Genomic DNA, 56923 nt, shown 5'->3' on the forward strand with positions numbered 1-56923 from the left:
GAGTCCCATGTACTCCGTCCCGCGGTTGATTCCGGGTATGAACGTCTGGATCAGCAACCAGGTAATCCCGGTCGCGACGGTCGCGCCGACCAGCGTGACGACCAGGAGCCACCCGTAGAACGTCGCGTACGGCTCAGTTGCCGTGAGGTAGCCGAGATACCCGACGGTCACCACGAGTAGCACCGTCCCGATCCCCGCGAGGGGGTACTCATAGCCCGAGACGTAGTCGTTTCGCTCGAGCCACACCGAGACGGCGACCGCAATCGCGGCGACGATGAAGACGACGAAGTATATTAGCGGACTGATGAGAAATCCGGACCACGGCAGTTCGATCGCGAGTTCCCCGGTGTCTCTGTAGGCCGCGACGTTCGCGTCTTCGACGACGCGCAGCGCACCGCCGAAGAGCATGAACGGAAACAGCCCGTAGAAGCCGGCCCGATAGCGGTCGATATCGAGGCGCTTGATCAGGAAGATGATGCCGATGACGCCGAGAATGAGCGTCGGAATATAGCCCGCGTACGACTGCCAGGTGTACCCCGGCGACGCCGTCGGCCCCTCCGTGCCGGCCGCACACTCGAGTTGTTCACCACCGGCCCACGCGACGCAGTTCCAGCCGTGGGCGTCGGCGACCACCGGTCCCCAGTAATAGTGCCAGATGATGTCGACGTACACTCGCTGCGGAAAGAGAAACGCCAGCAGTGCGACCGCGGAAGCGAGGATAGCGACGGTCGCGGCCCAGACGTGTTCCGGACCGAACCGCTCGATGAAGTCGTCCATGACCGATATCCGTGGCGGCGACCGCTTACCGTTTCCGGTTTCTCGTACGCGCTGAAACCGGCCGATTCGAAACGAGAGACCGCCTCGAGTCCTGCACTCAGCCGTCGATCGCTTGCGTCGCCTCGAGCAGTTCGTCGTGAATCTCCCCGTTAGAGGCCACGAGCCCCACGCTGTCGTGTCTCCACCGCTCGCCCTCGAGATCGGTGACGATACCGCCCGCCTCTCGGATCATCTTGACCCCAGCAACGGTATCCCAGGCGTTGGTCGGCAGGTTCGTCATTGTCCCGTCAAGGCCGCCACAGGCGACCATCGCGAGCGTCGCCTGGGCACAGCCGAACCGGCGCATGTCGCCGAAGCGTTCGACGACCTCTCGATTCGCGGCGGCGTACTGGTCGCGCTGGTCGAAGTTCCACCAGAAGGTCGGGCAAACGGTGGCCGCTTCGGGATCCGCCGTCTCGCTGACCGAGATCGGTTGGTCGTTTCGGAAGACGCCTTCCGGGCCCACGCGGTACGTATCCTCGAGCGCCGGGAGGACGGTCGCTCCGGCGATCGGTTCGCCGTCGATGACCGCCGCAACAGCGGTCCCGAACACGCGGAGGCCGCGAACGTAGTTGTTCGTTCCGTCGATCGGATCGACGATCCAGGCGGGACCGGATTCGGGAACTTCCTTGAGTTCGCCGTCTTCCTCACCGACGACAGCATCGTCGGGGAACTCTTCCCGAATCGTCTCGATCACGGCGACCTGTGCGTCGCGGTCGGCCTGCGTGACGACGTCCGTCTTCCCGTCTTTCGTTTCGACGTCGAGTGTGGTTCGAAACGAATCTTCGGCGATAGAAGCGCCCGCTCTGGCTGCACGGAGTGCACAGTCAGCTCTGTCGTCGGCCCGCTCGAGTACGTCCATTACTCGAGTATCGGGGCTGGCAACGAAAAGTTGTGGTGGTTTGATGGCTCCCGCGCTTCAGGATTGAGACAACGGATCTGAGACAACGCATGACAGGAGCATTCGATCTCGAGGGGCGAGTCGCAATTGTAACGGGCGGCGGACGCGGTATCGGCAAAGCGATCGCACTCGAGTTAGCCGCCGCGGGAGCGACGGTCGTTCCGACCGCTCGAACGACCGCGGAAGTCGATGCCGTCGCCGAGAAAATCCAATCCAGCGGCGGTACCGCGATGGCCGCCGACGCCGACGTAACCGATCCGGACGCGGTTTCGGCGGTGATCGACCGCACCGAAGCCGAGTTCGGCGGCATCGATATCGTCGTCAACAACGCCGGGTTCAACCCGGACGACGCGCTCGGCCGCCCCCAGGAAATTTCGACGGAAAGCCTCGAGAACGTCCTCGAAGTCAACCTCAGCGGCGCGTTCGAGGTGACGACCGCCGCGGCCGAGTCGCTCCTCGAGAGCGACGGCGGATCGGTGATCAATATCGCGAGCGTCGGCGGGCTCGTCGGGCTTCCCAGACAGCATCCGTACGTCGCTTCCAAACACGGCCTCGTCGGCCTGACCAAAAGTATGGCGCTCGACTGGGCTCCCGAAGTGAGAGTCAACGCCGTCGCGCCGGGGTACGTCTCGACGGATCTGACCGAGGAACTCGAGTCGAACGAACGACTTCGACGGTCGATTCTGGATCGAACCCCGCTCGAGCGTTTCGCCTCGCCCGAAGAGATCGCGGGTCCGGTCGTCTTTCTCGCCAGCGACGCTGCGAGCTACGTGACCGGCGAGTGTCTGGCGGCGGACGGCGGCTGGACCGCGCGGTAAGTGCAGTTCCCGTATCCAACGGAGCGATCCGGTACACTGGACTCGCTTCTCTCGGCCGATATTTCGCCCAGCTCTCTCGACAGACTTCACGATTTTACTCGAAAGTCGTCGCTATCGCTCGAGGATTGGTTCAGTAGTAAGTTTGCGAGGGAAGATCGCTTCGTGCTGATCTTCCGCATCGTGCGTGGCGAACTACCGCATCACGGCGCTACCTACGAAATTGCGCGGTAGTTGCGCTCGCGTGATGCGAGGGGAGGGAATTGAACCCACGAACGTCTACACGAACGGATCTTGAGTCCGTCGCCGTTGACCGCTTGGCTACCCTCGCACACACGCCACTGTTGGAGACTCTTGTTTGAATACCCTGCGATTCCGCGGTGACTCGAGTCGGTTCGCAGGATTCCGATCAAAAACTCACTCCGTCGAAGCAATACTGAAGTCTCCGCGGTGCTCAGTGACCCGACACTGCGGCTTTCGACGCTCCGGAGTCAGTGTCGAAGAAACCTTCACTGTAGCGCTCGCCACAGTTTGTACAGTTGTACCCACCTTCGATGTGTTCGTAGAGACGCTCACCACAGTCCTCACAACGACCGTACGGCTGTTGCATTACTCGGAGATAGCGATGGGGTGCGGATAAGTACAATGGCCGTTTTGTTAGGTGTCTTCCTCGAGGAGGATACGAGCCCAATTGACGCTCGAGGGGCCCAACGACGCTCGAGGAGCCCACCCGAACCGATATTTCGCTGGCCGGGCTAGTGTCCGCATGGACGAGCACACGAACGATCCGACGGTCGGGCCGCCCGCGGGAAACCCCCCGGGCTGGCTCGAGGAAGACAGCCGCTGGGAACACGGAACGCTTTGGCGAGCGACGATCCACGGCGTGCGACTGTTCAACTCGAACGCCTACCACGAGAGTCACGATTGCTTCGAAGCCGAGTGGTACAACTACGGCAGCGGACGAACCGAGAGCGCGTTCCTCCACGGAATGGTTCAGGTCGCCGCCGGGGCGTACAAACACGTCGATTTCCGGGACGACGACGGCATGCGCTCGCTGTTTCGAACGGCGCTCGAGTACCTGCAGGGAGTCCCTCGAGACTACTACGGCGTCGACCTGCTTGACGTTCGCACCGTCCTGACCAACGCGCTCGAGGACCCCGAACGGATCGACGGCTGGCAGATTCGACTCGACGACACGAAACCGGCGGCCCGCGACGTCGATTTTGCGTACGCCGACGCCCTCGAGTAATGGGACGTCCGGTTCGAGTACCTAACTGATCGGGTCGACGAGACGGTAGTCGTCGAGTGAAAAATCTCCGTCTCGAGGAACTGTACTGGCGCTTATTGTCCACGAAGCAATGACTTGTCACTCGATGGGACGGGTCCACATCGGGACATAGCCGCGTTGTGCTACTCGATACCGCGCTTCGCTCCTAACCGAATTGCCTTTGAGGCTGACCGACCTATATCCGGTAATGAGAGTTGCACAGATCGGGTCGGGAACGCCGGAGTTGGCGATCCTCGCCGGCGTTCACGGCGACGAGCCCTGCGGCGTGAGAGCCGTCGAGCGACTGCTCGAGCAACGGCCGGCCGTCGAACGGCCCGTCAAGCTCGTCGTCGCCAACGAACGAGCGCTCGAACAGCAGGTGCGCTACGTCGACGAGGATTTGAATCGTGCGTTCCCCGGCGATCCGAAGGCGGAGACACACGAGGGACGATTGGCAGCCGAACTCACCGACGAACTCGAGGGGTGTTTTACCTTCTCGATGCACTCGACGCAGAGTCACAGCGAACCCTTCGCGATCGTCAAGAGCGTTACCGAAACCGCCAGAGAGCTCTGCCCGCAACTGCCCGTCGCGGCGATGGTCGAAACCGGGAACTTCTCCGAAGGGCGGCTCTTCACCGAGATCGACACGATCGAAGTCGAGTGCGGGCTCCAGGGCAGCGAAACGGCGGCGGAAAACGCCTACAGCCTCACGCGAGCGTTCCTCACCGCGACCGGCGCGCTTCCGGGCGATAGGCTCAGTCGCGAACTCCCCGTTTACCGACTCGTCGACTGCATCTGGAAGGACCAGGCCGATACGTACGAGGTGTTCGTCGATAACTTCACTCGGGTCGACGAAGGCGACTCCTTCGCGGCTGCGGACGGCGAGAAGCAGGTCGCCGACGAATCGTTTTATCCCGTTCTCATGTCGGCCAACGGCTATCGTGACGTCTTCGGCTACACCGCCGAGAAGCTCGACGTCCTCTCTTCGCAGGCGACCGCGGACTGACGGATCGCCGGGCAGCGGACCGTCGCTACCCGCCGCCGCGTAACGGTGGGACCGCGACCAGCCGAACCATCCTGCAGCCAACCGAGTTACACACAAGTTTCCCCGCGGGTGTCACATTGATACCCGCTGACTGCTTTCTCGAGAGTAATGAGTGAACTACCGTTATTCGTGGCGCTCCTTTCGGATCCGTTCCCGAACGGAATCGGCCACTACGCGGCGGGCGGGTTGCTCGTCGGGCTCGGGGTCGCGGTGATCTACCTCGGCACGGCGATACCGGCTGGTGCAAGCACGTTTCTCGAGTCGACGCTATCGTACACATCAAATCTCTCTCGATTCCAACAGTATCGGCCGTCCCGGGACTGGCGAGTCGTCTTTACGCTCGGTATCGTCGCCGGTGCAGCCGTCTACGCCGTCACGCTCTCACCGCAAGAGGGCGTCTGGGTGACCGAGGTCGAGTGGTGGCGACTGCTGATCGGCGGCGTCCTCATCGGAGTCGGGACTCGAGTCGGGAAGGGGTGTACCTCCGGCCACGGCGTCTGTGGCGTCGGATCGGTTTCCGGGACGTCGTTCGTCGGCGTCGCAACCTTCCTCCTGATCGCGATCGGAACCGCACAGCTGGTTCAGGCCGTGGGGGTGGCCGGCCTGCCATGAGCGCCGAACACGACCAACACCCGCTGTTCATGCCGCTGGTGTTCGTCGGCGGGCTGATCTTCGGGTTCGGCCTCGGCCTAAGCCAGATGGCACAGCCGGAGGTCGTCCTCTCGTTCTTGCTGTTCGAGGACTTCGGTCTGCTGTTCGTCATGGGCGGTGCCGCCGTCGTGACCGGAATCGTCTTTTTTACGGCACCGCGACTGCTCGGCAGGGCACCGATGACCGGCGCGTCGTACGGCAGGCGGCTCAAGACCCTCGACAAGAACGTCGTCATCGGCGGCGGCATCTTCGGCGTCGGCTGGGGTCTCTCGGGGATCTGTCCCGGCGCGGCCTACGCCAGCCTCGGGATCGGAAACTACGCGATCCTCTGGGGTATCGCGGGGATGTTCATCGGCGCGTACGCGCAGGGCTTTTGGCGTTCCTCGAGCGCCGACACCGCATCCTCCCCGACGACCGCTGACTGACCATCCCGTTTTCGCGGTCAGCTATCGAATTACCGAATCGGCGACGACAGCGTAGACGGAGCGTTCTCACCTGTGGGTATGCCCCCCGACAGCACGGCTACTCCGCTTGCACAAACTACCAACCGACAGAACGGATCGTTGCTCGAACGCTGGCCGGTCAGCGCTGGATAATGACGCAAGGCCTATCTGATACACTCTCGTATGATGCGGTATGGAATTCCCACCAAACCAGGGCCACGATCAGGACGAAGTCGACGAGCACGTCGAAGAAACCCTCGCAGAAAACGAGGTCGTTCTGTTCATGAAAGGAACGGAACTGATGCCCCAGTGTGGGTACTCCCGAAGTGCACTGGGTCTCATCAGCGAGCACCGCGACGAGTTCGAGACGGTCGACGTCCTCGATTCGCTCGGCGAGTACCGGGCGGCACTCGAGGAACGCAGCGACTGGGAGACCATCCCACAGACGTTCGTCGACGGCGAGTTCGTCGGCGGCTCCGACATCCTTACCGAACTCGAGGAACGCGACGAACTGGCAGAGACGCTCAACGCCTGAGATCGCCACTCACTGTGGCCTAAAGCGCGTATTGGACGGATAAGTACATTGGTACGGGCTCGATGTGTCCGTATATAATAGCAGGTCATATATGGCACGCTCCCGTACTAGCAACCAGCGACTATCGCCGGCACACCTTCCCACCATGTCAACAGAGGATTCACGACACGTCTATCGGCTCCACTCGACCCTCGAATTGCCACTCGAAGATCTTCGCGACCATCTGGACGAGGCGGTCTATCCAGACGGCGTAACCGATGTCGAACTCACACGTCGGAACAACACGCTCATACTCAAGGCCGTCTCCGAAGACGAATCGGTGAGCAAGTACACGCCCGCCGCCCAGCTCAAAGCCAGCGTAACCGAAAACCGGGTCTACGAAGAGGACCCGGAGGAGCGACGTAACTCCTTCCGCTGGGACGAGGAAGAAGAGGACGAGATCGAATCCGAACTCGTCGAGTTCGCCGCGTTCAAAGGCGACCGCGAGACGGTCCTCCAGAACTCGTTGTTACAGTACGAGATGTTCCTCGTGCTCTGTGATATCGCCCAGGCTGCGGAGAAGGGCACGCTGACCGCGATTTCCGAACACGACGGCGACCTCGAGGCGACCCGGATCGTCGACGGCGAGCCGCGCCCTGCGGACGTCGAAGTTGTGGAAGGACCGGGAGACCGGAAAGCCGCCCAGACGGGCGTCAACTGGCGAGATAATAAATTTATTAGCGACTAAGACGACCGCTTTTTCCAGGAGAGCCGATTCGGGTAGTGATAAGTAGGTCCACTCGAGCGACTCGGCGTCGTGTCGCTCGAGGACTGGGACGTGTCGAAACCCGACGAAGTGGGTGAATCCGACATCGATTCGTCGAACCCAACAACGAGTCGATACCGATCGTTCGAGCATGACCGCCACTTCTCACGAATCACCACGACGATGCAAGCCCATCACACTTACGGGGCCCCGGAAATACTTGGACAGACGTGAATAGCGGCCTCTCGACTTCACATCGTTCACAGCCGGTGATAATCGCACAATTACGGCGATGGTGCCGAGCCGATTCGGTCGCTTTCCAACCGGGCTGGCACACACTATCTAATGAGTAAGTCAGGACCTGGAGGTACCAACGAGGACTTTCTCGAGGAGTTAGACCCCGTCGTGTTCGGCGTCGGATTCACGATCGCAGCAGCGGCCGTGCTGGCGTTCGTTTTCGCGCCGGAGACGGCGACGGACTACATGGATACCGCGAACGAGGTCATTTGGACCGGGTTCGGTTGGTGGTATCTGATCGTCATGTTCTTTCTCGTCGCGTTCGTCTTCTTCTTGATCTTCGGCCCCTGGGGGAACATCAAACTCGGAGCGGAAGACGAGGATCCGGAGTTTTCGTTCCTCTCGTATTTCGCGATGTTGTACTCGGCGGGGATCGCCGCAGGGATCGTCTTCTGGGGCCCCGCGGAGGCGGTTTCGCATTTCGATAGCGTTTCGCCGTTCATCGGCGCGGAGTCCCAATCCTCCGAAGCCGCCGTCGGCGCGATTCAGTACACGTTCTTCCACTGGGGTGTCTCCGCGTGGACAGCGTACGTTGTCGTCGCTTTACCGATCGCCTACTGTGCGTACCGCTACGACGCGCCGATGCGGATCTCGACCGTGCTCGCCCCGTGGATCGGCATCGATAACCTCGACAGCCCCATCGCGAAGGTCGTCGATATCCTCGCCGTGTTCGCGACGATCGGCGGCGTCGCGACGACGCTCGGGCTGGTCGGAAGCCAGTTTCTGGTCGGCATCGAGTGGACGACCGGTGCCTCGGTCGGCGATCTCGGAACCGTCCTCATCATCACCGGGATGACCGTCGCGTTTACGGCCTCGGTGGCACTCGGGGTCCAGAAGGGGATCCGCCGAATCTCGTACGTCAATCTGGGCCTGTTCGGACTGCTGACGGTCGTGACGTTCGCGCTCGGTCCGACGAACTACATCACGGCCATCGGAACCGAAGCGCTCGGCACCTACATCAGCCAGTTCATTCCGATGAGTTTCTACACCGGGACCGCCGAGTCGGGTGCCGGCGGAGTTTCGACCTGGATCGGCGACTGGACGATTTTCTACTGGGCGTGGTGGTTCTCTTGGACGCCCTTTGTCGGCCTGTTCATCGCGCGGATTTCGCGCGGCCGGACCGTTCGACAGGTCGCCGCGACCGGCGTGCTCGCCTCGACCGGCATCACGATTCCCTGGTTCGCGACGATGGGCGGAACGGCGATCTTCCTCCAGCGAGAGGGAGATGCAGACGTCCTCTCCGCGATGGAGATGTACGACGAAGCGGGTGCGGGATACCCGCTGTTCGAAGCGCTTCCCCTCGGCGAGGTGCTGACGGGGATGTTTTTACTGCTCGTGTTGCTCTTTCTCATCACGTCCGCCGACTCCTCGACGCTCGCGCTCGGTATGCTCACCACCGGTGGCGCACAACGACCGTCGACTATCAACCGGGTTATCTGGGGCTTTTTGATCGGCGCGCTCGCCTCGCTGTTGATCGTCACCGGCGGCGTCGACGCGCTACAGGCGGCGGCGATCATCACCGGCGGGCCATTTTCGGTTATCGCCCTGATCGCCGTGGCGTCGATGGCGCTCGCGTTCGGCACCCAGCGATCGCTGTTCCTGCGAGACGAGGACGAAGTCTCGGTCCCGAGTTCGAGCGAAGTCGCCTCGAGCGACCCGGATCCCGAACCCGAACCGGAGACGGACGACGATTGACGGCCGAGGGCGTGTGAGTGTCGGGGCTATCGTCGTGGGAGGGACAAACTCCTCCTCAGTACAGCATCGTAAACACCGCAAACTGAAGCGGGAGCAAAAACACGATCGTCGCGAGCGAGCACGCCACGGTGGTGTAGATCAACTCCTTGGCGTCGACGGTACCCTCCGCGAGGATGACGATCAGCACCGCCGACTGGTACGGGAAAAAGTACGAACTCAACGCTATCGCCTCCGACATCAGGACTGGCGTCAGCGGGAGGCCGGCAGCTTCCGCATACGGAATCAGTATCGGGGTGAGGACGCTCGCCACGGCGAGGCCCTCCATCAAGAACGTGAGGATGATCGTGATAAAGAAGACAAAGGTGAGGATCACCGCGAGGGGCGCGTCCGTCGGGATCAACTCGAGGAGGTAGGTCGCGGCGCTATCTGAGAACCCCGTGTGAACGAGCCCGTCGCCGATCGCGAAGACTGCGGCGATGAAAAACAGGATCGAGAAGTCGGTTTCGCCGCCCACATTTTGGAAGTCGACGGCACCAACCTGCGGGAGGAACGCGAGCACGACGACGGCGACCGCACCGACGACGGGGTGAAAGCCGTGGACGGAGTCGGTCGCCCAGATGAACGCGCCCACGAGCAAGAAGACGAGCATCCGTTTTTCGGTCCCGCTGACGACCAGTTCATCGGCCGTCGGTAGTTCGAACGCCGAGTCGGGGTCGGGACGGAACAGGTAGTAGACGACCGCAATGACGATCAACACGCGTGCGATCCCCATCACGGGATACATTTGCGTGAACCACTCCGTCCAGGTTATCTGCTGACCGCCGATCGACTGACCGAATCCGGTGAGGATAATGTTCGGAAGATCTGCCGTCAGGATGCCCGAGGAACCGTAGAACGTAGCGAACAGCGGACCCAGGTAGATCCCGACTCGAGCCTGGCGCGACTCGAACAACTCGCCGGTTTCTTTCAAAATCGGAGCCAGCACGAGTACGCGGACGAGCGACGACGGGACGAGCAACGCGAGTGCGTGCGCGCCAAACGAGAGCGCGAGTAACAGTCGGCGATAGGCCCGCAACGGATTCGACCGAACTGACGGTGAAACGCTTCGATTCGTGATCCGCCGTCCCGCCCAGTTTGCGAGTCCGCTCCGTCGCGTCGCTTCGCCCATGAGAAGGCCGAAACCGATGAGCCAGGTCGCGGGTTCCTGAAACCCGGTTAGCGCCATTTCAGTCGAGAACGCAACTGCGATGAGTCCGATTCCGATCAATCCGGTGTACGCCGGCGGAATCGGCGTCAGAATCCAGAGAACGATACAAAAGAGCGTGATCGCGAGCATCGTTGCAGTCGTCCCCGTGCCCGCGAGCGCGGCCCACGAGACGACTGCAACCGTCGCGGCGAGGAGAAACGCGATCGGCGGCGACTGTATTCTCCCGAGCACCGTCCGACGATCCATTGCCGTGACTCAACAGCCCCGATATAAATCACCCCTGATCGCGGCATTCATCGCCGCCACACAGTTCGGCCCGACGAACGGCCGAACGGTGGCGGTTTTCCGCGAAGAGTACCGCGAGGACGAAGACGGAACGATGAGCGAGGACTAGAACACTACTCGAGGACCGGAACGACGATCGAGGACCAGAACGACGATATATCTACACCGATCTAGGACCGAGTACGAATGTCGAACGTCGTCACACTGGGCAGCATCAATGTCGACAGGGCGACCTACTGTTCTCGAGGAGAGATTCGTTCGCTCGAGTCGACCTACGAGTGGTTTCCCGAGATGGGTGAAACCGTCCGAACCGATGACGTACCCGCGTCGATCGCCGAGACGGAGTTTCGAAACCGAATCGGGGGAAAGGGTGCGAACCAGGCCGTTGCAGCCGCACAGAGCCCGGTCGAATCGACGCTTTTGGGTCGCGTTGGATCGGACGAACGGCGCTACGGCGTCCGCTCGACGCTCGAGGACCGCGGAGTAACGGTCGATCGAATCGTTGAGGACGAGACGGTGACCGGGAAAGCGTACATCTTCGTCGACGACGACGGGGAATCCTGGATCGCGATTCTCGGCGGCGCGAACGAACGAATCGACGCTCGCTACGCCGGTTCCCACTACGAGGTGGTCCAGCGAGCAGACGTGCTCCTCCTACAGAACGAGATCACGGTTCCCGCGATGGGGTCCGTGTTGGAGCGACTGGACGAGGAGACGATTCGACCGACGGTCGTCCTCAATCCCGTGCCGACCGACGGCGTCGAACCGCTCCTCTCCGAACCCGCCGTCGATATCGTCATCGTCAACGAAACCGAATACGAGACGCTCGAGGATCGTCTCGAGGCGTTCGACGGAACCGTCGTTCGAACGAGAGGCGGTGACGACGTGCTCGTTTCGGGTGAGACGAACCACCGCGTGAGTCCACCACCGGTCGACCCGGTCGACACGACCGGTGCGGGTGACGTGTTCTGTGGGTATCTCGGCGCGCAGTTGGCAACCGGAAGGTCGATCGAAGACGCAGCGGAATTCGCGACGGTCGCGGCCTCGCTGGCGACCGAAACGGAGGGTGCACAGGAGTCGATCCCGACCCTCGAGGAAGTGACGGGATTCGAATCCGCGGTGGCTCGATAGTCGCTCCGGCGCGCCGTCCAACTGCCGAATCGATTCGCTGTGAATACATACAGGTTTTAATACCGCTCCGCCCACTGTTGATCCATGGATTTCGGAGTTCTCAGTACGGCAGGGATCGCGCAGAAAGCGTTCCTTCCGGCCGTTCAAGCGAGCGATCACAACGTCATCGCTATCGCTTCGCGAAGTCAGGAACGGGCACAGGCGCTCGCGGACGAGTACGAAATCGAGCACGTCTACGACGGCTACGGCCGATTGCTCGAAGGTGCGCCGATCGACGCCGTCTACATCCCGCTGCCGAACGCCTTGCACGCCGAGTGGACGAAAGCCGCCGCGGACGCGGGCGTCGACGTTCTTTGCGAGAAGCCACTGGCCGTCGACACGAGAGAGGCCCGCGAACTCGTCGAGTACTGCGAGCAACGCGACGTGACGCTGATGGAGGGGTACATGTACCAGTACCATCCGCGAACTGAACGAGCGCTCGAGATCGCGGACGAGCACTTCGACACGATTCGATCCGTAACGTCGTCGTTCAAGTTCTCGCTGACCGGCCGACCGGACGACATTCGACTCTCCCCCGAACTGAACGGCGGGAGTCTGATGGACGTCGGCTGTTACCCGGTTTCGGTCGCCCGCCAGTTCCTCGGTGAACCGTCCCGCGCCTACGCCCACACCGACGATTCGCGGGATTCGGGCGTCGATACGGAGTTAGCTGGTATCCTCGAGTACGCCAGCGGCGCGTCGGCCCGCATCGCGTCCGGATTCGACACGCAGAAGGTCCAGTACTACCGGGTCGAGGCCGGAAACGGGTGGCTCGAGGTTCCCAACGCGTTCGACGTTCCCGCGGACGAACCGCTGGAACTCGAATATCGGGTCGACGGTCGCCGCGCCGTCGAGACGTTCGATCCGACCGATCAGTACCGTCTCGAGGTTGACCACTTCGCATCGTGTGTCGAAAACGGAGAGACGCCCCGAACGGACGGCACCGAGGCCGTCGCGAACATGGCCGTGATGGACGCGCTGTATCAAAGCGCCGACGCCGGGACCTCGGTCGACATCGGAGCCGCGGTCGACTACTGATACGGTCTGCTGTAACGATTTACCGGCGCAACCGCAGGATAGGTCGCGGTTGCACCGGAAATGACTTACAGCAGTCCGTATGAGCGGCTCGAACGCGTTCTCGAGCCGAACGAGTGGCTGCGAGCTGGGGCGACATCAGGAGTTTGGACGACATCAGGAGTTCGGAGCAGGAAAACTTACGGTGGATGGGTAGTTTTGATTTCGTATGTCTACCCGGTCTCGCTCTGGTGGCGGTGGTGGTATCGTCGGTGCGGTGAGGGTCGATTTACAACGGTTACACGGTGCGTGGATGGAACTCGTCTTTCCTCGACAACGCGGTCGCGGCCACTCGGTTATGGGCAAGTGGGAACCCGAAACGCTTCCACAGCAGATCGTCTACCGAGTGTGGAGTGTCCTCGGCGTCGTCGGCTTGCTCGCGATGTATCCGCTGACGGTTCTCGGCCTCGCGACGCGATTTTACGCCTCGAAACTGGACTCGACGACGACGCGTATCGGCGTGGTCGGCGTCACGGCGATCGCCGTCCTCGTCTGGGGTGGCTTGACCGTCGTCGCCCACCTCCAGTTGCCGACCGAGGCGGTCGTCCCGATCGCCGCGGCCAGCGGTGTGGCCGTCGTCTCGACGGCGCTCGCGGCCGGTTTCTCGAAGGTCGGCGGCCGACTCGTCTCGGTGCTGCTTGCCTACCCGTTCGCGATGACGGCGATCTTCCTCCCGCCCGTCGTCGCCGCGCTCGTCACGCCCTCGCTCGAGGGAATCATCTTAGAGCCAAGCTACGACTTCGCGGTCTGGATACTCGACAACGTCTTGTTCGTCGGCGGGGCCAACGAGTACCTGCGGGCGAACTTCGAACTCGAGGGGGCTGCGTACGCGGGGATGTGGGTCGGGCTATCCTTTCCGCTCGGGTGGTTCTTCGGCGTTGTCGTCGCGTTGGCGAACCTCGTGCGCCCCTCCGGATAACAGTAGATAGTAGCGCAATTTCTTTATTCAGAAACACACTTGACACAGAACGAGACAGTTCGGTAACTATGCGTGCGAATTGAACGATTTCGACTTATTCGCTCGTTAGTTTCCGGAGCTTTTCTCGACCCGGAGCGATCAGTTCATCGAGATACCCAGCTACTGTCTCTTTCGCATCTGCCGGATGCAACTCTCCGGATTCGAGCGCCGTCGCAAGGTCATCGTAGCAGTCGTAGGTCTGATTGTCACCGTACTTCTCGGGTCGTCGGATGGTCACTGACTCAAACCGTGGAAACACGTAGTACTCAAACAGTTGGAGGACAGGGTTCTCGCGATCACCCTCGGGATCACGGGTTGGGGGACAAAACGCCGACTCGACCTTTCGCTCGATGTCCGCAGTGGAGTCCTCCACCGAAATCGTCGTCCCCTCGCTCGAGGACATTTTCCCCTCGCCGGTTTCGAGATCGGCGAGGATGGGCGTGTGCAGACACGGTCGAACATCGTATCCCAACTCTGGCAATTTTTCTCGAGCGAGCATGTGTACCTTCCGTTGATCGGTCCCACCGACGGCAAGATCGATACCGAGGAACTCGAAATCGAGTACCTGCATCAACGGGTACACCGTATGGCTCACCGTTGCAGTGTCGCCACTTTGGAGTTCAGCGACCGCTCGCTGAGCACGGTTGAGCGTCGTCGAGACGCCGAATTCGTGCAGATCGAGTGAGTAGTACGCTTCGAGTTGGAAGTCAGACCCGTAGACGTATTCGGTCGTGTTCTCATCGAGGCCGTAGGCGGCGAACTGTACCTTCATTCGCTCCGCTGTCTCGTGAATCTCCTCGAAACTTCCCTTCCCGTTGAGATGTGCGTGAACATCTGCAAGCAAGACGACAACATCCATTCCTGCTTCCTGTGCGTCAATGAGTTTGTTCGCCGTCAGAAGGTGGCCGAGGTGGAGGACACCAGACGGTTCGTAACCGACGTAGACTCGTTTGTCCGCCGGATCAGCGGCGAGTTCACGTACCTCTTGCTCTGTAACGACTTCCTCGGTGTTCCGGGTGAGTAACTCGTAGGTATTCATACCGGCTGTAGCTCCTCCGATTCGGAAATCTTCATATCGTCCAATGCGTCGATCACAGTCGCCAGCTCATCGTTTAGCGTCTCGACGAATTGGTGGGCGTGGTCTGTCGTCGTTGCCCCCGCTGAACACGGTTCAATGAGTCCTTCTTCCTCGAGAACGCGAAGCGAGTACCGAACCTTATGATGCGGGAGATTAGTTTGAGTAGACAATTCGACGATGCCAATCGGTTCGGCCTGCCATACGAGGATGAAGACCTTTAAATGCCGATTGAGAACATCGACCTCTTTCTCGAGACGGTCAATGATGGTTTGCTCGACCATACCACATCAGCCTATTCAGTGAGAGTATATAAATTAGTTTAAGGTATGATATGACGGCTGTAATACTAAATGCTATTCTACCACATGGTGTTCGAACCGATAGGTGCACACCCTGTACTTACCGCGAGTTACACGTCCAACTCTGAATAAAGAAACAGCAGTACCAACTACTGATAACGATTCACCGAACGTCACGATCCACTTTTTTGAACTGTGTTCCGATTCCGTTCGACTTAGGTCGACCTGCTCTCCAGTTTCGCTATGGGACTCGACTTGACCAAGACGATCGGAGCGTTCGCACTCGTTGTCGCCGCCGGAACCGGAGCGCTATTCGCGCTTCCCGAACTGACGCCGATGGCCCCGATGGCCACGGACACGATCATGATGATGGTCCTGCCGTCGATGGCGCTGTTCGGTGCGATCATGCTCGCAATCGGCGTCAAACACGGCGAGTACCGGGCGACGAACTGAGCGAGAGCGCGATAGGAACGACCGACGATTTTTCGAACGTAAGTGTGACTCCTCGAGCGGCGAACTCGAAGAAAGAACAGCGACCGCACGCTTCGTCGTCGACGGCCGACCGTCTTACATGTAGCCCAGATCGCGCAGGCGCTCCATCAGGTCCTCTTTGTCCTGGGCGCGGCCCGCGCGTTCGGTCGTCCCCTCGAGGTCTTGCAACCACGCGGGATCGTTGTCTGCCTTCTCGGTCGACACTTCGCTCCCGAGCGAGCGGAAGCCGGCGAAGTACTTCGGCGAGACCGGAATGTCGCCCTGCGTGAGGTCGTTCGGCAGGTCGTCGTCGCTCTCCGGGACGTAGCCGTCGTCGGGGAACTCGGCAACGGTATCCGGCACTGCGAAGTTCCAGAAGGCTTCCCAGACGGCCGCCTCGTCGAACTGCAGGATGGGCTGGACGCGGTCGTGTGGCGGGTAGATGTCCGGATCGTGTCGCGGCGAGAAGAACGTCTCGTCGGCGCGGGCTTCCTGTTCGTCCCAGCGGACGCCGGAGATGACGCCGTCGACGTCGTACTCCTCGAGGGCGTTGTTCAGCGCGACCGTCTTCAGTAGGTGGTTGCCGACGTAGGTGTCAAGCAGGAAGGGGAACGTGTCCTCCTCGTACTCGAGGATGTTGTCGACGTGGTGCTGATTGTGCTCGGAGAGGTCCGAAATTTCGATGTCGTCGCCGGGTTCGAGGCCGCGTTCGTCGACGTACTCGCCGATGTCCTCGTTTCGGGCGTAGATCACTTCGAGATCCCATTCGTCCGCCCAGTGGTCGACGAATCCGTGGATCTCGTCGAAGTGCTGGTAGTGATCGATGAAGATCGCGGGTGGAACCTCGAGGTCGAACCGATCCGCGACCTCTTTGACGAAGTAAAGCACGAGCGTCGAGTCCTTGCCGCCGGTCCACATGACCGCCGGGTTCTCGTACTGTTCGAGGCCCTGGCGGGTAACCTCGATGGCCTTCTCGATTTTGTCGTGTATGTGTGGATACTCCTCGGGCGTCTGGCCGTCGCCGTCGTCGTAATCGACGTCGACGTACTCGGGAAAGTTCTCGGTCATCGTCTGTAATTAGATATAATTACTTTGGTTAAACGCTTTGGGGGAGCGGAAACGTCTGTCGGAAGTTCGGATCGCCGGAGAAACTGTCGTATGAGGTATGTCCCCATAGATCTCTCCCCGCTCCGCCGATCGTGTACGTTGTTCCGCCACGGCGTTGCTTGTCATTTTTGTGGTCTCTCTCAAATCGTTCGCCGATTCCGAAACCGTTACGAGCACCGATGTAACCGCCATAGCAGTAGCGGAACCGTCAGTCCGCGAGACCGTTCGGAAGCGGCTCCACGTTCGGACTCGAGTCGTCGTCGAACGCCTGCTGGAGGAGTCCCACGATCCGGAGGCTCGCGACGCCGTCCCCGTACGGTTGCGGGGTCGAACGCTCGCCCCACTCGCGTCCCAGCGCCGCTCGAATCCGCTCCTCGTGGGGCCCGACGAGTTCGTTCCAGCCGCACTCGACCGTCTCGGTCCACTCCGTTTCCTCCCGGAGGGTGATACACGGTGTCTCGAGGAAGAACGCCTCCTTCTGGACGCCGCCGGAATCGGTTGCGACGCGTTCGGCCGCATCCAGCAGTCGAACGAAATCGAGGTAGCCTTGCGGTTCGACCAGTTCGAGTTCGTCGGTTGTACGGTCACACAGCTCGTACTCCTCAAGCCGAGCTATCGTTCGCGGATGGGCCGGGAAGACGACGGGCAACGGCGAGGACGCGAGCCCGTCGAGTATCGCCTCGAGATTCGACCTGTCGTCGGTGTTGCTCGCTCGGTGGACCGTCGCGAGGACGAACTCGCCGGGTGTGAGATCGAGGTCGTCGAGGATACCCGACCGGTTGTGCGCCCGGGTTCTGGCCTCGAGGATCGTATCGTACATGACGTCGCCCGTCCAGTAGACGCCGTCCGTGATTCCCTCGTCAGCGAGGTTTTCGACGGCGGCCCTGCTCGGCGCGAAGCACATGTCGGACGCGTGATCAGTGAGCACGCGGTTTATCTCCTCGGGCATGTCGCGGTTGTAACTCCGGAGCCCCGCCTCGACGTGTGCGACGGCGGTATCGAACTTCGATCCGACGACCGCTCCCGCGAGCGTCGAGTTAGTGTCGCCGTACAGCAGGAGAACGTCGGGTCGGGTCTCCTCGAGGACGGGCTCGAGTTCGGCGATCATGGCCGCCGTCTGTCGGCCGTGGGTGTCGGATTCGACGCCGAGGTTGTACTCGGGCTCCGGAATATCGAGCTCGTCGAAGAACACGTCGGAGAGCTCTTCGTCGTAGTGTTGGCCGGTGTGGACGAGCACTTCCTCGCCGACGTTCCGGAGCTCTCGAGAGACGACCGCGGCCTTGACGAACTGCGGTCTGGCGCCGACGACCGAACAGACCTTCATCCGCTCACCTCCGCGACGTCCCCGAGGGTCGTCTCGGGGGCCGAGTCGGTGAACGTTAGTGCGACGGTACACAACAGGTCGGTCAGGTTCACCATATCCGAGACGTACTCGTCACGGCGTCGCTCCCATCTGCGTGGGGTCGACTCGTCCGCGAGTAGCTCCGCAGATTGCTCGAGGACGGCTTCGAACGAGGAGAGGTTGTAGATGAGTCCCTCGTCCTCGAGTTCGAGGAAGTTACCCATGTCGGATTCGCCGACGAAGGAGTTCGACCTGATCGCGGGCGTTCCGAGCAGGGCGGCTTCGGTGACCATCGTCTGGGTGTCGGCGACCAGCAGGTCGGCTTCCGAAAGCGCGTCGTGGAGCTTCGCCGGGTGAAGGTCGAACGGGCGCACGTCGAGGCGTTCGAGGTCGAGTTTGCTCCCCTCGTCAGAGACGAAGACGGTGGTTTCCGCTGCAAGCGTCTCGAGGAGTCGTCGGCGTTGGTCGGTCGAAAACCCCTTCCTGCCCACGTCGTGGTGGCCGTTAAACGAGTTGAGCCGAACGATCGCGAACGACTCGTCGGGGCCGACGCCGAGGTCGTCGCGAATGCCGGGATCGGACTCGAATATTTCGGGGTGGAGGTACGCCGATTCCTTGAATCCCCTGAACCGGTAGTGGTTCTCGCCGAGTTCCTTCTGGAACGCCTCGGGTGTGAGAAACGCGCGAACGAACGGCCGGGCAACGACGTGATCCAGCGAGGGTTCCGAGTCGAGCACCGCGACCGCGGGCGACCCCGTTACGACCCCCGTGTACGCGGCGTAGGGGCCGATTCCGAAGATTACGTCCGGGTCGAAGTTCCGGGCGCGACGAACGATCCGGCCGAGTTGAACAGGCAGTTCCCACAGGAGCGAGTGTTTCGCCTCGCCCCGCCCGCCGTAGATTCGATACGGGAGGTCGTGGGCGCGCAATAGCGCCTCCGTACACTCGTCGCTCCTGGCGAACACCAGCACGTCGTGGCCCAACTCTTCGAGACGGGCAATGGTGTGCTTGTAGAGATGAACGTGTGCAGGCGTGTTCGTAAAAAAGAGACAGTTCATTCAGGAACACCTCGTGAATTCATTACACGTTCGGCTATGGTTCGGTCGTATATTGTTATGGAAACGCTATGGTTCGAAACAGCGAGAAAGTCTACAGAACGGCCTCGAGAGTGCCCGTAAATTGCGTTTGGCACGTGTAAGGAAAGCCATCTAACCCCGAAATCGTCACCTTCTCTGATATGCGGTCGCGCTGTCGTCGGTCGGGCGGCCCGTTTCGAGCGTTTGGACGGCGAATATAGCTTCGCGAGCCGCCGATAAGACACTCCCTCGGCCAGCACGTTTGTTCTCGGAATCGTTGGAAATATCCCGATTCGGTGCCGTTATGGTGTCATATCTGCTAGTAATGCAACTCGAGAAATCCGACAAAAGCACATTTCTAACGGTTTGCCGAGACTCAGTTCCACGGCCCGAACGCCGGATCGACCTCCCGATGCGTCTCCTCGATCGCGTCGATCGCCTCGAGATCTTCGCGGTCCAGTTCGAGCAAAATAGACTCCCAATTGTCGCGAAGGTGCGCTTCGCCGGTCGCTTTCGGAATCGCGGTGACGCCTCGTTCGCGGAGCCACGCGAGGCTGACCTGCACTTCGCTCACGTCGTGTTTGGCCGCGATTTCCTGCAGGACCGGCTGGTCGAACACGCCGCCTCGAGCCAGCGGGGAGTAGGCGACGACTTCGATATCGAGGTTGTCACAGGCCTCCCGGATGTGTTCCTGGGGGAGCATCGGGTGCAGTTCGACCTGATTGGCGAATATCGGCGCGTCGCAGACGTCGACCGCGACCTCGAGCTGTTCGGGTTCGAAGTTGCTCACGCCGACGTTGTCGATCAGGCCCTCGTCGTAGAGTTCCGAGAACGCGTCGAGGGTCTCCTCGTGATCGTAGGCTTTGGTCGGCCAGTGAACGTACAGCAGGTCGACGGAATCGACCCCCAGTCGATCGATGCTCTCGCGTCCGGTCTCGAGGACGTCCTCTCGAGCGAGATTCGCCGGGACGATCTTGGTGGCGAGGAAGATATCATCCCGTTCGACGTCGGCTCGAGCGATACCGTCGCCGACGGCCTCCTCGTTGCCGTACATCTGGGCGGTGTCGATGTGACGATATCCCATCTCGAGGGCGGTTCGGACGCTTTCTGCACACTGTTCCGGGTCGGTGTTTTGCCACGTTCCGAGTCCGAGCATCGGCATTCCGTTTGCGGTCGGACAGGTTCCAGGGGCGAGTTCGTCTGCCATGGTCGTCAAGTCAGTGACGAACGGAAAAGGGGGTTATGAAAGCGGAAGGAGACATGAGGTTCGTTCCGCTCAGTACTTCGGCTCCGCGCCGGTGAGTTCGTAGACGTCGTCCATCACGGCGTCGCGCTCCTGTCGCCAGGCGTCGAAGTATTCGGGATCGTTCGGGTAGCTGTCGTAGACGTCCTTGAGCGAGTTCGCCTCCTGCTGAAGTTTGTAGAGCTTGTAGAGGACGTCCCAGTGGCCGAACGTCTTGAGGATCGTCTTGAGCTTCAGACCGAGGGTCATATCGGCCGTTCCTTTCTTGCCGAGCGCGTCGACGAGTTGCTGTCCCGGCAGTGCGGTGATGACGCCGATGAGGTCGTCGATATCGTGTGCCCCGCCGAAGATGTTATAAAGGTCCATCGCGGCGAAGCGTTTGCCGAAGTCGGTCTGGACGCGGCGGTTGTACTCCCAGAGCGCGGCCTCGCTCACGTCGCCGTCGCTGATCGCTTCGGTGGCGACTTTGGCAGCCCAGTGACCGGCTTTCGCCGCCCCCGGGATGCCGCCGCCGGTACAGGGGTTGACGTGTCCGGCGGAGTCGCCGACGGCGACGTACCCTGGATGGACCGCTGAATCGTAGGGCCTCCGCGTCGGCAGCGCCGCGCCGAGTTTGTTCTTGACCTGCGCTCCCTGAAACTCGGGATGGTTCGCGAGGTCGTCCTTGAGAACGTCGACGAGTGGCATCGAGGGCTTGTTCATCTGAAATCCCAGCCCGGCGTTGATCTCGGTCGACGAACGAGGGAAGTACCACAGATAGCCCAGTTCTTCGGTCGGCTTGAACACGAGTGCGTCGTCCCACTCGACCGGTTCGGGAACCTCGACGACTTCGCGGTAGGCCGAACAGAACTGCGAGTAGTCGACGCGCGTATCGAACGTCGAGGTGGAGAAGTCAGTCTTGTCCTGCAACAGCGAGAGGGCACCGGCGCCGTCGATGACGACGTCGGCCTCGTACTCGAGGGGGTCACCGTCCCGAATGGCCGTCACGCCTTCGACCCGTCCGTTCGGCTGGATAACGTCTTTGACGACCGTGTTGTAGTGCAGATCCACGCCGGCACGATCCGCTTCGTCGAGCAGGATCTGTCCGTACTTCCACCGGTCGACGACGGCGCCGGTCTCGTTGAAGGGGATGTCGACTTCCTCGCCCGTCTGCGGGTTTTCGAAAATCGCTCGTTCGATGCTCTGGTTCGTGAACGACTCCGATTTGAGTCGATCTCGGTCGATAACGTCCGGGAGTGAACTCTTGCCTTTCAGACCGTCACCGCAGGCGATCTTCCCACCCTCCTCTTCGGACTTTCGCTCGAGGAGGACGACGTCGAGTCCTTCCCGTGCAGCGGTCGCCGAAGCGAAACAACCGGCGGTCCCGCCGCCGACGACCACGACATCGTGGGATTCGGTAGTCATCTCTATCGCTCCTGAACGAAGCCTGCACTAAAAAACACGTGGAACCTTTCTGACGGTAAACAACCGACAGGAACGGACAGTCAATGTGAGAGTCCGCTCCGCAAGGCGGTCGTTGAAACACGATGAATACGAGCACTGGAACGCTCCAACTGTGTTCCGAACGCCAAACCTCTCTCGAACGTTATGAGTCGGCGCTACTGGTACGTCTCTCCGAATCCGTCGTAGCGAGGCGGCGTTGTTCGCACCAATGCGGCGTTGTTCGTAGCGAGGCGGCGTTGTTCGCACCAATGCGGCGTTGTTCGTAGCGAGGCGGCGTTACTGATACATTCGGAGCGGCCTCGCCTGCGTGCTCTCGTCCTGCCCGATATCTTGCATCCGCTGGGCGAACTGTTCGCGGTGCTCCCGAATTTCCTCGTCTTGCTCGAGGAGTTCGTCAACGTCGATCGAGAGATCCGCGATCGGGGCGACCGCCTTCTCGAGGAGTGCGCTGGCTGCTTCGGGGTCGGGAAAGTTCGGATTGCACTCGACGATCAGGCCGAGACTGTCGTAGTCCAGTTGGGCCGCGCGGTTGATGAGCGCACCCGTCGGGCCGCTGATCACGCCGTCTTCGGCGGGCGTATCGACACCGATGTCGTCGAGTTCGGTGCCGGCGCTCCCGGTTCCGACTCCGGTTATCGTCGGTGTTCCCTCCCGTTCGGCGGGGCGTCCGCTCAGGTAGATCGGCCGTGCGTCCTGCTCGACGATCCACCCGGTGACGCACTCGGCGACGGTGTCGACGGCGCCGGCGCTGATCGGCGTGTCACTCTGGAGTGCGAGCATATCGTGTTCTTCGCTTACGTAGAGTCGAACCGGCGGCCGAACCGTCCGATCCCCTTCGCGGTAAACGCCGACACGGGGCAATCCCTCGCAGTGAACGCTGGCGTAGTAGCGCATGTCGAGTTCCTCGATGAGGTGGTCGGTCGCGATCTTTCCGACCAGCCCGATACCGGGAAATCCTTCGACGAGCGTGGCTTCCTCGAGATCGGCTTGCGCTCCCTGTAAGCGAATGCGTGACATACGTGTTGGGACCGGCGGAATCACTATAAATCAATAGGCAAATCGCAACCGAACGGATCGAATGGGAGAGTGGAACCGACAGCCTCGCCGGCGGTTCGAAACCCACAAACGAGGTGCGGCCGAAGGAGGGGACAATGGAGCCATTCGAGCGGTATCGACCGATTATCGACGATTTTGAGGAGTTTCTCGAGGCGTGCCGACAACCGCTCGGGACGGCCGTCCGTGTGAACACGATCAAGGCGTCGGTCGAACGAACGATCGCGGTGCTCGAAGAGACGGGCGTCGCGTACGAGCAGACCGACTGGAATCCGCGCGTGTTGACCCTCGAGACCGACTCGCCGGGCTCGACGTGGACGTCGTTTCACGGGTTTACGTACGGGCAGGAGGAAGTTTCAGCGGTTCCGGCGGGCGTGTTGGACCCCCAGCCCGGCGAACGCGTCTGGGACGCCTGCGGCGCGCCGGGCGGGAAGACGACCCAGATCGCGGCGCTGATGGACGACCGCGGAACGGTCGTCGCGAACGACAACAATCTCGGGCGACTCTCAGCGCTGCGGTTCAACGCGGAACGACTCGGCGCGACGAGCCTGGCGGTGACCAATCAGGACGCCAGAAATTTCTCGATGAAGCCCTTCGAGTTCGATCGCTTCGATCGGGCGCTCGTCGACGCCCCGTGTTCGTGCGAGGGGACCATTCGAAAGAACCCCGACGCGCTCGAGGACTGGTCCGAGGACCACCTTCATTCAGTCGCGGGCATTCAGAAAGGGATCCTCCGTCGGGCGATCCAGACGACCCGTGAGGGCGGCACGGTCGTCTACTCGACGTGCACCTTCGCCCCCGAGGAGAACGAAGCTGTCGTCCAGCACGCCCTCGAGAACGAGCCCTGCGAAGTCGTCGACTTCGATCTCGACCTCGAGTACTCGCCCGGCATCACCGGCTGGAACGACGAGGAGTTCGATTCGTCGCTCGAGCGAGCGGCGCGGATCTACCCCCATCAGAACGATACTGGTGGCTTTTTCGTCGCGAAACTGGAGGTGACTGCATGATGGCTGGAGATGGTACCGATGCGGATGGCGTCGACGGCGAGGCGCTCGAGAAGGAGCAAGCCGATGACGACTCCCTCGAGGAGAACGTCGGCTACCGATTCGATCGACTGCCAGAGACCGCGGCCGAGCGGCGGGTCGAGGGGAGAGCCACGCGCGAGGAGGTCGTCGACTACTTCCACGACCGCTTCGGGATTCCGCTCGAAACGTTCGACGAGTACACGTTCTGGGAGAAAGGCGCAGGCAAGATCTGGATCTACGCCGGTGAGGCCCCCTCGCCCATCGAGATCGAAGCGATCGGGATGACCTGCCTTCGAACGCGCCAAGAGCACTGGAAGCCGACGACCGACGCGGTCCAGCGATTCGGTCGGCACGCGACCGACTGCGTCATCGAGCTTTCTCGCGAGGAGGCTCGAGCGTTCACCGACGGCCAGGATCAGGACCTCGAATGGGACGGCGACTGGGGCTACCTGATCGCCGCCCACGAGATCGGGGTTGGGCCGGAGGGCGGATCGGGGCGAGACGGCGATGCCGTCGAGGGAGGGGAGCTCGAGCCCCTCGGCGTCGGGCTCTACGTGCACGGCGAACTGCAGTCGGTTGTGCCGAAGGGTCGCCAGCGGTCAGTTTCCGATCGTCGGTGACCGGTATTACCGGAGTATTGTGGGGTGTTGCGATTGAGATCGTCGTTACGCAACGAATATCTAGAACTATTTGATTAACTTTATACAGATGAGATAACTGCCATGTGTTGTGGTAAACGTTAATACAATTGATGGGATCTGGTACGGGTTTAGACTAATGGGGTACTTAGCTGTAGTTTACATAATCGGGCTTCTTCTAGTGATTTTCGGTACCGCAATGCTCGAAAGTGGTTCCGAAATCGTTGGTGGATTACTCTCACTCATCGGGATCGTCTCATTATTTGCAGGATTCTTTGGTATGGGATACAAAGTAATCGCTGATGGGGTCGAAAAGGGAATTAATGCGGCAAACAGCGGTATGTCTTCAGACAGTGGTTCCCTCCAGAAATCTCAATCTGATCAGCGGCTATCTCAACTCCAGCAGAAGTAGGGAGTTGTTTCATAATCCACTTCACCGCGATCGTGGATTCATCTCGCTCCCTCCTCCTAAGGAGGGAAACCGATTACGTTTCTACAATCAGTCGTAATAGCACTTTTACAGTCCATCCAAATGACACTCTATCTTTTTTAGACGAGAGAATCCCGGCGTTATAGTGGTTCAACTAACTTCTGGGTAGACTCAACTTAGAAGTCAGCGAAAGAGCACTAGTCCTGGCTAAATGCGCCACATCTTGTACCCAATTCTTCTGTGAATTACTAAAGGTCCCTCTTTGTTTACGGCGAGGAAGAGCCCATACAATCCCCCTCATTCGATGATGCCCACCGCTATACGTAGAGAGCCACGTTTATCGGGCGGGGCGGTGTCGAACCGACCATGCGAGTCACCTTCCTCGGGACCGGAAGCGCGATGCCCACCGGCGAACGGTTCCAGACGGGAATCGTCGTTCAGGAAGACGACCATACGCTCCTGATCGATTGCGGGTCGGGCGTTCTCCACCGGCTCCAGCAATCAGGGATCGGCTACGAGGAAATCTCGAGTGTCCTGCTCACTCACCACCATCTGGATCACGTCGCCGACCTGCTCCCGCTGATGAAAGCCCGCTGGCTCGCAGGCGAGGAGACTTTAGAGATCGTCGGTCCACAGGGGACGAAAGCGATGATCGACGGGCTTCTCGAGGTTCACGAGTACATGCAGGACAAACTCGAGTTACAGGTACGGGAAGTCGTCGCCGGCGATTTCGAGGTAGCCGGTTTCGACGTTTCGGCTTACGAGACCCGACACTCGCTGCCCTGTCTCGCCTACCGGTTCGACGACCGGTTCACGTTCAGCGGCGACAGCGAGGCCTTCGCCGGGCTGGCGAACTTCGCCGACGAAAGCGCGATTTTGCTCCACGACTGTTCGTTCCCGGACGACGTCGACGTCTCGAACCATCCGACGCCGGAGAAGTTGGGCCAGGAACTCGCCGGGTGTGACATCGGACGCGTCTATCTCACCCACCTCTATCCCCACACCGAGGGTCGTCACGAGGAAATGCTCGAGTCGATTTCGGCCGAGTACGACGGCGAGGTTCGATTCGCCGAGGACCTCCAGACGGTCACGATTACGTGATTCGTCGCGGTTCTCGTTTGTAGCGGTTCTCGCTTGTAGCGGTTCTCGCTTGTAGCGGTTCTCGCTTGTAGCGGTTCTCGCTTGTAGCGGTTCTCGCTTGTAGCGGTTCTCGTTTCGTAGCGGGGTGGATCCTCCGAGCCCGGGACCGATAGGCGGCCCAGGCTAAGCGGTTCACCCTGCGGGATCGGAGTACCAGCGGCGCGCACACGTTCGGCGGTCCCGCTGGCTCACTCGGGGCCGACGAGTTCGATCTTCATCTCGTCCGGACCCTCACAGTAGAGCGCGTAGTAACCGCCAGCGTAGGGATGTTGATCTTCGTAGAGAACGGTCGCGTCCGACCGCTGTCGAATTCCTGCCGTGAGGTCATCAACTTGTTCTCGCGAGCGCGCGTGAAAAGCGAGATGGTCCAACCCGGGAGCCCGCCGGTCGAACGGGTGATCGGTGTCCTCGGCTTGTACGAGCACGACGTACGTCGGCCCGTTGTGCCAGGAGCGGCCGCCGTCCCAGTCGTCTTTCGGTTCGTAGCCCAGTTCGCCCAACCACCAGTTCCAGAAGTCGACCGCTCGCTCGAGATCCGACGCGGAGAGTTCGACGTGGTGGAGTTGCCCGGCGCACTCGGGGGCTGCGTGGTCGTGTCCCATACGTGGACTGTCTCTCGTTCCACTACCTTGCGTTTTCCTGCGCGGAATTGATTTCTCGCGTCTCGACTGCGGACTCTCCCGAGATATCAATAGTTGTGATATTCACAAAAGTGTTAAATTCCCAATAAGTACTTGAGTGAGCGTTTTGTAGGATCGTAACAACAGAATGGCCCCTTTCGAGTTCGTTCCCGTTTCCGGAGGTATCTCTCGATGAGCGTTCCCGAACGTCTCGCCGACGTCGTCACGTCTCGTACGAAAACAGTTCTGGTCGTCCTCTTGCTCTTGACCGCCCTCGTGGGCGCGGGAGCGACGATGGTCGACGACGATTCCTCGCTCGAGCAGTTCGAGAGCGACTCGCCCGAAGGCCAGGCCCAGGAATACATCGACGATAACTTCACCGTCGAAGCGGCCGAGAACACGACGAGTCTCCAGCTGATCTATACGAACGAAAACGACGGCAATCAGTCCAATGAGAGCGTCCTCACGCAGGAGTCGCTGATCGCCTCGCTCGAGTTCCAAGAACAGCTCCGGGAGAACGAGTCGATCAACGAGACGCTCGCCGAGGACGATCCGATCTTCGGCGTCGAAAACATGGTCGCGTTCACCGCGATCACCGACCAACAGGTCACCGAGCTCGAAGAGCGGGGCGAAGAAATCGAGAACCGAAGCGCGGAGCTCGACGCGACGAGCGAGCAACTCGAGCAGGGGATCGACGACGTTCGAGACATCCAGCGGGAGTACGAGGAGCTGAACGCGACGACCGATCCCGACGACCCCGAGTACGAAGCTCAGGCTGAGGAACTCGAGGCTGACTTCGACGAGGCGATCGAGAATGCGACCGTCGGCCTCGACGACGAACAGACCGCCCAATTCGAGGAGGCGGCCGACGACGCTCGAGATATCGAGTCCGAACTCGCTCAACTCGAGGCCGAATACGGCGAGCAAGCGCCGGAACAAGACGCTTACGAGGAAGCTACGGAGCAGATTGAAGGCGTCTACACTGCGGCGACGATGGGCGTTTTGGAGGACGAGTACGCCCAACTCGAGGAGGACTCCGAACAGCTCGAGGAAGACCAGGAGGAGCTCGAAGCGGGTGGTGAAGGCGGCGAGGAAAGCGATCAGCCGTCGCTCGACGAACAGATCGAGGCCCTCGAGGAACTCGACGACGAGGAGTTCGATGAGATCGTCGAACAGACGCTCGACGATGACGACGACGGCGACGACGCGGCACTCGGATTGATGCCGTCGTCGTACGAACCCGGCTCCACGGAGGCAGACGCCCGGATGACCTCGATCACGCAGTCGACCGACGGCGGCGTCGACGCGGAGATGGGTGCGGTCGACGACGAAATCGTCGAGAGCCAACTCGATATCCGCGAGCTAGCGAGCGAGTACGAGGATGACGAACTCGCGGGCGAATACATCGTCTTCGGCGGCGGTATTCTCACCGACGAGATCGACGGTTCGATGGAAGACAGTCTGGCGATCGTCGGACCGCTCGCGCTGTTGTTCGTCGTCGGCGCCCTGCTGATCGCCTACCGCGATCCGATCGACATCGTACTGGGTGTCGCTGGAATCGGTGCGGTCCTGGTCTGGACGTTCGGCTTCATGGGGTGGGTCGGGATTTCGTTCAACCAGATGTTCGTCGCGATCCCGGTCTTGCTCATCGGGCTCTCTATCGACTACGCGATTCACGTGTTCATGCGCCATCGGGAGCAACGCGGGGTGCAACGCACCCCGGATGAACGAACGGGGAGTGAAGCGACCCGTGAGCAACGGGAGTCCGACGGCGTCACCGAGACGGTTCGGGGCTCGATGACCGTCGCGCTCGCGGGCGTCGGCGTCGCGCTCGTCTGGGTCACCGCGACGACCGCGATCGGCTTCCTCGCGAATCTCGTGAGTCCGATCGGTCCTATCCAGGAGTTCGGCATCGTGAGTTCGGTCGGTATCGTCGCCGCGTTGATCGTCTTCGGCGGCCTCATTCCGGCCGCGAAAATCGAGATCGACACGTTCCTCGAGTCTCGCGGCTACGACCGCCGGAGGCGAGCGTTCGGAACCGGTGAAGGCCGATTCAGTGACGTGCTCACCGTCGGCTCGACGGCGGCCAGGAAAGCGCCGGTAATCGTTCTCGTCGCCGTTCTCTTGCTCACCGCGGGCGGCGTCTACGGCGCGACGCAGGTCGACACCAGTTTCGAAGAGGAGGACTTCCTCGCTGAGAGTCCGCCGGGATGGACGGAGAACCTTCCCGGGCCGATGAGTCCCGGCGAGTATCAGGCGACCGACGACCTCGACTACGTTAACGAGAACTTCCAGCGCGACGATTCGCAGGCCCAGATCCTCACCCAGGGTGATGTCGCCCACGACGAGACGCTCGAGCGTATCCACGCTGCGGAGGAGGACGCGGCAGGAAGCGATGTCGCCTATACGTTGCCAAATGGCGAGGCAGACGTCCAGAGTCCGCTTTCGGTGATGGAGGATACCGCCGCCCAGAACGAGTCGTTTAACGAGTCGTTCACCGCGGCGGATACGACGGGGAACGACGTTCCCGACGAAAACGTCTCCGCGCTATACGACGAACTCTTCGAAGCGAACGAAGACGCGGCGAACGAAGTCATCCATCGCAACGCCGACGGCGAGTACGAGTCGGTTCGGCTCGTCGTCGCCACCGAGGGCGACGCCGCCTTCGAGGACACGACCGATGAGATGCGCGCCATCGCGGCGGGGATCGGCGATAGCGGCGGGGGCGGTGACCAGTTCGTCACTGACCCTGCCGAGCGCTGGAGCGCCATCGCGACCGGTGATCCGGTCGTCAACTACGTCGTCGAGCAGGATCTCCTCGATACGGTCCTCGAGAGCCTCATGATCACGCTCGTGGCCGTCTTCGTCTTCCTCTCGGCGGCCTACCGGCTCACGGGTAACAGCGCGACGCTCGGTGCGGTAACGTTGCTGCCGGTCGCGTTCTCGGTGAGCTGGATTCTCGGAACGATGTACCTCATCGGGATGCCGTTCAATGTCCTGACGGGGATGATCACGAGCCTAACTATCGGGCTCGGCGTCGCCTACAGCATCCATATTAGCGCCCGGTACACGCTCGAGCTTGAGCGCCAGGGCAACGTCTGGCACGCGATGCGAACCACGGTCACCGGAACCGGCGGGGCACTGCTTGGCAGCGCGGCGACGACAGTCGGCGGCTTCGGAACGCTGGCGTTCGCCATCCTGCCCGCCCTCCGGCAGTTCGGCATCATCACCGCGTTGACGATCACGTACGCGTTCCTCGCGAGCGTCGTCGTCTTACCGACCCTACTCGTGCTGTGGACGCGGTATTTCGGACCGGACGTTTCCTTCGATCCGTCTCGCAGTCCCGCGTCGACTCCAGCCGCTAGTGATGGCGGTCGGGTCGAGGCGGACGGGGCGATCGATTCGGATCAGAGACAGGAGTCGGATCAACCGAATGAGCCGGATACTGAATCTGGAGTCCGTGATGGTGACGACCAATGACTCGAGGTGAGCACGAATGACGGCCGGAAACGACGAAACGCAGAGCAATGGCGAGTCCGGGTCTGCCGACGAAGGAACCGCCATCGAGGCGTTCGAACGCCTCGGCCTCACCGGCTACGAGGCCAAGGTGTTCATCGCGCTCCACCGTCTCGGGTCGGGAACGGCGCGGGACATTGCGGAGATAACCGACGTTCCTCGCTCGCAGGTGTACAGCGTCGCCGAAAACCTCGAGCAACGAGGGCTGCTCGAGGTTCATCACGCCAGCCCGATTCGATACCGACCGGTCAGCGTCGAGGAAGCTCGAGAGACGCTTCGCGAGCGGTTCGAGAACGAACAGGAGCGGGCGCTCGAGTACGTCGAACGAGTTCAAGAAGATGCTCCCGCGGAGGAAACCACCGAGGAAATCTGGACCGTTCGAGGAAGCCGACGAATTAACGATCGGGTCGCCGATCTCCTGTCGAACGCCGACGAACGAATCGTCTTCGCCGCCCGCCTCCCCAGTCTGCTCGATTCGTCGATCGAACAGGTCCTCGAAGAGCGTGCGACCGACGGCGTGTCGGTAACCGTGTTCAGCAGCTCGGAACCCGTTCGCGATCGACTCGAGGGCCGCGAGAACGTTCGCGTTTACGAGCCAACGGAGCCCCGAGCGGACGACGAACGCTCCGGGCGAATCGCGGTCGTCGACGACAGCAGTATCCTCCTGAGCGTCGTCGACGACGGCGGCAGCGAAACGGCGATCTGGAGCGTCGAATCGCTGTTCGCGTCCGTCCTTATTCAGTTGATCGAAGCGAACGAGGAGACACTCGAGCGAGCAGCCTGAACTCCGTCGCGTTTGAAGGCGATTCGAGGCCAACTAGAAGGACACGTTCCGTCTGTTCGGGGCTGTTCACCGTTTTTCGACGATGGTTCCAGTAGATGAGTTAGATAGATACAATATAATTAACGAACAATTCAACAAACCTGAATATTGTCTCAATCGGAATCGTTATTCAAGCCGGTTGTCACCATCCTGAGTATGGGGAAGAACCTCTCACGCCGGGATCTCATCCGGCGCGGCAGTACAGGCATTACAGCTGTGGGAATCGCCGGATTGGCCGGCTGCACTGGAAGCGTTCCATTTATTGGAGACGATTACGACAGCGCTCCGATCGGCAACTGGCTCGTCGACCCGACGTTCGAGGATATCCTCGACACGAGCCAGTACGAGGCCCAAGTCGAAGAGTTCGCGTTTTCGGAGGCGACGCGCTCCGGGGTGGGTTTCGAGAGCGCGGTTCCCGAGGCAATTTTCGACAGCGCGGACGAACTCGACGATTACGGACAACTCGAGGGCGGATCGGTCTCTCAGCTCCGGTCTCGAGTGGGCACGCCCGCATCGGAGATCGACTGGCAACTCTCACAGTCGATTACGTGGGAGTGGGAGTTTACCCACACACAGTTCAGCCAGTCCGTCGTGGAAGAACAGTCCACCACCGACGTCATCATCGATGTGATCGGTGGCTCGTTCGACCCAGACGAAATCGAAGACACCCTCGAGAGTTGGGCCGAGGACGATCTCTCGGATGAGGGTCAGTACGAAGGGTTTGATTTCTACGAGGTAGCCAACTCGGTGTACGGTGTTAACAACGAATCGATCGTCCAGATCACGTCTAATCAGGAAAATCTCGGAATCCTCGAACACGACGAGGACGGTATCGATCTCCTCGAGTTGCTCGAGATCGCGATCGACGCGAACGTCGAAGGCGCTGATCGGCTCGCTGACGACGACGAGGCCAACACCCTCCTGTCGCAATTCGATCAATCCCACGTCAATTCCGGGAACCTGTTCGACATCGATGATTCCGAAGAGACGGAGGACGAAGATGAAGACGAGGACAACGACTGGGACACCGGACTGCGTGGCGTCGCGAACGCCGAGGCGATCGACGGGCAGACGACGGACGTTTCCATCGTCTACCTATTCGAGTCGGAGCGATACGCCGTCGCGAACGACGTCGAAGAATACGTCCACCGGAACCGAGACATCGACGACGGCTTCGCAACGCTCGAGGACTACTCGGTCGAAGAAGACGGTCGAACGGTAACCGTAAGCGGCACCGTCCAGACCCAGGCGTACTTTTAACGGAAACAACGGAGGGCCCCACGGGTTACCACCCGTGATCGTTTACGCGGACTGAGCGACGAATTCCGACAGGAGACACCATCGAATCGCGATCGAAAATTTCGTTCTAGAAGATACTGAACAGATCGAGAATCCGTTCGATGTAGCTGTCGTACGTTCCTTCTGTCTCATCGTCTTCCTCGGAGTTCGTCCGTTCGCCGCCGGAACGGCCCATAGCGCAGCAACAATTGGCAAATATATAACTCTTCTTCCAGACTGGTATGATTCGCCCGTCAAAGAACCCGTCTCCTCTCGATTTCGTTCGCAATCAGTTACCGAGTCGGTCTGTATCTGGGAAACAGCCGGATCGAACACCCTCCGGAGAGGGTGGCCGGCGCTCACAGGGCGAAACGACCGGGGCCGCTCGACCGGCCCCGTCGGTTCCGGACAGTTCTCGCTATCGGCGTGGACAGCGTGATCGACGGCTGATCACGGGTGTCCACACTATCACCACCACGAACTCGCACCTATATATACACCGGCTGCGACCACGTCAGGGTGTGGTCAACATTTGCGGGTGTGTCACTACGAGTTCTGTATGGTGACCGATCCGATACTACCGCGAGACTAGCGTGATCTCTGATACGTTCGTTCGAAAATCGAATCGCGGAGGAGGCCCGGAAAAACCGGCCACTGGGGCGTTCTCCGTGTGTACGATCAGCCTTCTCAGTTCCGAATAATCTCGCCTCGAGGTTGATTCAGTTGCTCCCCCGCGAGCACGCGGTTCGCTCGGCGGAGTCGCTCGGAAAGAGCCTGGTGAGAGATGTTTAACTCTCGGGCGAGTTCCTCGAGCGAGATCTCTCGCGGGACATCGTAGTACCCCTGCTGGTAGGCCTCGGCGATCGCCTCGCGCTGTGGTTCTGTTAGTGCGGCGGTCGCCTCGAGATCGGCGTTCCGACCGGCTTCGACCATCCGCCGAACGTCGACGACGACATCGTGGCGTTCGATGGCTTCCATCGCGCTCGAAAGGCTCTCTCGTCGCGGAAAGAGCAGTCTGAGCGTCCACTGGCCGTCCGAAACTTGCGCATCGAGTATCGAGCCGTCGTGTTCGAAGACGCAGTGACACCGATCGGCGACCGCCGAATCGTACTCGAGGCGGTAGAGCCATTCCGCGCCGTCGGAACTGGTCAGCAGCTGGCGGAAGCTGGTTACCGTCGGATCGTTCGTCAGTGCGGTCTCTAACTCGTCGCGTTCGGTGTTCGAGAACCACACGAGCGGCATCGTTCGCTGCCCTTCTCCGACGACACTCTCGACTCGGAGCTCGAGATCTGGATTCGACTGACACGTCTCAGCGAGCGCGAAGTCAGCCGCCGTGATCGTGATTTCTGCGATCGTTGTCATTGATTTTCACCGCCGGATGTGCCTTTCGAGTCCGATTGGGTGCTCATACTACTGACGTGGTCGGTGTGGGACTCGAATCGTATCATGGGTAGTGTAGTTGATCCCGCCGTCGGGACGACCGAGCGCCGTGACCGTCGAAGGTGTCCCGTCCTGCTGGATCGAACTGATGCGAACGAACAGCGCCAAGCCGGTTGATGAGCGGGCTTGGGTGCTCCGGTCGTTTAAGACAGCATGTGAACGAATTTGAGGGTATAGTTTAGGAACTGGTTACCGACGCCGAAATTGGACACGTTTAGGAACTGGTTACCGATGCCGAATTGACACGTTTGTTCAGCCGTTGGCTCGTCTATTGCGTGGTGAGCGATTTCATACTCGTGATAAACTCGCACGTTGAGCATCTCTGGAGGTGGGATTCGGCTGTTATCATACACGCACATCTGCTCGGATCGAGCCGAACCGTTTTGCGTGTGTGCGTCGAGGAGGTCCTATGGCCACGACGGTCCTGAAGACGGCGGTATTTTCGGTCCTCGTTCCAGGAACGGTAGCGGGGGTCATCCCTCGAGTACTGGCTCGATACGATCGCCGGTCACCGATTTTCGATCGCCCGAGCGTGCGAACGGTCGGCTCCGCGTTGTTCGTCTCCGGACTAGCGCTGTACCTGCACACAGCGGGGCGATTCGTGACCGAGGGAGGAGGGACGCCGTCGCCGAGCGACGAACCGCCGGAACTCGTCACGGGCGGTGTTTACGCGCACTCACGCAATCCGATGTACCTCGCTGTCGTCCTGGCTATCGGCGGTCAGGCCATTCGATACAAATCGCTTCACGTCCTCTGGTGGGGGGTCGTCTGCTGGCTCGGGTTTCATCGTCGCGTTCTCGAGTACGAAGAGCCACACCTCGCGGACAAACACGGCGAGGCCTACGAGGAGTACTGCGAGCGCGTTCCTCGATGGTTCCCCGGGCCGTCTGGGTTGGCCGGATCGACCCCAATTACGGGTCGAAATCCCGCTCTCGAGACGCCGTCCTCGGGAACCGAATCCGAAGGCGAGTGAGTACGCGTGACGGAACGAGAACCCGTCGAGCGGATCGTTTCGACCGCCCTCGGGACGGCCGTTCGTCGCCGTTGCCGGCCGTCTACCGGTTCGGTCGCGGAAACGTCTCTGCTCGACCTCGAGGGGCCTCCTCACCAAGCGGTTTGTAAGATCGGCGGCGCGAGCGTCTGGACCGGCGACGTGATCGAACCGTTCGTCGTGCGGGCGATCGGGGAGCGGACCGAGATTCCGGTTCCATCGGTGCTCGCTTCAGGGTCGATTCGCTCCAAACCCGGTACAGGACACCCAGCCCGCTCGAAAGCCGGTACCGATCCGCTGTCCCGGTGGGCGCTGTACGAATTTCGAACGGGCGAAAATCCTGCCCCGTGGTACGCTCGGTGTGATCGGGGCGTTCGCCGTCGGATCGTCGCCGATGCCGGAGCGATGCTCGGGCGGTTACACGCGGCCGTCCGATTCGATCGACGTGGCGGCCTCGAGCGCGTTTCCGAGACATCCGAACGTGGCGGTGATGAGCGTGAGCGAGTTGGTTCGGCGCTTCGAGTGTGTTCTCCGGATCCTCCGCACGCGATGGGTGCGGTTTCGGCGTGGCAATCGGTATTCCCCGAGTCGGTTTCCGAATTACTCCCCGGATCAGTTTCCGAATCGCTTCCCGCTTCGATTCCCCGAGCCAATGCGTCCGCGAACGTCCTGTCTCACGGCGATTTTCACCCCGGAAACCTTCTCGTAACCGAGACGGGGACGATCACGACCGTTCTCGACTGGGGCAACGCACACGTCACTCGCGGGGAGTACGCTGTCGCTCGAGCCGAAGCTCGTTTCATCGACCGATTTCGGTTCGCACGCGACGAACGGAACCGTCTCCGCAAACTCTTTCGACGGCGCTACGCGGAGTACGCCCCCCTCGAGTCCGAGTACCGCCGTCGTGCACCGTTGTACAAAAGTCTCTGGCTCGCACAATCCGTCGCAAACGTGATTCACATCGCGGGTTCGCGTCGCGGCCGGGTTCAACTCGAGCGCCAACTTCGGTCGTTGGCTTCGTCGAGATCGCGATGACCGACCCACCGGGAGGCGACGTGACGAAGAACGACACCCTCGAGGGAGACTGCAGTGCCCGCGAACGAAATCCCGCACTGTATCTTCCCCATAACAATCGAACGACGCCTCGTCGGGGCCGACAGGAATGGCCGTCGAACAAGCGGTGGGTATTCGAGACGCAGAGAACGAGGCGTTCACCAGCGCCGTGGTGGGCGCGCTCGTCGCGGGAGCCGCTTTCGGGCTGTTGTTACACGAAACGGGACGGATGGGGTCCGTCGCGGCTCTCTACGGACAGGACGGCGTCCACGTCGGATGGCTGATTCACACTACCCACAGTATCTTCGCCGGCATCTTCTTTCTCGGCGTAATAACCCTGCTGAGTACGACCGCGGTTCCCGGGAGTGGGGTGCTCGAGCGACACCTCGGCTTTCCGGTCGTCACCGCGCTGGCCGGAGTGGTGTACGGGCTCGTCCTCTGGGGCCTTTTCGTCGCGACCCTGATGCCGCTGTGGGGCTTTGCCGTCGGCCTCGAGCGGCCGTTCCCGTACGTTCACCAACCGAGTCTCGTCGGGTTATTGATTTTCGGGGGAGTACTCGGCGTCGTCTACGGCGTTCTCTTTCGGCTATTGACCCGGTTTGCCGGATTAGTGTAAACTACCTGACTAGTGAGTGATACCCTACCGCACCCCGGCGATGACCGGCGCGCCGGTCCGTTTCCGAACCGATCGTTGCAGTTCCACCGTCGATTATTGCGGTCCGTTCAAACTCGCCCCAACCGACTGAGATATACAACGTGGCGTGTTATCTTTCGACATAAACTATGACCGCTCGACCATCGATCGGCGAGGACGCCACGACCGTCGAGTGCGTTTCGGGCTGTCCCCACTACGAATCGGTCCGGGGAACCTGTACGCACGAGAAGGCACAATCGCTTGTCACGTATTTTCTGACTAATCCTGGCAAACCTGTCCGATATATAATGAATGGCGGGCGGAACAAACGAGTCTTTTCGAGGATCGTCTCGAGTCGGCGTAGTAATCGATTCCGTTGTAGCTTACTAATTGCCGTTAGACCCTAGCTATACTTGTGCTCTCACGTAGACATCTGCAAGCTGGGTACTGAATCATCGCCGCAATTTACCCCTTCATTTCCTATTTGAAGATACCAAATTAGATCGAAACAACATTTGAAATAGACATCTTCGCGCTGTAGCGTTCAGGTAGGTATTAGTGAACACGCTGTATGAACTCTATTCACACACCAACAACGTTTGTTGGGGGCGAGAAATGAGCAAATCGGTGCAAAACACAGGAACGGAACCAGGGGAACAGCAACAACCGTATCCACGAGCAATCGTCCACAAACAAATACTCGATGCAGCCCGCTCGGATCCAGACGCGTCGATCGACGGCCTCGCTTCGAGCGTGAGCGGCGCATCACCATCACTCGTCGAACAGGTCATCGACGAGTACGGAGATCCTGCGACAGCCGAACCGACACCCGAAACAGCCACGTCGAATGCTGCGGACCGAACGGAGCCACCTGTCGAACCCATGGATAGCCCAGATCCCGAGACGGAGGGAGCGACCGAACCAGCGCACCTGAGCGAAAAGCAAGCGGAAACGCTCCGCGCGATCCGAAAAACCCCCGAGGCGACCCAACGGGATCTGGGCGAGCGCCTGGGTGTCACCAGTGCGACAATTAACCAACGAGTGAACGCCATCGACGGATTCGAGTGGACGAACAGAGAGCGCTTCGTTGCCCGACTGTTCGACGACGAGACAGCGTCTATGACACGAAACCAACCAGAAGAGCCGTCTGCCAATGCGAACGCCGAGAACGGAGCCGACTCGAGCGAGACGACGACCGAGGCTCTCGCGGAGACATCGTCGGACGCCGAGAACGGAACCGACTCGAGCGGGACAAACGATCGCTCGAGTGCAAAGCCTCGGCCGGACGGTGAGGAGGGCCGACCGAACGGTAACGAGGCTCGAGCGGACGGTAACGGAATCTCGTCGAACGGATCGTCGGACGACTCGTCGATCGAACCAGCCGTGGACTCGTCGACCGAAACGCAGGCGACAGAGCAGACTCACGCGAGTCCCGACGAAACCGTGGCGATGAGTACGGACGATGTGGGTACACCGCCCGAAGCGGAGCCAGGTGATCGGTCACCGCTCCGCAGTCGTCTCGAGGCACTCACCGAAACGATCGATCGGCTCGACCAACGACTCGAGAACGACACCGACCGTCACCACCGACCGCTCGAGGACCCTGAACTCGTCCACAAAGTCGTTCACGCCTGTCTCAGTTCCGAGCAAATCACCGAGGAAGAGGAACTACAGATTCTCGAGTCGCTGCTGGCCGGCGACCGACCGACGGCGACCGGTCCCGAGTAGCGGTCTCCGTTTGATCGGTTGACACCCGATCCGAGTTGCGGTCCCAACTGTCTTGCTTTTGGCGTTCGAACGGACCGGTATGGGCGAGGACGACGGAGAGACGGTGACGGTCGACGAACTCATCGAGTACTGTCGGACACAGGCGGGACTCCTCTCCGGAGCCGTCGAAACGATGGGAGCGGAAGCCGACGAGTTGCTCGACGAGATCGACGACGAAATGGCGGCAATTCGTCGGCGACTGGAGAACCAATCGGACGCCGTCACGGAACCCGAATCGCCGTCCTCGACGGCGGCCCCCAGCGGTCGGGATCGAAATCTGGACATCGCGGCTATCGAAGAACTGGAAGCGAACCTCGAGGAAAAGCAGACGATCGTCGAAGCCAAGCAAGTACGGATGGAGGCGTTTCAAGAACTCGCGTCGGCTTACACCGACATCGCCACGGAGCTACAGCGAGACGTCGACGACGGCCAGGCGGCGCTCGAGCAGGTGGTCCAGTTCGAGGCCGATCACGACGCGCCGGCGTACTTTCCGGACCGACAGACGCTCCTCGAGGCCGCCGTCTCCGAACCGGAATCCGACGAGCAGGCGTGACGTTCGGTTTCGAAACGTTTTCTCCCCACCGTTCTCGACGGCGCTATCTCACTCTCCTCGAAACCTGATACTCGAGGAACTCCGCTTTTAGGCAGCATCGACGGTGCCGTCGGGCCGAACTGTAACGACCGGCACCGGAGCCGTTCGAACGACCTTGTTCGTGACGCTCCCGACGACCATCCGTTCGATGCCGCTTCGACCGGCGGTCCCGATAACGATCATCTCGGCGTCGGCCTCCTCCGCGTAGTCGGCTATTTCCCTGGCCGGCGTTCCCGTTCGGACGACCTCCTCCGCCTCGAGGCCCTCCGCTCGAGCGAGTTCCGCGAGATCGGTCGCCCACTGCGTTGCGATATCCGTGACGTCGTCTTTCGTCTTTGGCGGTCCGCCGCCGATCGAGGAGATCTGCGAGAGGGCTACGTCTCCGACGGACAAGGCGTGGACGGTGGCGTCCATTTTTGTGGCGATTCCGAAGCCGACTTCGGCTGCGGACTCAGCGTACTCGCTCCCATCCGTTGGGATAACTATCGTATTACTCATCGTTTGTATCCTAATACTGCTGTTTGTCTGGTGTTCGTATAGTTTTTGCTACTAGCGTAGTTCTTTCGTCCTCGAGAGCCGTTCGTTCGTCTCGCACGCAGTCTCGATACCCGAGTCGGGTCCAGTTCCGCTACGGTGGATCAATACCACATCGAGACCTACGAACGGCTCGTCTCAGAGACGAAACGGCACCGTTCGGACCGCTTTCCCACCGAAAGTGACAACACACATTCTGGAAGGAGAAATTTTACAGGTGGAACCGATAACTGTACGCTACCTGTATTCGTCCATGACTCTCTTTTCAGACACCATCTCCGTCCTGCACGTCGATGACGACTCCTCGTTCTGTGATCTGGTTGCGACGTTTTTAGAGCGCACGGATCCCCAGTTGAGCGTTCAGACGACCACCAGCACGACGGACGGACTCGAAATGCTGTCGGAGAACGACATCGACTGCGTCGTGTCCGATTACGACATGCCGGATCTGAACGGAATCGAGTTTCTCGAGCAGGTTCGAGCCCAGCATCCGGAGCTACCGTTTATCTTGTACACGGGGAAGGGGAGCGAAGAAATCGCGAGCGAGGCGATCTCCGCGGGCGTCACGGACTACCTACAGAAGGAAGGTGGGAGCGGTCAGTACGTCGTCTTGGCTAACAGAATTCGAAACGCTGTCGAGCAGTACTACACGAGGCAGTCGGCCAGGGCGACCAAAGAGAAATTCGCTCGAATCGTCGAGAAGACCGACGAACTCCTCTACATGTTTTCCGCCGATTGGACCGAGCTCCTGTTCATGAACTCGGCGTACGAGGACGGCTGGGGCGGTTCCATCAAGAAACTCAACGACGATCCGCAGGCGTTCTTCGAGCACATCCAGCCAGCGGACCACGAACGAGTCCGGCGATTCATGGAGACGCTCTCCGGGGGAGCCCGTGCCGACATCGCGTACCAAATCGTCCTCGAGGACGGCACGAAACGCTGGATGCGAGAGGAGGCGACCCCCATCGTCGATTCCACCGGCGAAGTCTCCCGGATCGTCGGAGTCATCCGAGATGTTACGTCTCACAAGGAACGCGAGGAGAAACTCCGCTCGAGCAAGGCGCGACTCGAGGCGTTATTCGAAAACTCGCCGGATCTCATCGCGGTCCACGACGCTGACGGCATAATACGGGACGTCAATCAGCGATTCTGCGACGAGTTGGGATACGCGGCGGACGAACTCGTCGGAAAGACCGTTTGGGACACCGATACGACCGTCGACCGGGACGAGGCGAAAGCGTTCTGGGAGGATCTCGCGACGAATTCGCCACGGCGGTTCGAAGGCATTCTGGAACGAAAAGACGGCTCGACGTTCCCGGTCGAGATTCACCTGACGCGGCTCGACCTCGACGGGGAGGATCGATTCGTCGCGATCGATCGCGAGATCACCGAACAAAAACGACGGGAAGCCGACCTCCTCCAGCAGAACGAACGCCTAAATCGATTCGCGAGCGCCGTCTCTCACGACCTTCGAAACCCGTTACAGATCGCACAGGGTCACCTAGCGCTACTCGACGGTGAAACCGAGAGCGAACACCTCGAGGACATCGAGAACGCACTCGATCGGATGGAAGCCTTGACCGACGACCTCCTCGCGCTCGCCCAGCAGGGATCGACTGCGATCTCCCCCGACCTCGTCGAGTTAGAACCCCTTCTCGAGCGCTGTTGGAGTGGCGTCGAGACGGAAGCCGCCACGCTGACGGTCGAAACTGACCGGATCGTTCACGCCGACGAAGATCGGCTTCGACAGGTGTTCGAGAATCTGTTCGCCAACGCCGTCGAACACGCCGGAGCATCCGTCGCCGTCACCGTCGGAGAGACCGAAACCGGATTCTTCGTCAGGGACGACGGGCCCGGGATTCCCTCGGACCGACGAGAGAACGTCTTCGAACCGGGATACTCGACCGCGACCGACGGAACGGGGTTCGGCTTACAGATCGTCGAACAGATCGTCGCCGCCCACGGTTGGGAGATCACCGTCGCTGCCGGACCGACCGGTGGAGCACAGTTCGAAATCTCGAACGTCGAAAAGGCGGCCGATCGCGACCCGGCATAAGCAGCCACTGTCGTCTACCCCGATGCGGATCTCCTCCCGGAACGCGGTAGCAGTTTCTCCGACGATCCGTGGTACCGATTCGGGTGGCCGGTAGAGTTATGACGTTACCATTGAAAATGGCTGATAGCCTCCAATGAGCGAGTACAGTCTGTCAACTACTGATTTGACCGGCCGATCCGAGCCGATACGAGTGTTACACGTCGACGACGACGAGGCACTGGTAGACCTCGCCGCGACCTTCCTCGAGCGAGAAAGCGAACTGATCGAGGTAACGACCGAAACGTCCGTCGAAGATGCGATCGGGGTTCTCGAGAGCCAGCCGATCGATTGCGTGATCAGCGACTACGAGATGCCGGGCTACGACGGGCTGGAATTTTTGGAATTCGCCCGGAAAGACTCCCCCGATCTCCCGTTTATTCTGTTCACTGGGAAGGGCGACGACACCATTAAAACCGATGCACTTCGTGCGGGCGTGACCGAATACTACCGCAAAGGCACCGACACCGAGCAGTACGCTGCACTGGCACAGCGTATCACGGAAGCGGTAGCCGGCTGACATGCGTTCCGGCGGCCCGAACGGGCAGGCGTCGACGGTATCGATTCCCCTCGAGCGACGCATCTGTCTGCCTCGAGCGACGCATCTGTCTGGAACCAGTAACGAATCTCCAAGCGGACAGGGCGATCGGCGTCGGATCTCGAGCGGGATCGGGGCTGGACCTGTTTGACCTACCGTGCCGGGTCTCGTTGTATTCGGCGGTTGTTCTGTTAGTTGAACGGGAGTCGAGATCTGTTCGATAGAAACACTGATCTGGTTGGATGACAGCATGTACGTACGAACTTCTAGTTTATCGATAATGTCACGGAAACGTAAGCGATCTCGAGGCGGGAGGGGGGCGATAAGCCGCCGCTCCGTCCTGGCGATGCTTACTACCAGCGGGGTCGGTCTCGGAGCGATCCACGCAAGCGGGGCATTCGATGTTGTACAGGCGTCTCGTCGATTCGATCTCGGCATCTCGAACGATTACGAGGCGCTACTGACGATCGAACCCAATACGAATATCTCGGGCGAATCCGGCGAGGAGGTCGAACTCGCAACGATCACAAACGAGTTCCCGGAGGAACTCTCCTCGCTCGAGATAACGACGGCGAGCGGGGGTCCGCTCACGCTCGAGAGCTCCGGTCAACCGACGACGCTCTCGTCCGGCGAACAGGCGCAAATTTTCGGGGAGCTGTCGTGCTCGAGCGAGTTGGGCGAACACGTCACCGTACAGATCATCGCCGACGGCCCCGACAATCGCGTCGAACTAGCGCGGGATATCGATATTCACTGCGAACCGGCCGACGAGACGTGCGTCGACGAGTACACCAACCCGACGACGCTCCACGGCGACACGAGCTGTGACGTCGTGATGGAGACGATGAACGCGCATCTGACGATCAATCCGAACACGACTGTTTCGGGAGACGTGTATATAGAGGGGGCACAGTCTGGGTCGCTTGGCATGAGCAATAGTACAATCGATGGCGGTGTCTCCCTTGTCGTCCCCGCAACCAACGGTATCATCGATCTACGGAATAGTACGATCAACGGCGATGTCACAATCGATGCTGGATCCGATGGGACACTGGATATGAACAACAGTACGATCAACGGCAATGTCGCTATCGATGCCGGTGTCAACGGGAACCTCTCACTCAGGAACAGTACGATTGACGGCGACGCCAGTATCGATGCCGGATCCAGTACGAACGTGAGCATAACTCCCCCGAGCACGATCACGGGCGACTCCCCCGAGTCGTAAACGCATTCGGGGCACTCTCTAAAATTCGATATCGGCGCTTCACAGCAGCCGTTCGCAGGGGTTGTTTCTTTGACTCCCGATTCGCGGTGCTACACCGACATATGCCGTACTGGCGACGCTTGAAGCGTCTTTACCGCGGAACCTCGATACCCTCGAACTCGAATCTGGCACCGCCGTCGGTTCCATCGGTGATTCGAACCCTCCAGCCGTGGGCCTCGGCGACCTGTTCGACGATGGCCAGTCCGAATCCGGAGCCGCCGCCGCCCGTATACCCGAGCTCGAAGACCCGTTCGCGCTGCTCGTCGGGAATCCCCTGGCCGTCGTCTTCGATGTAATAGCCGCCCGCAGTCTCGCCGACGCGGACCGTTACGTCGGACCCGCCGTGTTCGATGGCGTTCCGAAAGACGTTCTCGAAGACGTGGTGAAGCCGTCCCCTATCGGCGCGGATCTCCGTGTCGGTCTCGACGGTCAGTGTCGCGTCGGCAGTCGAGACGGTCCGCCAGCACTCCCGCGCTATCGACTCGAGGCTCACCGTCGACTTTTCCTCGACGAGTGACCCCTCCGCGGTGAGCGTCAGCGTATCCTCGATGATCCGCTCCATGCGAGTGACCATCTCCGTGGCAGTCTCTACGTGGGGCGACTCACACTCCTCGCTCGCGAGTTCGAGCGAGCCATCGAGAACGTTCAACGGATTTCTGAGATCGTGCGAGACGATCCGCGTGAACTGCTCGAGTCGCTCGTTTTGGTGCTGGAGCTGTTGTTCGCGATCGAGGCGATCCAACGCGCTGATGGTGTGACTGATCAACAGCTCCGCCAACTCCAGGTCGGTCTCGTCGAACAGTCCGGGCTCCTCGGCGACGGCCTGGAAGACGCCGAAGGTGTCGATCGGGATGCTGATTCCCGAGCGAAACGGTCCCTGGGGGTTGGCTTCCGGAATTTCGGTGACGTCCTCGATTAGCTGCGAGTCGCCGGTGCGATACGTTTTGCCGGCGATGCCCTCCTCGATCGACATCGACGCCGTCTCGGCCTGGGCGATGTTTTCGGAAAGGGCCGCTTTCGTCAGTTGGCCGTTTTCTTCGGCGTCGATCACGCTCAAGTCGAAGTTGAGAATCTTCTCGCTGGCGTCGATGGTCCGCTCGCAGATCCCCGTCACCGTCTCGATGGAATTGAGATCGACCGCGACGTCGTTGAGCGCCTGGAGCGCCTTCTCTCGCTCCTTGTGTTCGGTGATATCGCGGACGAAGCCGACAGTGCGTTCGACCGTGTCATCGTCGGCGAACACGGGTTTGGCCTCCGCCCAGACCCAGCGGGATTCGTCCACGGTTTCGGTCACGCGAAATTCGATATCGATCGAGTGGCCCGCAGACAGTCGGTCCATCGCGTCTTTCACTCGGTCTCGGTCCGTCGGGTGGATCGCCTCGAGAAAGCGTCGGGGAGTTTCTCGAAACTGTTCGGGCGAAAAGCCGAACAGGTCTTCGACGGCATCGGAGACGAAGAGTAGTTCCCGCCAGTCGTTGGAATACATCCAGAGCAGATCGTTCGACTTCTCGGCGAGTTCTCGCAGTTGGATCTCGGAGCGCTCTACCGTTCGTTTGGTGCGATAGGCCTCGACGCCATTGTGGATCTGGGTCGCCAACTGCGAAAACTGTTCGACGCTCCCCTTCGGGAGATAATCGGTGACGCCAGCTGCGATCGCATCGCTCGCGACCTTCTCGTTCCCGGTCCCGGTGAAGAGGATAAACGGAAGATCTCCGTACTCCCGTCGAACCGTCTCGAGAAAGTCCAGTCCGTCCCGATCGGACAGCTCGTACTCGCTGACGATACAATCGATACCGGAATCGTTCGCCTCGAGGACGGTTACGGCGTCTTCGACGGTCGTTTCGGTGCTGACCTCCATTTGATCTCCCTCGCGCTCGAGATGCGTCGCTGTCAGATCCGCGAATGACGGATCGTCGTCGACGGAGAGAACACGGACCTGAGTCATCATTGTACTAGTATATGTATTCCTGAATAACGCTTTGGGTTATGGATATTTTGTCGATCGACGCGAAATTGTTATCCGTTCACCTCACACGATTCACTTCGATTACTGGTCACTCAGAAACCGAGCTGATTTTGCAAAAACCTCCTCAAAGAGGTTCTCGGGAAGAATTACTCCATCGGAATCGACGTGATCTCTCCGCCAGTTTGTCCCAATCGACTGTGACTCGTCTTTCCAGCGTGTGCCGTGGACGATATGGACTAGTACTGATAGAATACGATAATTATCGGATACATCGAACGGATGCGGGCACTTGTTGGTGCTCCCAATCGGCCCATCGCGAACGTGCGATAGGCCTCGATCAACTCCGATCGCATGCCATTCGGGGGCAGTTCGACGAAGGATCCACACCAGCCCTTTTCAGGTGCACTACGGGAACGAGTCGTTCCGGAGCTACCGGTGACGAACGTAGACGACTCCGGCGGAACGAACCCTCGAGACGACCGTCGCCCGTGCGGACACGGTCGCCGAATCTGCTCACCGCCTTCCGCGTCGTGACGACTCGCGCTCACCAACGGATGACAGCGCGTCTATCGGCCCTGGGCCAGGGGAAGCCACCCGACGATCGTCCAAGTTCCCGCCGATCCAGAAGCGTTCCGGAGTCGCCCTCGGAGCTGATCGCCGGCAGTTCAGGATCGCGTGGGCTATCAGGTTCGGATTCTCGCCTCATTTGTCCCGGATTGTTTCAGCCGGGAACACGGCGTTACTCACCACCAGCCCGTCGGTTGGCCGGGATAAAACGGGGTAGCCACGTGCGTTCGCGAGCGAAACCGTGCCGTTCGTCAGAACATTCCGGATCGTCCCCGACGAGCCCCTCGTCGGAGAGAAGTACGAGCGTTCTCCGTTTCAAGGGGTCCAAACACCGCGACTGCGCGGATATCCCGAGCCGACAATACGTGTCCGTTTCTCACTGTAGTATCCGAGTTCTCTCGAGTGCTCGCTGACGGCCGAAAAGGTGATAACACAACATCAAATTTGATCGACGGGAATACAACAGGTGTTATATACGTTCCGTCTGATCTCTGAAACGCATGCTGACTGGATGGCGCTATCGAGTCGTCAGTGCTGTCGGAGTGGTCGGTTTGACCGTCGCCGCCGTGTTCGTCGCAAACCATTCAGTCACCCAACAGTTCTTCACGAGCTACGTTCCCCTGTTCAATCGACTGGAAGTCCAGACGCTCGGCGGGGGCCTCTTTTTGTGGGCCGTCTTCCTCTGTTCGGTCGTCATGCTGGGGTGTCTGATCCCGCTTTACAAGCCCCGGCCGCGTCGCGTCCTCGATACGATCCTTTTGACCCAAAAACGAGTGGTTACCGGCGGTCTCGCCATCGCCGCCTTCGGCTTTTTCAAGTGGTCCCATCGCCTGCCTCGAGCGACCCTCGTGATGGTCGTCGGCACGCTGTCGATCGCGATGCCGCTGTGGTTCATCTGGATGCGTCGCAGGCCGACCGGCGATCCGGGTCGGACGCTGATCGTCGGCGACGATCCGGACCAGATCCAACAGATCACGCCGCAGGTAGACGGCCCCGTCTTGGGCTATCTCTGTCCCACGAACGTGCTCCCATCGACGCCGTCCAGTCCGTCCGACGTCATCGAAGCCGTCCCCGACGGCGGCGTCCAGACGGGCGAGAACATCGTTCTCGAGTACGACGGACGCGCCGACTTGAAGCGACTCGGCGGGCTCTCGAGGATCGAAGATATCCTCGTCGAGTACGACGTCGATACCGTCGTGTTGGCGTTTCACCAGCCCGACCGCGCCGAGTTCTTCGGCGCGCTCGACGCGTGTTTCGAACACGGCGTGGACGCGAAGGTCCACCGCGAGTACGCCGACAGCGTGCTCGTTTCGGAGAACGAACTCGGGGAGCTCGTCGATATCGACCTCGAGCCGTGGGATCCGCTCGAGCTTCTCTTCAAACGGGTGTTCGACGTGGCGTTCGCCCTCGTCGGAATGATCGTCTTCGCCCCGCTGATGGCCCTGATCGCGCTGGCGATCAAACTCGACAGTCCGGGTCCGGCGTTGTACAGCCAGGAACGGACCGCGGGCTTCGGCGAGACCTTCACCGTCTCGAAGTTCCGGACCATGGTTCCGGAAGGCGAGTCCGCGACACCGTCCGAGGACGGGGAGAACGACCGCATCACTCGAGTCGGACGCGTCCTCCGGAAAACGCACCTGGACGAACTCCCGCAGCTGATGGCGATCCTGCTGGGTCGGATGAGCGTCGTCGGCCCGCGAGCGGCCTGGACCGACGAAGAGCAGGTCCTCGAGCGCGAGACGACCGCCTGGCGAAAGCGCTGGTTCGTCAAACCGGGCCTGACCGGACTCGCCCAGATCAACGACGCGAACAGCACCGTCCCCGACGCCAAACTGCGCTACGATCTCGAGTACATCCGCCGACAGTCGTTCTGGTTCGACCTGAAAATCGTGTTACGGCAGGTGTGGAAGGCGTCTCGAGATACCTGGGAGACAATCGTGAACTGACAGCGGTGTACTCGAGTGTGGTTCTCTCGTTGGGTATCGCCCGCTCGAGTCTCTGGGGTGGTGTAATCGGATGGAGTTCTCGAGGGAGTGATACGGAGTTCTCGAGGAAACGGAGAAGAAAGACGACCAAGCTGTTGGTCAACAGTACTGAATACTGTGGTCATCTGCCGAACGATGCTCGAGATGTGCATCGAGTACCCAGATAGCCAGCGCCCGATTTCCAGATCCCCTCTTCATTTCGACTGTTCAACTGTTGAATGCAGCAGTTATCCTTACTAAGAATGCATACGTTAGTGCATCCGTGAGCACTTCGATCCGACTCTCGGACGAGGCGAAGTCTCACTTGGATATCCTCAAGCGGGAGGATGAGAGTTATGACGACGTAATCATCCGACTCACGTCGGCTACCAAGTGGAGCGGGTTCGGAATCGCATCGGGAGATCCTGCGGAGTCTCGAAACGGAATGGATGCAATCCGAGAGGGAATGCGTGGACGGATGGATCAACACGTCGAGGAGATAGATCAGTGACGCTGATCGTACTCGACAATACTCTTTTGAGAGACTATCCTTGTTGCCGGGATTCGGGATTTAACTGTGAAACGGCAGTTCAATATTCTTCGACGGAAGAGAAAGAAGGAACAAGAAAGCTCGGATCATGATAACAGCGGTGATGAAGAATAACATACGAGATTCTCAGCCGCTGTTAGGGAAGTCATTATCTGAAAAGACTCCGGCAGAGCCGTAGGAATATAGTCATAGAGGACAGTCTTCGAAGTAATGACCTCTCGTGTCTTCTACCACCATCCAGCCGACAAGCAGTTCTCGTTTGACTTTGTAAATCCGGATCTCGAAGCAATTGGGAAGCGAATAGTGAATTACGAGAGCCTGAAATCGGTCAAGGTCGAGGAATATGAGCTCGATCAGACGGTATACATCGTCTATACTGCCACAGGGGCGAGAGGTGATGCTGATGCTATCGAATACGACCTTGTGGATCAAATTTCGTCGATGAAGCCAGCTAACGACGTGATCGCTACTCGGTATGTGAACGTCTTCAAGACGGTTTTGAAAGAGAATTTCGAGGAGGAAGGAAAGCGGGTGAAAGCCTACAAAGAGATTGTTGCAGAGAATATCGAGCCTGCACTTGACCAAGTGGATTGGAATGGAACTGCGACTGAAGTCGCTGGTCGTCTCGCATCGAACCTCATTCTAACGCACGCGCTTCCAAACGCGAATCACCGAACAGCAATCGGGGTGTGTCAACTCTATCTCCGACGAATTGAACCCGAATTTTCGATGCCAAATACGGCACGCCAGATGGATGATGGTAACGAATATACATGGATGGAGTGGGTCAACGAGTACATCAAAGAGTCAAAACGGCTGCTAACAGTCCGTCGCAAAGGTGATCGGTTCGAACATTTAGCTGCATTTGGATGCGACGTACTTGAGCGAAAGCACGGTATCGAAATACACCTTGATGAGTACAATCTCTCACTTGCTCCGAGTGAAAGATGGCGTCAATATGCGGAAGAGCATGAAGAGCTCTGGATTCAATTTACAGAGGATGCTGTCCGCCGGAGCGGTCATCAAGAGCTAATCGACAAACTTGGACTCACGAAACACGAGTTTGCAGACGACCTCAAACAACTACAGTAACCGAATTCACTGTCTCTGAACCTAGGTGGTTGCGGAATCTCAAATATTCGAAGAGAATAGCTATATTATCAGTCCTGAAGACGTGCGACGATACGTCCTGTCTCCTCTACTTCTTCACTCTGGCTCATGTCGAGTTGTTCTTCCAACTCTCGGACCGATTCTTCCAGCGTCATGCCTGAAAGTGGGCCATTCAGACTGATAAGTGTACCGGCAATCAGCTTATATGCGGAGCAGGCGCAATACCACGTCGTTTACGGCGTGGATACGCGCCGTTACTTAGTGCGGCGTTCTACCGACATCGACAGGCCTGGATATTCCACCGCCATCAAACACTAACCTTTACAAGATGTTCGGCTATAAGTGATTATACAGACGTTTAGAATGCTGGAGGTCCACCGTACCCATCGAGCAAAAATCCGAAACCAGCAGCAGGTAGAGGACTCGCTTGACCGCCACGGGTGGAGCGCTAGCAAACTCTGGAACGTCGCCAACTATCACTCCCGAGACGTCTGGGAGGAGACGGGCGAGATTCCCGACCACGAGGAGTTGAAAGACGAGTTGAAGACCCATCCAAAGTACAAAGGACTACACAGTCAGTCCAGTCAGCGGGTTCTGGAGGAACTCGCTGAAGCCTTCAACTCGTGGTACTCTAGTGACGATGACAGGGACAATCCGCCCGGCTACCGCAAAAAAAACTACTACGACGACGAGGGCCGCCGAGTTCACGAAGAACACCCACGTTCCACCGTGACGTGGAAGCAAAACGGTATCCGCCACGACACAAAGAACAACCGTGTTCGCCTCTCAAAAGGAGCGAATCACAAGGAACACCCGAAAGCGTGGGAATACATCCTCGTCGAATACGAGACACGCCCTGGCGTCGAGGTTGAGAACCTACAACAAGTTCGCGCCATCTACGACAACGCAACGGAATGCTGGGAACTCCACCTCGTCTGTAAAGACGAAATCGAGACGCCTGACGCGCCCGGCAACGAGACAGCGGGTATCGACCTCGGCATCAGCAACTTCGCCGCCGTCGCCTACAGTACCGAGGAAGCAGACCTGTACCCCGGCAACCGCTTGAAACAAGACGGGTACTACTTCCCGAAAGAAATCGCCAACTGCGACAATTCTGGTGGCGACGAAGCCACGCGACTCCACCACAAGTGGTCGGAGCGCCGGACTCACTTCTTCCACAGTCTCGCCAAACACATCGTTCAGCGGTGTGTCGAGAAAGATGTTGGCCGCATCAACGTTGGAGATTTGGAGGGAGTCCGTGAAGGCGAAGATGGTGCGTCGAAAAACTGGGGTAAGCATGGCAACCTCGATCTCCACGGGTGGGCGTTCGACCGCTTCACCTCGATTCTCGAATACAAGGCGAAGGTCGAGGGCATCGAGGTCGTGGAAGTGTCCGAACGCGACACGAGCAAGACGTGTTGCGCCTGCGGGAGAGAAGACGGTAATCAGCGTGTTGAACGCGGTCTGTACGTGTGTGAGGATTGTGATGCGGCGTTCAATGCCGACGTGAACGGGGCGGAGAACATCCGTCTGGACCTGAACCAAAGTAACTCCGAGTCTTCGGCCAGTTTGGGCGAGGATAGGAGTACCGGCTGGTTGGCACAGCCCGGAGTCTACCTTCATGACTTGTCCCACGGATTCTCACCGCGGGAACAAGTGGTAGACTGCAAACCCTAATATCCCAATCCAGCGGTGCGGTGCCGTGGGATTCCTCCGCGTTCACGCGGAGGAGGATGTCAAAGATATTCATAGCTCCCGAGCGCTCTCGACGTCAGCGCCGAGATCGTCGGGCGACAGTTGGGTCGTGAGATTGTGTTCGCGAGCGATTTCGAGCCACTCGGCGAGACTCACGCCGGCGATCCGAGCGGCCTGATTCGTCGATACCTCGCCAGTCTGATACCGTTCGACTGCAAGGCGAACTCGAAGATCCGTGAGCCCTTCCCGGAGAGCTTTTCGAATTACCGTACTCTTGTCGTCGTCCAGCAACGCGGCAACTTCGGCGAGGGCTTCCTCGTCTTCGTCCGGAATGCGCGCACTGATCGATGGCATGTATACATTGTAGCACACTATGCTACAAACCGCTTCCGCCGATCTAGGGAAGCGAATTGATTCGCTGTCCGGGGAGTGAATTTACGTCCAGTCGTCATCACCTCTTGACTATTTGGGATGGCACAAACATATATGAAGATTGGGCACAAACGCTGGTGATAGAGGTGCCCAGTATGTCCGAGCCCCCCCAAGACGGTGTCCAATCGTGGACTGAGTCGATGAGCGCACGCGAACGTATTCGCTCGGTCGCTGAAACGCTTCGCGAACCTCGATCAATTAATTGGATCAGCGACCAAGCGGATGCTGCGTGGAGCACGACCAACGATGAACTCCAGGATCTAGTCGATCAGGGACAGCTGTGCCGGGTTGCAGTCGGTGATACGGCGCTCTACCAGCCGGATTATACGCGGTTGCTCTTCGATGAAATCCGCACGGTCATCGAGGAGAACTCACGCGAGGAACTCCGAAGTGAGCTGGCGGCAATCACCGACGAGATCGAAGGGTGGCAGGAGACGTACGGTATCGAGACGTGGGAAGATCTCGAACAGTCGCTCGCCGACAGTGACCTTTCAAGTGCCGATCTCCGCGAACGCCGTGACGTAATCACGTTCTGGCGCGAGAACGAGGAGAGCCGCCGACTCATCAAACACGCTTTGGAACTCTACTCGGATGTCGAATCCGCTCGCGAGCAGATGACGGACGTGGCTGACCGCGCTCCGAGCTAATCCTCAATTCATACATAATATGATTTTTCTTGCTGGTCGTGACCGATATACACAGCGTACCCTCCTCCGAGATGTTCATGGCCGATTGATGAACCAGGCTGGTTGTGAGGACGCTCGCTATCGCCAGTCTCGGCGACGACCTCGATATGTGATCACAGATGTCGATCCGACAATGTTCCTGGGCGAACCCTACGACGTCGAGAACGCACGACTGGAACTTCGCTTCTGGTATCCGGCCGGTGTCGACCACGAATACTATCGCATCAACTGGATCGAACCGGAGCGGAACCTCATGCTCGGCTTCCATCAGGATGCCGATCACCAAAGCCTTGGTCCTTGTCACATCCAGCTCAATTACGAAGACACGGCCGTTGATCGGCACAACGCAACGTTTCTCGATGCACATCCACTCTCCGTACTCGATGACCGACTTCAGCAGCTCCCGTCCGCATTAGATTCGATTTGCTGGGAGGATGGAACTCCCTCGCTCCCTCCATGGCCGGTCTAGACAGCCTGTTCATCGAGCACTCTCGATGCATCCGGACACTCGAGTGGTTGAATTCGAGGGGCGTCTGACTTCACTGGTCGTCGTTTCGAACCGAATAACATAACACGTGACTCGAGTATCCGATTACCAATGCGGATTCTACGGGTCGCACAAAAGATCTATCCGGACGTGAAAGGCGGCGGGCCCTACCACGTCCACGCGATGAGTCGCGATCAGGCCGCGATGGGTCACGACGTGACGGTGGCGACGGTTCGAACCGATCCCGAGTTACCGCACCTCGAAGAACGGGACGGGTACACTCTGGTTCGATACGATCCGGCCGTGACGCTGTTGGGCAACGATATCAGTCCGGGGCTGGCGCGGTATCTGGCTGAAGCCGACGATTTCGACGTGATGCACGCCCACTCCCATCTGTACTTCGCGACGAACCTGGCCGCGCTGAAGCGATTTGTGGGAGATATTCCGCTCGCGATCACGAACCACGGGCTGTACTCGCAGAACGCGCCCGAGTGGGTGTTCGATCTGTATCTGCGGTCTATTGGTCGGTGGACGTTCAACCGGGCCGACGTCGTGTTTTGTTATACTGAGACCGATAGACGGCGGGTACGGGAGTTCGGCGTCTCGAGTCGGATCGAGGTCGTTTCGAACGGGATCGACACGGAGCGGTTCACGCCGACCGGCGCGGAGAGTGAACGGGTTACATCGGCGGGGCCCGCGCTGTTGTTCGTCGGCCGATTGGTCGAGGGAAAGCGACCCGAGGACGCGGTTCGGGCGCTGGTCGACGTTCTGGATCACTATCCCGACGCGACGCTGTCTCTGTGCGGTTCCGGGGCGTTACGCAAGGAGTTGGAGACGCTGGCAACCGAGTTAGGGATTCGTGATTCTGTGCAGTTTCTCGGCCACCTCTCCTACGACGAGATGCCGACGGTGTATCGGAGCGCGGACGTTCTCGTCCTTCCGAGTCGCGCCGAAGGGCTCCCGCGGACCGTCCTCGAGGCCCAGTCCTCGGGAACGCCCGTGGTCGCCTCGAACCTCGAGCAGATCTCGAGCGCGCTCGGCCCGAACGGGCGGACCTTCGAGATCGGCGATGTGGATGGGCTTGCGCAGGGTGTTCTCGAGTCGCTCGAGGACGGCGGGTCGGCCGACGGCGGGTCCCAGGCATGGACGGAGACGGTCGACCGGACGACGGCGGCGCTGGCGTCGATCGTGGAGTGAGGGGTTTGGTTGCTTGAACGTTGGAGTGTATTTTACTCGAGTTGGAGTTCGTTGCCCTCGAGTGTGCAGGTCCCGTGGTTGGGATACAAGTCAATGGATATCCACCAGCTAGCTATCACTCAGACTATTAGAGTCTACACTATAATTGTCTAAACTATAGCTTCGAAACAGTTACGAACAGTGAAACAAAAAACAGCGTATGGACCAGTTCGTCAACCGTGTCTCAGAACTCGAACGATTGCGAGCGCTCTATGAAACAGAACATGCGGAACTCGCAATCATCTATGGGCGTCGGCAGATTGGAAAGAGCGAACTCGTCCGTCGATCAATTCGTGACCGAGACGATGCCGTTTACTACCAAGCTATCAAGGGGACACCAACGACGCAGAAATCCCGTTTCGTCGATGCGGCTACAACGACGTATCCCGGAATCACAGCGATCAAAGAGGAGTGGGAATCGCTCTTCTCATATCTTGTAGCGCAAGATGCGGTGATTGTAATCGACGAGTTCCCGTATCTCATCGATGCGGATGACAGTCTTCCGTCGATCATCCAGCATCTGTGGGACACAAATACGGATGACAGCTATGCGACGCTCGTTCTTACGGGATCTGCAATTGGCATGATGCATACCCACGTTCTCGACGGTGGGGCTCCCCTGTACGGGCGTGTCTCACAGCGACCGAACGGGCAGATCGAACTCACGCAACTTCCCTTTGAGACGGTTCAGGAGTTCGTCCCCGACTACGATGCCGAAGACCGTGTATACACGTACGGAATCTTCGGTGGAACACCGCGATATCTGAAGCCGATCGATCCGACCAGTACGCTCGATGAGAACGTAATCCAACTGCTCTGTGATCCGGATGGATCGCTCCATTCCGAACCAGAAACCGTGCTACAAATGGAGCTCAGAGAGGTTGATCGATATTTTTCCCTCTTAGAATCGATCGCCAGCGGAAACCGACGTCGAAACGAGGTTGCACAAGGCGCGGGAATCGATAGTACGAACACGTCGTACTACTTCGACCGACTCGAGACACTCCGGATTATCGAAAAACAGTATCCGGCCTTAGCCGATCCAACACGCAGTAAACGGACTCGATATCGGATTCGGGATCCCGTCTTCCGATTTTATTACAGATATCTGTACGGGCGGAGTGGACAGTACGAACTGTACGGGGAGAACGCATACGAGGATCATATCGAACCGGAGTTACCCGACTTCGTCAGTACGACCTTCGAATCGCTTTGCCATACGGCACTTCCGGAACTGTATTCGGCGTACAGACTCACGGAGAAACCGTCACAGTGGTGGTACAAAGGTCACGAGATCGACATCGTTGCACCGACCGATGGGAAGACGCTTCTCGTTGGTGAAGCAAAGTTCACTAACTCACCGCTCGGATACGATGTGCTCTCGAGGCTCGAGAACACCGTTGAGTACATCGATTGGGCACCCGGGGGCGGCGGCGAGCCAAACTACGAGTATGCGTTGTTCAGCCGATCAGGATTCACGTCGTCCGTCACGGAAGCAGCCACCGATCGGGACGATCTCCGTCTGTATTCTCTCAATGATGTCGTCTCCACCCTGGAAGCCTCGGACGACGACCGCTGATCGTTTCTCATCGGTGCGACGGTTCGGGAGCGTTTCGATATTCGTGCCCCGTCTCGGCGAGCGCTCCATCTCACGTTACTCGAGTTGGAGTTCGGTGCCCTCGAGGACGTCTTCTTCCTCGACATCGATCGTTTCGTCGTTGATCGTGTACTCGCCGCTGTAGGGGACCGTCACCTCGAGAGTGCCGTCTTCGGGCTCGACCTCGCGTTCGTAGGTGATGGCCTCGTCGCCGATCGTTTGTTCGGTGGTGACCGTGACTGGGCTTTCGGAGTCGGTGGCGGTCTGGATGGTTGCCCCGGGGACGACGGCGAACGCTGTGGCGTCTTCGTTAGCCTCGAGGAGTTTGTAGTGGGCGAGCGCGTCGGCTTCCTCGTTGCCGGTCCCGAGGTTCTCGTGGAGCTGTGATTGGGTCGTGTTTTGGGGGACTTCGGTTTCGGAGCCGGTGTCGCTCATGACGACGTAACCGACGTTGTCGCTCTCGAAGCGGTCGTACCAGTCATCTGGGTCACCGTCTGTTTGGAAGTCTTGGAAGTTACTAATTGCGTACCCGTAACTATCCGATTCACCACTGACCAGATAATTGTACATCCGGTTGTCACCCCATTCACTAAAGACGAAGTTCTCCGGATACTCTCGATCAGTTGCTTCGGCGTGTTCCTCGATCACCAGTGCAGTGTCGACCTTCGCGTCGCTGTGTGCAGTCTGTGCAACCAACGAGGGAACGAAGATCAGGCTCATTCCGCAGACGATCAGTGCGATCAGGGCGAGGTGGCCGAGCGTCGAGAAATCGCTGGGGAAGACAATGCTTGGATCCTCGTCCCCACTTCCATCTGTTCTTGCTGTTTGAGTTGAGGTGGCTCGTCGACTCGAGCTGTTCTCGTTTCGATCGTCTTCGCGGAATGGGACGGGAACTCGAGCTAGATCGACCCAGGCGATCATGTGGACGAGACCGAGTCCGCCCAGGACGGACAGGGGCACCGCGAGTTGGGCTGCGAATCGAACCTGAATAGCCGCCATGGCGATCCAAAAGACGACGTACACGCTGAGGAGCAACCAGGCGGGCTCGTACCGTTTGTACGCTACCCAGCAGGTCCAGAGGAGGACCGCGAGTGCGACGAAGAACTGAATGCCGAGCTGGGACAACGGGCCGTGGATGACGGCCATGTCGGCCGAGAACAGCGACGCCGTTTCGGTTGCTCCTTCTCTGAAGAATACACTATCAGCCCGCTCTCGAAGTCGTCCCCAGTCTTCGGGACG

Annotated in this window: 53 protein-coding genes and 1 tRNA gene (2 of these 54 cut by a window edge); 36 read left to right on the forward strand and 18 right to left on the reverse strand. The window is 59.7% G+C overall.

Going from position 1 to position 56923, the window contains the following annotated elements:
- Positions 1-777, reverse strand: the 5' portion of a protein-coding gene (locus ACZ5C7_RS17265) for a DUF63 family protein (protein WP_464377515.1). The gene continues 345 nt to the left of window position 1, outside the view; only the first 777 of its 1122 coding nucleotides appear in the window; it begins with the start codon at positions 775-777; its stop codon lies off the left edge, out of view.
- Positions 778-874: 97 nt separating this feature from the next.
- A complete protein-coding gene (locus tag ACZ5C7_RS17270) occupies positions 875-1678 on the reverse strand; it encodes an inositol monophosphatase family protein (protein WP_464377516.1) in 804 nt (267 codons plus the stop codon).
- 89 nt (positions 1679-1767) lie between these two features.
- Between ACZ5C7_RS17270 and ACZ5C7_RS17275 the strand changes: the two genes are divergently transcribed.
- Entirely contained in the window at positions 1768-2535 is a 768-nt protein-coding gene (locus tag ACZ5C7_RS17275) for an SDR family NAD(P)-dependent oxidoreductase (RefSeq protein WP_464377517.1), read from the forward strand.
- Positions 2536-2780: 245 nt separating this feature from the next.
- Here the strand turns inward: ACZ5C7_RS17275 and ACZ5C7_RS17280 are convergent.
- A tRNA-Leu gene (locus ACZ5C7_RS17280) sits at positions 2781-2863 on the reverse strand.
- A 435-nt stretch (positions 2864-3298) separates the two neighbouring features.
- Between ACZ5C7_RS17280 and ACZ5C7_RS17285 the strand changes: the two genes are divergently transcribed.
- From ACZ5C7_RS17285 to ACZ5C7_RS17315, 7 genes are all read left to right on the forward strand, one after another.
- Positions 3299-3781 carry a DUF309 domain-containing protein gene (locus ACZ5C7_RS17285; protein ID WP_464377518.1) on the forward strand — a complete coding sequence of 161 codons (483 nt, stop codon included), beginning with the start codon at positions 3299-3301 and terminating at the stop codon, positions 3779-3781.
- 226 nt (positions 3782-4007) lie between these two features.
- Positions 4008-4805, forward strand: a complete 798-nt coding sequence (locus ACZ5C7_RS17290) for a M14 family metallopeptidase (protein ID WP_464377519.1) — start codon at positions 4008-4010, stop codon at positions 4803-4805.
- Positions 4806-4952: 147 nt separating this feature from the next.
- On the forward strand, positions 4953-5456 hold the full coding sequence (locus ACZ5C7_RS17295; RefSeq protein WP_464377520.1) for a YeeE/YedE family protein: 504 nt from the start codon (positions 4953-4955) through the stop codon (positions 5454-5456).
- Positions 5453-5920, forward strand: a complete 468-nt coding sequence (locus tag ACZ5C7_RS17300) for a DUF6691 family protein (protein WP_464377521.1) — start codon at positions 5453-5455, stop codon at positions 5918-5920. The genes ACZ5C7_RS17295 and ACZ5C7_RS17300 overlap by 4 nt, the downstream gene beginning before the upstream one ends.
- A 211-nt stretch (positions 5921-6131) precedes the next feature.
- Positions 6132-6473 (forward strand): glutaredoxin family protein, encoded by a 342-nt coding sequence (locus tag ACZ5C7_RS17305; RefSeq protein WP_464377522.1) that lies wholly within the window; start codon positions 6132-6134, stop codon positions 6471-6473.
- Between the two features lie 145 nt (positions 6474-6618).
- A complete protein-coding gene (locus ACZ5C7_RS17310) occupies positions 6619-7200 on the forward strand; it encodes a DUF7110 family protein (RefSeq protein WP_464377523.1) in 582 nt (193 codons plus the stop codon).
- A gap of 363 nt (positions 7201-7563) precedes the next feature.
- Complete coding sequence (locus ACZ5C7_RS17315; protein ID WP_464377524.1) at positions 7564-9210, forward strand: BCCT family transporter; 1647 nt, start codon at positions 7564-7566, stop codon at positions 9208-9210.
- 55 nt (positions 9211-9265) lie between these two features.
- On the opposite strand, the gene ACZ5C7_RS17320 is transcribed toward ACZ5C7_RS17315, so the two are convergent.
- A complete protein-coding gene (locus ACZ5C7_RS17320; protein ID WP_464377525.1) occupies positions 9266-10663 on the reverse strand; it encodes an SLC13 family permease in 1398 nt (465 codons plus the stop codon).
- Between the two features lie 4 nt (positions 10664-10667).
- Between ACZ5C7_RS17320 and ACZ5C7_RS17325 the strand changes: the two genes are divergently transcribed.
- The 4 genes from ACZ5C7_RS17325 to ACZ5C7_RS17340 all read left to right on the forward strand — a co-directional run bounded on the left by ACZ5C7_RS17325 (position 10668) and on the right by ACZ5C7_RS17340 (position 13865).
- Entirely contained in the window at positions 10668-10811 is a 144-nt protein-coding gene (locus ACZ5C7_RS17325) for a hypothetical protein (protein WP_464377526.1), read from the forward strand.
- Positions 10812-10888: 77 nt separating this feature from the next.
- Positions 10889-11833 (forward strand): ribokinase, encoded by a 945-nt coding sequence (locus ACZ5C7_RS17330; RefSeq protein WP_464377527.1) that lies wholly within the window; start codon positions 10889-10891, stop codon positions 11831-11833.
- 84 nt (positions 11834-11917) lie between these two features.
- The gene (locus ACZ5C7_RS17335; protein ID WP_464377528.1) at positions 11918-12910 is read left to right on the forward strand and encodes a Gfo/Idh/MocA family protein; all 993 of its coding nucleotides are present in this window, start codon (positions 11918-11920) and stop codon (positions 12908-12910) included.
- Positions 12911-13115: 205 nt separating this feature from the next.
- Complete coding sequence (locus ACZ5C7_RS17340) at positions 13116-13865, forward strand: hypothetical protein (RefSeq protein ID WP_464377529.1); 750 nt, start codon at positions 13116-13118, stop codon at positions 13863-13865.
- A 94-nt stretch (positions 13866-13959) separates the two neighbouring features.
- On the opposite strand, the gene ACZ5C7_RS17345 is transcribed toward ACZ5C7_RS17340, so the two are convergent.
- Both ACZ5C7_RS17345 and ACZ5C7_RS17350 read right to left on the reverse strand, forming a co-directional pair.
- A complete protein-coding gene (locus ACZ5C7_RS17345; protein WP_464377530.1) occupies positions 13960-14943 on the reverse strand; it encodes a tyrosine--tRNA ligase in 984 nt (327 codons plus the stop codon).
- Entirely contained in the window at positions 14940-15248 is a 309-nt protein-coding gene (locus ACZ5C7_RS17350) for a hypothetical protein (protein WP_464378467.1), read from the reverse strand. The genes ACZ5C7_RS17345 and ACZ5C7_RS17350 overlap by 4 nt, the downstream gene beginning before the upstream one ends.
- 276 nt (positions 15249-15524) lie before the next feature.
- Here ACZ5C7_RS17350 and ACZ5C7_RS17355 point away from each other — a divergent pair, with 276 nt between their 5' ends.
- Positions 15525-15734 (forward strand): DUF7333 family protein, encoded by a 210-nt coding sequence (locus ACZ5C7_RS17355; RefSeq protein WP_464377531.1) that lies wholly within the window; start codon positions 15525-15527, stop codon positions 15732-15734.
- A 114-nt stretch (positions 15735-15848) separates the two neighbouring features.
- Here ACZ5C7_RS17355 and ACZ5C7_RS17360 read toward each other — a convergent pair whose 3' ends face one another.
- From ACZ5C7_RS17360 to ACZ5C7_RS17385, 6 genes are all read right to left on the reverse strand, one after another.
- Complete coding sequence (locus ACZ5C7_RS17360) at positions 15849-16820, reverse strand: phosphoadenosine phosphosulfate reductase family protein (protein ID WP_464377532.1); 972 nt, start codon at positions 16818-16820, stop codon at positions 15849-15851.
- Positions 16821-17067: 247 nt separating this feature from the next.
- Positions 17068-18183 carry a non-hydrolyzing UDP-N-acetylglucosamine 2-epimerase gene (wecB, locus tag ACZ5C7_RS17365; protein ID WP_464377533.1) on the reverse strand — a complete coding sequence of 372 codons (1116 nt, stop codon included), beginning with the start codon at positions 18181-18183 and terminating at the stop codon, positions 17068-17070.
- Positions 18180-19259 carry a DUF354 domain-containing protein gene (locus tag ACZ5C7_RS17370; protein WP_464377534.1) on the reverse strand — a complete coding sequence of 360 codons (1080 nt, stop codon included), beginning with the start codon at positions 19257-19259 and terminating at the stop codon, positions 18180-18182. Before ACZ5C7_RS17370 ends, wecB begins: the two co-directional genes overlap by 4 nt.
- A gap of 394 nt (positions 19260-19653) precedes the next feature.
- Positions 19654-20484, reverse strand: a complete 831-nt coding sequence (locus ACZ5C7_RS17375; RefSeq protein WP_464377535.1) for an aldo/keto reductase — start codon at positions 20482-20484, stop codon at positions 19654-19656.
- Positions 20485-20553: 69 nt separating this feature from the next.
- Positions 20554-21924 carry a geranylgeranyl reductase family protein gene (locus ACZ5C7_RS17380; protein WP_464377536.1) on the reverse strand — a complete coding sequence of 457 codons (1371 nt, stop codon included), beginning with the start codon at positions 21922-21924 and terminating at the stop codon, positions 20554-20556.
- Between the two features lie 315 nt (positions 21925-22239).
- Positions 22240-22980 (reverse strand): proteasome assembly chaperone family protein, encoded by a 741-nt coding sequence (locus ACZ5C7_RS17385; protein ID WP_464377537.1) that lies wholly within the window; start codon positions 22978-22980, stop codon positions 22240-22242.
- A 134-nt stretch (positions 22981-23114) separates the two neighbouring features.
- Here ACZ5C7_RS17385 and ACZ5C7_RS17390 point away from each other — a divergent pair, with 134 nt between their 5' ends.
- The 4 genes from ACZ5C7_RS17390 (at position 23115) to ACZ5C7_RS17405 (ending at position 26210) form a co-directional block, all read left to right on the forward strand.
- Entirely contained in the window at positions 23115-24023 is a 909-nt protein-coding gene (locus ACZ5C7_RS17390) for an RsmB/NOP family class I SAM-dependent RNA methyltransferase (protein WP_464377538.1), read from the forward strand.
- Positions 24023-24661 (forward strand): DUF7122 family protein, encoded by a 639-nt coding sequence (locus ACZ5C7_RS17395; protein WP_464378468.1) that lies wholly within the window; start codon positions 24023-24025, stop codon positions 24659-24661. Before ACZ5C7_RS17390 ends, ACZ5C7_RS17395 begins: the two co-directional genes overlap by 1 nt.
- A 109-nt stretch (positions 24662-24770) precedes the next feature.
- The gene (locus ACZ5C7_RS17400; RefSeq protein ID WP_464377539.1) at positions 24771-25091 is read left to right on the forward strand and encodes a hypothetical protein; all 321 of its coding nucleotides are present in this window, start codon (positions 24771-24773) and stop codon (positions 25089-25091) included.
- A 384-nt stretch (positions 25092-25475) separates the two neighbouring features.
- Positions 25476-26210: an MBL fold metallo-hydrolase gene (locus ACZ5C7_RS17405; RefSeq protein WP_464377540.1), complete on the forward strand. Its 735-nt coding sequence runs from the start codon at positions 25476-25478 to the stop codon at positions 26208-26210.
- Positions 26211-26437: 227 nt separating this feature from the next.
- Here the strand turns inward: ACZ5C7_RS17405 and ACZ5C7_RS17410 are convergent, their stop codons facing one another.
- Positions 26438-26851 carry a VOC family protein gene (locus tag ACZ5C7_RS17410; RefSeq protein WP_464377541.1) on the reverse strand — a complete coding sequence of 138 codons (414 nt, stop codon included), beginning with the start codon at positions 26849-26851 and terminating at the stop codon, positions 26438-26440.
- 210 nt (positions 26852-27061) lie between these two features.
- Between ACZ5C7_RS17410 and ACZ5C7_RS17415 the strand changes: the two genes are divergently transcribed.
- From ACZ5C7_RS17415 to ACZ5C7_RS17425, 3 genes are all read left to right on the forward strand, one after another.
- Complete coding sequence (locus ACZ5C7_RS17415) at positions 27062-30349, forward strand: efflux RND transporter permease subunit (protein WP_464377542.1); 3288 nt, start codon at positions 27062-27064, stop codon at positions 30347-30349.
- A 16-nt stretch (positions 30350-30365) separates the two neighbouring features.
- The gene (locus ACZ5C7_RS17420) at positions 30366-31169 is read left to right on the forward strand and encodes a TrmB family transcriptional regulator (protein ID WP_464377543.1); all 804 of its coding nucleotides are present in this window, start codon (positions 30366-30368) and stop codon (positions 31167-31169) included.
- A 195-nt stretch (positions 31170-31364) separates the two neighbouring features.
- Positions 31365-32468, forward strand: a complete 1104-nt coding sequence (locus ACZ5C7_RS17425; protein ID WP_464377544.1) for a hypothetical protein — start codon at positions 31365-31367, stop codon at positions 32466-32468.
- A 705-nt stretch (positions 32469-33173) separates the two neighbouring features.
- Here the strand turns inward: ACZ5C7_RS17425 and ACZ5C7_RS17430 are convergent.
- On the reverse strand, positions 33174-33848 hold the full coding sequence (locus ACZ5C7_RS17430; protein WP_464377545.1) for a helix-turn-helix domain-containing protein: 675 nt from the start codon (positions 33846-33848) through the stop codon (positions 33174-33176).
- A 487-nt stretch (positions 33849-34335) separates the two neighbouring features.
- Between ACZ5C7_RS17430 and ACZ5C7_RS17435 the strand changes: the two genes are divergently transcribed.
- The 5 genes from ACZ5C7_RS17435 (at position 34336) to ACZ5C7_RS17455 (ending at position 38924) form a co-directional block, all read left to right on the forward strand.
- A complete protein-coding gene (locus tag ACZ5C7_RS17435) occupies positions 34336-34899 on the forward strand; it encodes a methyltransferase family protein (protein ID WP_464377546.1) in 564 nt (187 codons plus the stop codon).
- A gap of 6 nt (positions 34900-34905) precedes the next feature.
- Positions 34906-35952, forward strand: coding sequence for a phosphotransferase family protein (locus tag ACZ5C7_RS17440; protein WP_464377547.1), 1047 nt, complete (start codon positions 34906-34908; stop codon positions 35950-35952).
- A 127-nt stretch (positions 35953-36079) separates the two neighbouring features.
- Entirely contained in the window at positions 36080-36586 is a 507-nt protein-coding gene (locus tag ACZ5C7_RS17445) for a hypothetical protein (RefSeq protein WP_464377548.1), read from the forward strand.
- A 645-nt stretch (positions 36587-37231) separates the two neighbouring features.
- A complete protein-coding gene (locus ACZ5C7_RS17450) occupies positions 37232-38332 on the forward strand; it encodes a winged helix-turn-helix domain-containing protein (RefSeq protein WP_464377549.1) in 1101 nt (366 codons plus the stop codon).
- Positions 38333-38411: 79 nt separating this feature from the next.
- Positions 38412-38924: a hypothetical protein gene (locus ACZ5C7_RS17455; protein ID WP_464377550.1), complete on the forward strand. Its 513-nt coding sequence runs from the start codon at positions 38412-38414 to the stop codon at positions 38922-38924.
- Between the two features lie 87 nt (positions 38925-39011).
- On the opposite strand, the gene ACZ5C7_RS17460 is transcribed toward ACZ5C7_RS17455, so the two are convergent.
- Entirely contained in the window at positions 39012-39461 is a 450-nt protein-coding gene (locus tag ACZ5C7_RS17460; RefSeq protein WP_464377551.1) for a universal stress protein, read from the reverse strand.
- A 289-nt stretch (positions 39462-39750) separates the two neighbouring features.
- Between ACZ5C7_RS17460 and ACZ5C7_RS17465 the strand changes: the two genes are divergently transcribed.
- From ACZ5C7_RS17465 to ACZ5C7_RS17475, 3 genes are all read left to right on the forward strand, one after another.
- Positions 39751-41553, forward strand: a complete 1803-nt coding sequence (locus tag ACZ5C7_RS17465) for a PAS domain-containing sensor histidine kinase (protein ID WP_464377552.1) — start codon at positions 39751-39753, stop codon at positions 41551-41553.
- 133 nt (positions 41554-41686) lie between these two features.
- Entirely contained in the window at positions 41687-42109 is a 423-nt protein-coding gene (locus tag ACZ5C7_RS17470) for a response regulator (protein ID WP_464377553.1), read from the forward strand.
- Between the two features lie 298 nt (positions 42110-42407).
- Positions 42408-43355 (forward strand): DUF4097 family beta strand repeat-containing protein, encoded by a 948-nt coding sequence (locus ACZ5C7_RS17475; protein WP_464377554.1) that lies wholly within the window; start codon positions 42408-42410, stop codon positions 43353-43355.
- 130 nt (positions 43356-43485) lie between these two features.
- On the opposite strand, the gene ACZ5C7_RS17480 is transcribed toward ACZ5C7_RS17475, so the two are convergent.
- Positions 43486-45339: a sensor histidine kinase gene (locus tag ACZ5C7_RS17480; RefSeq protein WP_464377555.1), complete on the reverse strand. Its 1854-nt coding sequence runs from the start codon at positions 45337-45339 to the stop codon at positions 43486-43488.
- A 1088-nt stretch (positions 45340-46427) separates the two neighbouring features.
- Here ACZ5C7_RS17480 and ACZ5C7_RS17485 point away from each other — a divergent pair.
- The 4 genes from ACZ5C7_RS17485 to ACZ5C7_RS17500 all read left to right on the forward strand — a co-directional run bounded on the left by ACZ5C7_RS17485 (position 46428) and on the right by ACZ5C7_RS17500 (position 51228).
- Positions 46428-47873, forward strand: coding sequence for a sugar transferase (locus ACZ5C7_RS17485; protein WP_464377556.1), 1446 nt, complete (start codon positions 46428-46430; stop codon positions 47871-47873).
- A 301-nt stretch (positions 47874-48174) separates the two neighbouring features.
- Complete coding sequence (locus ACZ5C7_RS17490) at positions 48175-48402, forward strand: DUF7557 family protein (protein WP_464377557.1); 228 nt, start codon at positions 48175-48177, stop codon at positions 48400-48402.
- 249 nt (positions 48403-48651) lie between these two features.
- Positions 48652-49533 (forward strand): DUF8172 family protein, encoded by an 882-nt coding sequence (locus tag ACZ5C7_RS17495; RefSeq protein WP_464377558.1) that lies wholly within the window; start codon positions 48652-48654, stop codon positions 49531-49533.
- 381 nt (positions 49534-49914) lie between these two features.
- Entirely contained in the window at positions 49915-51228 is a 1314-nt protein-coding gene (locus tag ACZ5C7_RS17500; protein ID WP_464377559.1) for an RNA-guided endonuclease InsQ/TnpB family protein, read from the forward strand.
- Positions 51229-51297: 69 nt separating this feature from the next.
- Here the strand turns inward: ACZ5C7_RS17500 and ACZ5C7_RS17505 are convergent, their stop codons facing one another.
- Positions 51298-51600 (reverse strand): UPF0175 family protein, encoded by a 303-nt coding sequence (locus ACZ5C7_RS17505; RefSeq protein WP_464377560.1) that lies wholly within the window; start codon positions 51598-51600, stop codon positions 51298-51300.
- A gap of 173 nt (positions 51601-51773) precedes the next feature.
- On the opposite strand from ACZ5C7_RS17505, the gene ACZ5C7_RS17510 reads away from it, so the two are divergent.
- From ACZ5C7_RS17510 to ACZ5C7_RS17525, 4 genes are all read left to right on the forward strand, one after another.
- Positions 51774-52325 carry a DUF7342 family protein gene (locus ACZ5C7_RS17510; RefSeq protein ID WP_464377561.1) on the forward strand — a complete coding sequence of 184 codons (552 nt, stop codon included), beginning with the start codon at positions 51774-51776 and terminating at the stop codon, positions 52323-52325.
- Between the two features lie 19 nt (positions 52326-52344).
- Positions 52345-52833: a hypothetical protein gene (locus ACZ5C7_RS17515; RefSeq protein WP_464377562.1), complete on the forward strand. Its 489-nt coding sequence runs from the start codon at positions 52345-52347 to the stop codon at positions 52831-52833.
- A 129-nt stretch (positions 52834-52962) separates the two neighbouring features.
- Entirely contained in the window at positions 52963-54048 is a 1086-nt protein-coding gene (locus ACZ5C7_RS17520) for a glycosyltransferase family 4 protein (protein WP_464377563.1), read from the forward strand.
- Positions 54049-54247: 199 nt separating this feature from the next.
- The gene (locus tag ACZ5C7_RS17525; protein WP_464377564.1) at positions 54248-55666 is read left to right on the forward strand and encodes an ATP-binding protein; all 1419 of its coding nucleotides are present in this window, start codon (positions 54248-54250) and stop codon (positions 55664-55666) included.
- Positions 55667-55741: 75 nt separating this feature from the next.
- Here ACZ5C7_RS17525 and ACZ5C7_RS17530 read toward each other — a convergent pair whose 3' ends face one another.
- Positions 55742-56923, reverse strand: the 3' portion of a protein-coding gene (locus ACZ5C7_RS17530; RefSeq protein WP_464377565.1) for an MFS transporter. Its footprint extends 1296 nt past the window's final position; the window shows 1182 of its 2478 coding nt (coding positions 1297-2478); the start codon falls outside the window, past its right edge; its stop codon occupies positions 55742-55744.

The sequence above is a fragment of the Halostagnicola alkaliphila genome, from assembly GCF_055379965.1.

What these genes read in the sequence shown, in the direction of transcription:
- ACZ5C7_RS17330 (WP_464377527.1), top strand. Translation starts at nt 10,889, where the DNA reads ATGTCGAACGTCGTCACACTGGGCAGCATCAATGTCGACAGGGCGACC.
- ACZ5C7_RS17320 (WP_464377525.1), bottom strand. Translation starts at nt 10,663, where the DNA reads ATGGATCGTCGGACGGTGCTCGGGAGAATACAGTCGCCGCCGATCGCG.
- ACZ5C7_RS17300 (WP_464377521.1), top strand. Translation starts at nt 5,453, where the DNA reads ATGAGCGCCGAACACGACCAACACCCGCTGTTCATGCCGCTGGTGTTC.
- ACZ5C7_RS17470 (WP_464377553.1), top strand. Translation starts at nt 41,687, where the DNA reads ATGAGCGAGTACAGTCTGTCAACTACTGATTTGACCGGCCGATCCGAG.
- ACZ5C7_RS17420 (WP_464377543.1), top strand. Translation starts at nt 30,366, where the DNA reads ATGACGGCCGGAAACGACGAAACGCAGAGCAATGGCGAGTCCGGGTCT.
- ACZ5C7_RS17425 (WP_464377544.1), top strand. Translation starts at nt 31,365, where the DNA reads ATGGGGAAGAACCTCTCACGCCGGGATCTCATCCGGCGCGGCAGTACA.
- ACZ5C7_RS17525 (WP_464377564.1), top strand. Translation starts at nt 54,248, where the DNA reads ATGGACCAGTTCGTCAACCGTGTCTCAGAACTCGAACGATTGCGAGCG.
- ACZ5C7_RS17475 (WP_464377554.1), top strand. Translation starts at nt 42,408, where the DNA reads ATGTCACGGAAACGTAAGCGATCTCGAGGCGGGAGGGGGGCGATAAGC.
- ACZ5C7_RS17435 (WP_464377546.1), top strand. Translation starts at nt 34,336, where the DNA reads ATGGCCACGACGGTCCTGAAGACGGCGGTATTTTCGGTCCTCGTTCCA.
- ACZ5C7_RS17310 (WP_464377523.1), top strand. Translation starts at nt 6,619, where the DNA reads ATGTCAACAGAGGATTCACGACACGTCTATCGGCTCCACTCGACCCTC.
- ACZ5C7_RS17500 (WP_464377559.1), top strand. Translation starts at nt 49,915, where the DNA reads ATGCTGGAGGTCCACCGTACCCATCGAGCAAAAATCCGAAACCAGCAG.
- ACZ5C7_RS17295 (WP_464377520.1), top strand. Translation starts at nt 4,953, where the DNA reads ATGAGTGAACTACCGTTATTCGTGGCGCTCCTTTCGGATCCGTTCCCG.
- ACZ5C7_RS17270 (WP_464377516.1), bottom strand. Translation starts at nt 1,678, where the DNA reads ATGGACGTACTCGAGCGGGCCGACGACAGAGCTGACTGTGCACTCCGT.
- ACZ5C7_RS17520 (WP_464377563.1), top strand. Translation starts at nt 52,963, where the DNA reads ATGCGGATTCTACGGGTCGCACAAAAGATCTATCCGGACGTGAAAGGC.
- ACZ5C7_RS17385 (WP_464377537.1), bottom strand. Translation starts at nt 22,980, where the DNA reads ATGTCACGCATTCGCTTACAGGGAGCGCAAGCCGATCTCGAGGAAGCC.
- ACZ5C7_RS17415 (WP_464377542.1), top strand. Translation starts at nt 27,062, where the DNA reads ATGAGCGTTCCCGAACGTCTCGCCGACGTCGTCACGTCTCGTACGAAA.
- ACZ5C7_RS17355 (WP_464377531.1), top strand. Translation starts at nt 15,525, where the DNA reads ATGGGACTCGACTTGACCAAGACGATCGGAGCGTTCGCACTCGTTGTC.
- wecB (WP_464377533.1), bottom strand. Translation starts at nt 18,183, where the DNA reads ATGAAGGTCTGTTCGGTCGTCGGCGCCAGACCGCAGTTCGTCAAGGCC.
- ACZ5C7_RS17290 (WP_464377519.1), top strand. Translation starts at nt 4,008, where the DNA reads ATGAGAGTTGCACAGATCGGGTCGGGAACGCCGGAGTTGGCGATCCTC.
- ACZ5C7_RS17465 (WP_464377552.1), top strand. Translation starts at nt 39,751, where the DNA reads ATGACTCTCTTTTCAGACACCATCTCCGTCCTGCACGTCGATGACGAC.
- ACZ5C7_RS17405 (WP_464377540.1), top strand. Translation starts at nt 25,476, where the DNA reads ATGCGAGTCACCTTCCTCGGGACCGGAAGCGCGATGCCCACCGGCGAA.
- ACZ5C7_RS17430 (WP_464377545.1), bottom strand. Translation starts at nt 33,848, where the DNA reads ATGACAACGATCGCAGAAATCACGATCACGGCGGCTGACTTCGCGCTC.
- ACZ5C7_RS17495 (WP_464377558.1), top strand. Translation starts at nt 48,652, where the DNA reads ATGACCTCTCGTGTCTTCTACCACCATCCAGCCGACAAGCAGTTCTCG.
- ACZ5C7_RS17445 (WP_464377548.1), top strand. Translation starts at nt 36,080, where the DNA reads ATGGCCGTCGAACAAGCGGTGGGTATTCGAGACGCAGAGAACGAGGCG.
- ACZ5C7_RS17395 (WP_464378468.1), top strand. Translation starts at nt 24,023, where the DNA reads ATGGCTGGAGATGGTACCGATGCGGATGGCGTCGACGGCGAGGCGCTC.
- ACZ5C7_RS17410 (WP_464377541.1), bottom strand. Translation starts at nt 26,851, where the DNA reads ATGGGACACGACCACGCAGCCCCCGAGTGCGCCGGGCAACTCCACCAC.
- ACZ5C7_RS17335 (WP_464377528.1), top strand. Translation starts at nt 11,918, where the DNA reads ATGGATTTCGGAGTTCTCAGTACGGCAGGGATCGCGCAGAAAGCGTTC.
- ACZ5C7_RS17390 (WP_464377538.1), top strand. Translation starts at nt 23,115, where the DNA reads ATGGAGCCATTCGAGCGGTATCGACCGATTATCGACGATTTTGAGGAG.
- ACZ5C7_RS17370 (WP_464377534.1), bottom strand. Translation starts at nt 19,259, where the DNA reads ATGAACTGTCTCTTTTTTACGAACACGCCTGCACACGTTCATCTCTAC.
- ACZ5C7_RS17305 (WP_464377522.1), top strand. Translation starts at nt 6,132, where the DNA reads ATGGAATTCCCACCAAACCAGGGCCACGATCAGGACGAAGTCGACGAG.
- ACZ5C7_RS17510 (WP_464377561.1), top strand. Translation starts at nt 51,774, where the DNA reads ATGTCCGAGCCCCCCCAAGACGGTGTCCAATCGTGGACTGAGTCGATG.
- ACZ5C7_RS17375 (WP_464377535.1), bottom strand. Translation starts at nt 20,484, where the DNA reads ATGGCAGACGAACTCGCCCCTGGAACCTGTCCGACCGCAAACGGAATG.
- ACZ5C7_RS17360 (WP_464377532.1), bottom strand. Translation starts at nt 16,820, where the DNA reads ATGACCGAGAACTTTCCCGAGTACGTCGACGTCGATTACGACGACGGC.
- ACZ5C7_RS17460 (WP_464377551.1), bottom strand. Translation starts at nt 39,461, where the DNA reads ATGAGTAATACGATAGTTATCCCAACGGATGGGAGCGAGTACGCTGAG.
- ACZ5C7_RS17485 (WP_464377556.1), top strand. Translation starts at nt 46,428, where the DNA reads ATGCTGACTGGATGGCGCTATCGAGTCGTCAGTGCTGTCGGAGTGGTC.
- ACZ5C7_RS17505 (WP_464377560.1), bottom strand. Translation starts at nt 51,600, where the DNA reads ATGCCATCGATCAGTGCGCGCATTCCGGACGAAGACGAGGAAGCCCTC.
- ACZ5C7_RS17315 (WP_464377524.1), top strand. Translation starts at nt 7,564, where the DNA reads ATGAGTAAGTCAGGACCTGGAGGTACCAACGAGGACTTTCTCGAGGAG.
- ACZ5C7_RS17285 (WP_464377518.1), top strand. Translation starts at nt 3,299, where the DNA reads ATGGACGAGCACACGAACGATCCGACGGTCGGGCCGCCCGCGGGAAAC.
- ACZ5C7_RS17340 (WP_464377529.1), top strand. Translation starts at nt 13,116, where the DNA reads ATGTCTACCCGGTCTCGCTCTGGTGGCGGTGGTGGTATCGTCGGTGCG.
- ACZ5C7_RS17345 (WP_464377530.1), bottom strand. Translation starts at nt 14,943, where the DNA reads ATGAATACCTACGAGTTACTCACCCGGAACACCGAGGAAGTCGTTACA.
- ACZ5C7_RS17275 (WP_464377517.1), top strand. Translation starts at nt 1,768, where the DNA reads ATGACAGGAGCATTCGATCTCGAGGGGCGAGTCGCAATTGTAACGGGC.
- ACZ5C7_RS17515 (WP_464377562.1), top strand. Translation starts at nt 52,345, where the DNA reads ATGATTTTTCTTGCTGGTCGTGACCGATATACACAGCGTACCCTCCTC.
- ACZ5C7_RS17380 (WP_464377536.1), bottom strand. Translation starts at nt 21,924, where the DNA reads ATGACTACCGAATCCCACGATGTCGTGGTCGTCGGCGGCGGGACCGCC.
- ACZ5C7_RS17455 (WP_464377550.1), top strand. Translation starts at nt 38,412, where the DNA reads ATGGGCGAGGACGACGGAGAGACGGTGACGGTCGACGAACTCATCGAG.
- ACZ5C7_RS17480 (WP_464377555.1), bottom strand. Translation starts at nt 45,339, where the DNA reads ATGACTCAGGTCCGTGTTCTCTCCGTCGACGACGATCCGTCATTCGCG.